This window comes from Paenibacillus sp. DS2015 (assembly GCF_050433705.1).
GTDB lineage: Bacteria > Bacillota > Bacilli > Paenibacillales > Paenibacillaceae > Paenibacillus_AQ.
On the sequence record NZ_JBNPWS010000008.1, the window covers coordinates 57,672 to 115,342 of the forward strand.

A 57,671-nucleotide genomic window follows, 5' to 3' on the forward strand; every position below is an offset into this window, starting at 1 on the left:
GTTTGGCAAAGCGGGCATTGGTATGTACTGTCGAATGAACATTCTTTTGAACAAATAAAGACCTCCCCTGTTCGTGAGGGAATCATCAAACATAATAGAGTGATTATGTACATTTTCGGTAGTGTTTTAATATATATGACCACTATGGCTATCTTTTTTGTTACTATAATTAGCTTAGTTATGTTTTCCCAGGATGAACCCATAAGAGTTGGTGAACAAGTTGGTAGAAGCCCCTATTGGTTTTTAACATATCTATATGCGATCCCTTCATTATCCCTTTGGATTCTTAGTATCTATTCTGTTGTCAAAATCAATAAAACCAACAAGAAATTACGAAGTGAAAACGTACAACAAAACAATCCTCATGAGATGAATTCAGATGAAAGAAGAATAAGTAAAGCTGAAAAAAAACAGTTGAAACGTTCAGGTCAAATGATTGTTAAACGAAGGTTTGGCTGGATGTATGCTCCGGATAAGCTTGAGCAGTGGCTAGAAACCATGGAAGAACAAGGTTATAACCTTTATCGTATGAGCAGAACAGGAACCGTTTTTCATTTTATAGTAGGTCGCTCACGCAAAGTAAGTTATTGTGCTGATTTTCAAAATATTGCCGATAAAAGCTACAATGACATACACATAGATTCAGGCTGGAAGAGCGTATTTATTTCTAATTCACATTTTCAAAAATGGACCCTATGGAGCCGTGAATATTCAGACGACGAAGCACGACCACAGATTTACAGTGACAAATCACATCATGTAAAACATGCAAGACGCATAGCAATCTCCTATACATGTATATTTCTTCCTTTGATCATCGTTTATATTTTTAATATGGGTATAAATATGGAATTGAGGTTGGATAACAAAATAGGTACCCTGCAAATGTTGAGCATGATTTCACTTACCCTTGCTATCCTCACCATGGGTTCATATTTGATCAGAACATGGCTGTATTGCATGCGTCTTAGAAAACGTTATGACTACAATTTGTAAGGAGTGGATATTATTGAACGATCATGATTTACCCCCAGAAGTCATTGAAAAATATTCTACACCTCGTGGTGAAATCCAGCTACAGCGTAGAGGTCAATATTTTGAGATCATTAGTAACGGTACATTTCTTATGGCCACTTATAACGGTGAATCTGAGAAGCTTCTCATTAGCGAACCTCTGAAACGCAGCGATCACCCTAGTCACATTCTTATCGGAGGACTGGGTGTAGGGTTTAGCTTACAAGAAGCCCTTAAAGACCCTCGTGTAGAGCAAGTGACTGTGCTTGAAATCGAAGAAACCATTATTCAATGGAATCGAACCCTCTTATCTGCGGTATCAGAAGAATCTTCTTTTCATCCAAAAAGTAACATCATACATGCCGATTGCCTTGTGTGGTTAGCAGAGCATGATGATAAGTTCGACCTGATCTGTTTAGATATCGATAATGGTCCTGATTGGAATGTGTATGCTACGAATGAATCGCTCTATAGCGACTATGGCCTGTCCCTACTTGCTCGGCATTTGCAACCGGATGGATATCTATCTTTCTGGAGTGCAACGTCATCCCCAGAATTTGTGGATAGACTGAAATGTCATTTTCAACTCGTCGATATTCTGTATGTCCCTCAAGATCGTGGAGAGCCAGATGTTATTTTTCTCACTAAGGGTCCGATCACACAGTAACCTTAAGAATTGAAATATTGACTTAAATTGCCCTGCTCTGGGTGAATGATCTGTCTAAATTGCCCGTCGGTGTAATCTCTAATCACTTTCTGCCAAAAGACTTGCGCCGGCGCGTTACTTTTCACTTGAGTCACTTTCCAACTGCCTTTAAACTGACGAAAAAGCTCGTGCGCTGCCCATGTTCCAACTCCACCCCGACGATACTTCTTCATAATGAAAAACTCTGTCATATAATAGTTACTTTCTGCACTGTTGTGGTATTTATCAATTAATGCGAATCCCGCCGGTCTATTCGATACCTTAAATAAATATACAGTCTTGTCGTCCCCACTACTCCAGTAAGAATCTAGTTCTGGATAAGCTGGAAATAACCCATTGGTATTAACATCGATATTCAGATACTGTGTGAAATCATACAAGTAGAACTGCATCAAATGATCAATAACCTCTCTGCGCTCCATTGGAACTCTTTCTAGCCTCATATCCATATTTACCACCTCTTCAGATCTCATCTTTATCTCAGTAGAACCCTCATCATATAACCTTATCTTACTACGCCTAATGTATACGCCGACTTCACTGTACTATACAGGGCAGTTCCTCTCTCAATATGGTAGAATGAATAGAGAATCCTAACCAGCAAGAGGTGATGTCCATGAATATTCAGAAAGAAAGCGATCGCGTAAAATTAGATGGAAAAATACTTGGCATGCCTTGGTTTGTGCAGCAATTTATCGATTACAAGTTACCTGACCTATCTCCCTCTACCCTACTTGAGTATGTGCGAGATTACCAAACCTTCTTCAATTGGTTACGAGGAGAATTACTCTCTGAAGCTGACCATCATACCAAGATTACGCTTCAAGAACTTGAAATGTTACGTATGGAAAATATCGTGAGCTATAGGCTTTATTTAACGACTCGCCGTGAAGGTGCCAACAGTAGAGTAACCATATCTCGCAAGTTATCCTCACTTCGTTCGTTGTTTCATTATTTGAGTCAAATTGCTGAAGATGAAGACTTCTACCCGCTTCTCAAGCGCAATATTATGGCCAAAGTCGAAGTTAAACGTACACATAAGCCTAAGGATACGGCCGCGAAACTTAAAGGTAAAATACTAGAGGATGAAGAGATATTTGAATTTATAGCCTACATTTACGAAGGTTATGGTGTTGATATCGCTAGCAACAAGCAAGCTCTCTATTCCTACGAGCTGAATAAGGAACGTGATGCTTGTATTGCGAGTCTCATCTTGAACTCTGGTCTACGCGTCTCTGAGATCGTCAATTTGAATCTGGAGGATTTAGACTATAACAACAAGCTATTATACATTTTTCGTAAAGGTAACAATGACGAGACCTACAAATCACCCGTATATTTCCGCGAACAAGCGAAAGACGATCTAACCCTATACCTTGACCTACGACAAAGCAGATATAAAGCTCCGAAAAAGGAGAAAGCGCTCTTCTTAACGATCCCGAACGGTCAGTATGAAGGAAAACGTATGACCAAACGTGCCATTCAAGCCATGATTATTAAATATGCTCAACGGTTCGGTAAACCTTTTCTTACGGTTCATAAACTACGTCATTCTTTTGCTACCGATTATTATTTACAGAATGATATCTATAAAACCAAGGAGCAGTTAGGACACGCTTCTACCGAAACCACTGAGGTCTATGCCCATCTTACAGACAAAACGATGTCCGAGGCCATTGAACGTCGCAGTGAGCCTTAATTTATGCCTGATCACCCTTAGCTTAGAATGGGAGAGTGGCATCTACCAGAGTAGATAGATCTCTAACCTCCATGTGTTGTGATACGCGAGTTGTGATACGCGAAGCGTTCCTTTGTCGGTCATGATCACAGGCTGTCAACTCACTCGTCATTCACCCTTTATGTTCCGTCTTCAACACTATTATGGTTACCTTCACACCTGCTTTGAGGCCCTCTTGAGCAGGTGGAACAATAATGAAACAGTCACTATCTTTAATGGTAATCATCACCCCTGACTCATCTACACCCGTTGGAGTAGCAAACACAACACCCTCTCGAACTTGGATCTTAGCGCGCACGAATCTTGTAAAAGAGTTAATCTTATCGTAATCTGCACCTAAGGTTGCTGTCCACTCCGGTAAATATGGGTTAGGATCTAACATCATCATCCGAATACTAGGTCTCACAAACAATTCAAACCCTACAAAACAAGCACCAGGATTACCTGAGAGAGCAAACAAACATTTGCCATCTTTAATGGCTGCTGTCGATACGCTACCTGGACGCATGGACACTTTGTTATATAGCATCGTTACGCAATCTGTTCGTACTAAATCTCCCATAATATCATAGTCACCAACAGATACTCCACCACTTGTGACGACCATATCATATTCCATGAGCGCTTCTTCCACTTTACTTTGAGCTAAGGAGAGATCATCCATAATAGCATCAAGAATCACAGGTTCTCCACCTGCCTCAAGCACCTGAGAAGCAATCATATATGTATTACTATTACGAATTTTCCCTGGTTGGAGTGGTTCATCTATCTTCAACAACTCAGATCCAGTTGAGAAAATAGCAACCCGTGGGCGTCTATACACCTCTACCCGATGAATACCGAATGTTGCCAGCACAGATATTTCACCCGCTTCAATGGTATCCCCTTGTTTCAGAATTTCTTCTTCCGCCTGCAGTTCCAAACCGATCGGAGTAATACTGCTTCCCTGCTCTATATGTGTTGATAGTCCCGCCCAGGTTATTCCGTTCTTCTCACGAAGTTCAACCTTCTCAAACATGATTACAGCATCCGCACCTTCGGGAACCTGAGCTCCTGTCATAATACGTGCGGTTGTGCCAGGTGCAATCATCTTGTTTGATACAGTACCACAAGGTATGTCATCAATAACTTCAAGCCATACAGGTAGTTCGGAGCTGCATTGAATAGTATCCGTTGAGCAAATCGCATAACCATCCATCATGGAACGACGAAACGCTGGATAAGGATGCGGTGCCCTAATGGTCTGAGCCAACGTTCGTCCATGACTTTCTTGTAAATCTACACTTTCAATCTCAATAGGATGTATGTGTGAAGCAATCAAGTTCTGCGCTTCTCTAACCTTGATCGCTTTACGATTAAATTTAGAATGCTCTAATGAATGTACCAAGTTGTAACCTCCCCAGATTTGCTAAAGATTCTTGTTGATAACGTTGCTACTTCATTTATAGCAATAACCTAACAGAATGGCAACTTAGATGAGAGCACCGACACTCCCTAGATACAATAAAAAGCAGCATACGAAAGTTAATTACCTTCGCACACTGCTCTTGTTTATAGCGTGAACCACATTCTATCGTCGACCTCGCCTGCTGATCTTCCCCGAACCTATCCGCGTCTTAGGCTTCGTAATCGACCTCTTCGGAGAACTAAATATCGATCCCCCATCACTCTTACCTCTGGTTATACTTCCACCCTTAGAATCAGAGCCACTCGAGTTACGACTAAATATACTTCCACCTGTTCCGGCACTATCTGTGCTACTGCTCTTACCACGTCGTGTAATCCATCCTTTTTTCTCAACGGTCAGAGGTGGTGCTATCTTCTTATCATTCGCTGTAGGGGCACGGTATGTTCCCTGCTGCGGCTTATAGACATCCTTACTAGAATATCCGCGATAAGAACCCGAGCCTCCCAAAGAATCGAATAAATTACCTAATATACTCGCCGTAATATATCCCTGTAAAAAGCTAGAACTATAATTCTTCTGAACATATTCTTTCGAATCCACTTCGATTAGTGTATCTTCTTTATTATCTGGATCCTGTTGCAAATGATACCATTTGTCACTGTACACTAGGAACATCCGCTCGGAGTCTTCCTGTGAAATCTGATCTGGTGTCTTCTCGTCAGATAATCCTGTAGCTACTTCAGGTACAGTCTGACCAGCTGCACGATACACATACGATGTTGCACTTCCATCCTCATTTACGGATTCAAGCGGATAAGTATCTTTAACATTTGGTGCTCCACATCCACTTAGCAATGAAATTAGGAGACTCAGTACCAATAACAGCTTAATTGTAAGAAAAGAAGATTTCTTCACTTGTTTCACTCCTAGGTCGCTCGAATGACTTTGACATCTGCTGGTATCACATCTTCACCTTCATACATCATGAACCGGCCATTCTGCCATTCGATCCGCAAGAGAAAATTATCATCGGACTGATACTGCCATACATGCTGCTCTCCATCTTGCAGGAAAGGCACTCTTCCTTTCACAAGGACGTTCCCTTCATACTCTTCCTCTAAGTGATATGACTTGTCGTCTAAATCTAAGATAGATGGAACCTCCGCGGGATTATCTAATCTACCATCAATAGGATTGTATAGAGCGTACTGTACTCTTTCTCTTTCCTCGATATGAAGATAGGCGATATGTTGTCCGTCCTGCAAAGTCAACACGACGGCGTTACGCCCCCGGTTATGAACCCTACCTACCACTTCATAAGTAACAAGTGAAACTTCGCAAATATCGGTAGGGTTAAGTTTCAACATACTCTTTTCTTGAATGGGTGGTTCTGATTTCGAGAACAAATTTCCAATTCTTTTGAATATACTCATACGTTATGACTCCTCGCGTACCATACTTTAGAAATTGACAGATGATCAAACCAAGTGTAATAGAACTTGACAATCCGTTTTATAAACAAGCTGTAATAATAAGTGCTCCTACAATATGCAGTGAACCTGCAAATAAACCATATCCCACTTTACCTTGCTGTGTTCCTAAATCAAGCTCCAAGTTTGCCCATGCTCTAAGAATAAGACGCGCAATACTTTCAAGTATAAGAAGGATGATAAAAGAAACAATCGAAACTACAATGGCATCCATTAATACATTCGAAGTTGAGATGGATTCAGATAAAATATATCCCTGTGCAAACAGCTTCATAACCATACGTGTGGTGACGGCCATATTGCCAGCTTTCACTTCTTCAAAGTCCTTATACCGCGTAAACATTGAATCCACAAACATGAGTATAAATAGAAGAACCGCACCTACACCCGTCCAGACCAATACACCTAAAATATTAAAGTCCATCTAACTGCCTCCACATTCATCATGAAATACATCCCTAGCTTCATTCCATATAAAAGCGAAGGAGATCTAATGACTAAGATGTCTCCTTCGCTAAGAACAAGTTATGTGATTGGTTGTTATGTTATTACTTATTCCTTGTTATCATATTGCTTCAAGAGGTTCGCTAGTTCGTCTTCAACAGCTTGATCTTTGCTTAGGTTCTCAAACTCAGCATCTAGCGACTTTTCACTAGAAGCCAATTCATTACTTGCTTCGGCTTGAGCCTCCATATGAAGCATCTTATCTTCCATACGTTTCAGTCCACTGGCAGCTGAATCTGTACTGAAGCCTGTCATGGCTTTGTTAATTTCAGTCTGAGCTTTAGCAGCATTATAACGAGCTACTAACGTCTCGCGCTTGTTCTTCATTAATGTTAATTGCTTACGCATCTCATCTAACTTACCACGTAGGTTGTCTGCTGATGCTTTGTTCTGATCATAACTTGTTTTGTACTCTGCCATCTTGACCTCAGCAGCTTTCTTCTCTTCTAAAGCACGACGAGCAAGATCAATATTTTGAGCTTTGGCAGCTGTATGTGCTTGTTGTTCACGTTTGTTGACAAGCGCTTCTTGCTCTTCAAAAAGCTGTTTAAACTTCTTCTCAATTGCAATTTGCGCTGCGACTGCTTTCTCAGCATCTTCTAAATCTTCATGCATATCTCGAATATATTGATCCGTCATTTTAATTGGATCCTCAGCTTTATCAATAATGCTGTTAATATTCGACATCGTTAAATCGCGTAATCTTTTAAACATAGACATAATTTGTTTCCTCCTAGAGTTAGTTAATACTTCTTGATATGGTTTACGCACGAAAATAAAGAATGTTTCAACATTTCAACATTATACTAAGTAAATTTCTTCAATTTCGTTGTTATGCATTTAGTACCCGCTGTAAATACTCCTCCATTAAGTTATCAACTGAGGATACAACGGCATTAATCTGCTCTTTGGTTATATCATCATAATGTATTCCCGCTGCTACAGTAACCGTTCTACCTAATGCAGTTGCTGCTATACGTGCGCATTTCTCTACCAGCCGATGCTCTTCATGTGCTGGAACTCTAGAAGTCTGTACCTCAATCCCCTCAGTTCCTACATAAGCAGTGGCAACAGCTCCAATATGAGCTACTCCTCCTGTAATAATCAATAAGGTATCTCGGCCTACTGGAACTTCTACTAAAGTGATATCACCCGGATTATAGAGTTGCAACTTATCTCCGCCTTTCTATAGAGAAATGGTCATCATTCTATTCTATAGGATTCCGCGGATTTCGTCCAAATTGTTAATGTTCTCCTCTTGCATAAATTGAATTAATTCTTCAACAAGCTGCTCACCTGCTCGTAAATTCATGAAGTTATATGTCCCCACCTGAACGACAGAAGCTCCTGCCATAATGAATTCGATCATATCGGTTGCTGAAGTGATCCCACCCATGCCCATGATGGGAATTTCTACGTGCTTAGCCACTTGATGAACCATTCTTAGGGCAATCGGCTTGATCGCTGGACCGGAAAGCCCCGCATATACATTATTAAAAACGCTGGCACGACGACGTACATCAATCTTCATACCTGAAATCGTATTGATGAGCGAAATCGCATCTGCACCCTCATCTTCACACATCACAGCCATATCCACTAAATCTTCTGCATTAGGAGACAATTTCACAGTTAGGGGGAGTCTCGTTGCCTGTCTAACGGATCGGACGACCTCTCTAGCTGCTACTGTTTTCACACCATAAGCAATCCCGCCTTCTTTGACGTTAGGACAAGAAATATTCAGTTCAATCATATCTACTGCTTGTCTACCAAGCATTTGTCTTCGATCATGATCTTGCTGAATTAACATCGCCCCTTGAACATAATCATCCAGCGTATTACCTCCCAGATTAGCAATTCTTACGGTATCGAGAGACTCCCACTCGTTACATTCATGCTCTAGGAAATAAGGTATACCTGGATTCTCAAGTCCCACGCTGTTCAGCATTCCCGACGCTGTCTCATAGACACGTAGACCTTCATTGCCCGCTTTGGGATGTAAGGTAAGTCCTTTACCACTGATGCCACCTAACTTAGAAATGTCGTAAATCTTCCCGTACTCTCTCCCGAAACCAAATGTACCCGATGCCATGACTAGAGGATTCTTGAAAGATATCCCCGCTACATTGCAAGTTAAATCAATCATGGAATGTCACCTCCTGAGCTTCAAACACTGGACCCTCTGTGCATGCCTTTTTACGACCATCCAGGCAAGAGACGGTGCAGACAAGACATGCCCCAATCCCACATGCCATTCGATTCTCAAGCGAAATATACACCTTAGCTCGGCGACTAGACTGAAAGTATTTCGTCTGTACAGCCCGCATCATCGCGTGTGGTCCACAAGCCATAATCGTGTCATACTGCTCGAAATCGACATCATCAACTACAATCCCACCCACATTAATATGTAGAGAACTTGTAAGTTTACTGAAGGCATCCTGCAAATAAGCTTCTGTACTGAATCCAAGATAAATATCTGAATTTATTTGCTGCGCACAGTAGTAGAATGGGGCTATACCAATCCCACCGCCAATGAGCGCCACTCGTCCCTCTGCAACAGGAAATCCATTTCCAAAAGGCCCTTCCAGCTGTAGGGTATCACCTGAACGCAATGAAGCTAAGAGAGCCGTTCCTTCTCCAACAACCTGATACAGAAACTCTATACTTTCATCATCCTTATTAAATATGCTAATGGGTCTAGAGAGTAACGGGTAATGACCCCAAGCGCGTAACATATAGAATTGTCCCATGCTGCCTTCATAATTGCCTTCTACTCGTAACAAGTATACTTGTTCCGCTACTTTTACGTTGGATACTACCTTTCCCATATCTATAAACCTCCCATAGTAAACAATCCACTCTATTATGGCTTGACACTTTTATCAATGATAAAAAATTGATAATTAAGCTTCTTTAAACATGCCTTATCATATAGAAGTGGTCTGTGACTTTTTTCACTATAGTCGTGATGAGAACGCTCTCAGACGACAAATTTCGTCTCTTCACTCTATCCTCATTAGATCGGAAGCATATCTCGAGATTCTGCCTTCGGTTTACATGCTTTACAAACTCCTACTACCATTCCATTATCACTTGCGTAGAAAGTTAATTTGCTATTTTTTCTGCAATAGGTACATCTCTGTAACCCCCGCTTGCTATCCCTCTTCTGAAACTTAATGACATTTCCGCTCGGTTTCCTAGTTCTTGACCTAACGGATAATAACAAAACTAGTACAATAATGAACACAAAGATCGCTAACCAGATTAGTTTCACTGAGAACTCCCCTCCTTGACCCTATTTATTTAAATAAACCATGCTAAAGTTATCGTATTTGATGATCTGCATGGGCCTATGTCTCAAGCAAGTTCTGATTACAATTTAGAACCTTCATTATATCATCTAACTTCACGAAATAAATAAAGAACTACTTGATGTGTATAAGCATAATTCATACTCCATTCGGACATAACAAAAGAGATATTGGCCAACCAACCTTACATAACAAAGGAGATCATCAATTATGCTGAAAAGGTTACTTATATGTATAGTTCTTCTTTTTTCTATGTGTGAAGTGACTTTTGCATTGTCCATTTTACCTAATTCCTCGCCACCCCTGTCTCCAGAACAACCTGACACTTCAGTACCTGCTAACTCCGCAGGCGTCAAACCATCAGCTAGAGATAAGCAGATATCATCCTTAGCACAGCTATATCATAAATACCCTGAGACCATAAAAACAAGGGGAGAAAGAATTAAACAAATTGCTCTTACTTTTGACGACGCGCCTGACTCTAGATTTACAGCACAAGTGTTGGATGTGTTAGACAAACACCATGTAAAGGCAACCTTTTTTGTCATTGGTGAACGGGCTAAGAAGCATCCTGAGCTTGTGGCTCGAATGAATCGAGAAGGTCATTCTATCGGTAATCACTCGTATAATCATCCACAATTCAGTAAAATATCGTTCGATAGCTTTCAAGATCAGATTCTAAAGACAGAACAGATCATCCATCAAATCGTGGGGTACAGCCCTCGACTCATTAGACCACCCTACGGTGATATCACAGAATCCCAGCTGAAATGGGCTAAAGCACATGGATATAAAATAATTAATTGGAACGTGGACTCCTTAGATTGGAAGGGTCTTAGTAAAGAAGAGGTCAAGAAAAACATCCTGTCCTCTGTTGGTCCTGGCTCCATTATTCTTCAGCATGCAGGTGGTGGAGAAGGTTCCGATCTTAAAGGTAGCATTGAAGCTCTGCCTGAGGTCATTCAAGAACTAAGAGATAAAGGTTATACATTCGTTCTGGTTGCCGATATGCTTCATATTTCGATGAGTAAAGAAAAGACAACTTCACCGTCCTTAAAGAGAGAGTGAGTGTGTCTGTAAGGAATATTAGCCGTTAGAGAAACTTCATGTTATAAAAAGAGCCGCTCTCGAACGATCGAGAGCGGCTCCTAAAAATCAATATTTATTTGATAATATACAACTCAACATTTTGATATCCAAAATCACGAACAGTAGCTTGACTTCCAGGGATAAAAATATCAATCCGATGTCCCTTTATAGCTGAGCCAACATCTTTGGCTGTAGCCACAAATGCTTGTTTAGGGAGACCCGCATGATTATGTCCCGTTACTAACACTTTAGTGCCTAAAGGGATAATACTTGGATCTACAGCTAGAGTACCCAATTTCAGTGGATTACCGAAATAATCAACTGCGCCCCATTTCCCATTCTCGCTAGCAGCAGCTGAATACGCTGATGCTTTTACATTGATCGTCTTAGAATAGTTAAATACTTTGCCCCATGCTTCGACCTTACTATCTTCGGGTATAACATTAAGAAGGCTTGTTGTTGAAACTTGCTTCGCTGTGATTGGAGTCGCTGCAGAAGCTACAGATTGCTTAACCACTGTACTAGATGTTGGAATGCTAAGGTTCATACCTTCATAAATATTCGTAGCACTTACCTTAGGGTTAGCTTGAATCATCTTGTTTAAATCCACCTTGTATTCCTTTGTGAGACTATAAAAAGTATCTCCAGCGGTTGCGACATGAATCTGATCTGCGTGAACGGGAGCCACTTGCATTGCTGCTGAAATGCCTATAATGGCTGTCATTATTTTGATAGTAGAAAATTTCTTCATAGTTCCTCCTTATTTTGCCTGCGGAGTTAGCTGTCGGATTCGGATTAGGAAGTTCACCCTACACGCCCTATACGCGCGATTCACCCCAAGGAATCAGGAATAGCGATCAATCATCGTCCTGCGTTCCATCAATAAAGTCCCCCACACTTTTCCTTAATCAAAAAGTTTTGGCATGTATGAATATATCACAACTTTGTAACTATTACACATGAAATTGTTACCATTTTGATATTTATTTTTGTTTTTATTATTTTTTCTGTAGAATTTCATATACTAATTCGAGTGTATTATTCATTGTTTACACTGAGCTGATCATATTTAACATAGATTTTACAATTGTACATACCTAAATATAGTAGAATATTATTGAAACTAAATAACATATTGATTGACCTGTTGGGGGCACTATGATGGAAGAACAGAAAACAATAAACCGTACAACGACGTCCGTATACTTAAATCGTGATTTAAGCTGGGTTGAATTTAACTGGCGCGTTCTTCAAGAAGCACAGGATGCAGATCACCCGCTTCTAGAAAGAGCCAAATTTCTAGCCATTGTCTCGACAAATTTAGATGAGTTCATGAGCGTTCGCGTGGCTGGCATTCAAGATCAGATTAAGGCCGGTTATACTAAAAAGGATTTTACAGGTTATACACCCTCAGGATTATACAAACGCCTGATGAAACGAGTATCCAAAATGATTAGCGAGCAATACCGGACTTTTCGTGATATTTCACGACAATTAAGTAAAGAGGGAATCGTTTTTTCTAGCTATGAGGATTTGACCGCCGCTCAAAAACAAGCTATGGAACAATATTATCAAGATATCATCTTCCCTGTGTTAACACCTATGGCCGTTGACCAGAGTCGACCCTTTCCGCTTGTTCATAGCCAATATGTATATTTGTCAGTTGTGCTTAATCGACAAGAGAGTACCGAAGAAGATCCCTACTTCGCCATATTACAAATTCCATCTAATCTTGCGAGATGTATTCCACTACCTCATCGTACAAACAGCAAGAAGCGCCAATTCATTTTTATAGAAGAGGTCATCAAGCAGCATATTCATACTTTGTTTAGTGGATATGATCCCGTAGCGGTTCATGAGTTCCGGATAACACGTAATTCTGATCTCACGATTGATGAGGAAGGTGCCGAAGACTTGCTAGAGGAGATTGAGAAGGAACTCCGTAAACGTAGATGGGGAGCGCCTGTCCGGATGGAGGTTCAAAAAGGGATTCACCCTTATGCACTAAGTCAACTCCAAACAGAATTTGAAATTACTGATTTCATATTTGATATTGAAGGTCCTTTAGATCTCAGCTTTCTCCGAAATTTCGTGGGTTCGTTGAAAGGTTATCCTAAATTAATCTATGCACCTATTGAGCCCGTATATCCACCCGAATTTGAAGAAAATGAAGACTTTTTCCAAGTTCTCCATGAACGTGACGTTCTTGTCTATCATCCTTATGAATCTTTTGAATCCGTGACAGATTTCATCATTCAAGCTTCTGAGGATGAACATGTCATGGCGATTAAGATGACCCTGTATCGTGTGAGTGGTAACTCACCCTTGATTCAAGCCCTAGCTCTCGCGGCTGAATCAGGGAAACAAGTGACGGTCGTAGTGGAACTAAGAGCCCGATTTGATGAAGAGCGTAATATCGCTTGGGCTCGAAAACTTGAGAAATCAGGATGTCATGTTGTTTATGGTTTAGTGGGTCTAAAAACGCATGCGAAGATCACACTCGTCGTCCGTCAGGAAGGCAGTGAATTACGTCGATATGTCCACGTAGGTACGGGGAATTATAATGATAGTACCGCTAAGGTGTACACGGATTTAAGCCTGTTCACTTCCAATCACCTTATTGGTCTAGATGCGTCTGAGTTATTCAACCAAATCACCGGTTACTCAAGTAATCATGAGTGGGACGCTATTACTGTAGCTCCATCGAACATGAGTAATACCCTCTCCATGCTTATGCAGAGAGAAGCCGAACATGCTACAGCAGGTAGACCTGCAAAAATCATCGCCAAGATGAACTCACTATCTAACCAAGAAATGATTGACGAGCTGTATGACGCATCACAAGCCGGCGTTCAGATCGATCTGATTATACGTGGGGTGTGTTGTCTTCGTCCTGGAGTCCCTAACTTGAGTGAGCGTATTACGGTTCGAAGTATTGTAGATCGGTTTCTAGAGCATACGAGGATCTATTATTTTGAGAATGGGGGTAACCCGGAGCTCTGGATCTCTAGTGCAGATTGGATGACACGCAATTTAACTAGACGAATTGAGTTAATGTGTCCTGTCTACGATGATCATATCCGAAATTTAATTGTCCAAATTCTGGATCTATCCCTTAAAGATAATGTGAAGGCTAGATTTCTACAAAATAATGGAAACTATGAATTCAAAAACAAAGAACTAGCCCCCTTTAGGAGCCAGTTCGAAGCCATGGATGTTATCAAGTGGAAGGAAAGTCTATCTTCAATTTCAGATTCCATGCACTCTTAAACACTTTCATAGCACTTTCCATTTCTTCTTGTTCAATCCATGTCTCCGCATCGCTAATGACAGTAAGATGAAAGGTTTTGTTAACAACATTAGCTTGAATGGATTGAACCACTTGTGTCTCACTCTGATCTAGCGCAATACCTAGTTGCACCAGTGATCCTAATTTATGGATCCATTCTTCGTCGGAAGCCAGCAATATGTCCTTATATTCATGGGACAATTTCTGCTTCCGACTTTTTGTGTTATAAGAAGCAATTAGCGCGCACAGAATGATCTCTCGATGAGTCAGACCTCTAATGGAAGCATTCATCAGCCAATAATGAGTATGCCGATTATATTGATAATAATTAATATGTCCTCCTATCTGGTACAACATCGATGAGACATATAATAGCTTTTGGTGTTCTTCGAGCTGTCTGTCATCCTGTAGCGCCCTATAGAGCACCTGAACAAGTCCATACACATGATCCAAGTGCTTTCTTGATACTTCAGCTTCAAAAGTCAGTAAGGTGTTAATACTGTACTCTAGCGCGCTAGACTTCACCGCTCCCACAGGATCTATCAGATCATGCAGCATACCCTCGCGCAGTCCCTCTCCACTAATAAGACATCGATTGGCTTGGATGTAATGATATACGGTATGAAATATGATAAGTCCAGAAACGATAATGTCCGCTCTATTCTTTGAAAGTCCATCCACAAGCTTACGTTTCTCGAATGGCATGCTTGGAAGCAGCTCATACATGTCATTTACTTGTTCTGTATCCATCACATAGTTATGCGAATTAGGCATTGTATAATGGCGATTTTTTTGATCTATTTTTCCTAATGACCGGATGGTTCCGCCTAGTCCAAACACAGGTAAATCCGGACTCGATGTCATCCAATCGTTCTGTCGCAGTTTCTCGAGCACATAGGAACGTAATTCATGGATTTGTTCCTCGCTCCAGTTTCCATCATTACCAAATTCAACGTTCGTATTGACGGCTCCAAAAGGAAGTGAAATACTATCCTGGTACCTACGATTCTGAAATAGCGTAATTTCGGTACTTCCCCCACCAATATCAATAACAAAGCCATCTTGTATGTCAAAAGAATTAATAACACCTAGGAATCCAAAATAGGCTTCTTCTTTACCTGTAATGATCTTAATGTCAATCGACGACTCTCTGGAGAGAAATTCAATGATTTCAGTAGCGTTAGGTGCATTTCGAATGGCTGCTGTCGCTCCTGCACGGATCTGTTTGACCTCAAAAGTCGTACAGACACGCTTAAACTGTTTAAGAATTGGAATAATGGACCACAGCGCCTCTTCTTCCAATCGCCCCTCAGCTGTAATCTTTTCACTTAAGCGAGCTGCCTGTTTGCTTTCTTTGATCACTTTATAGCCCCCTTCGGGGGTCGTATCATAAATAACTAATCGAATAGAATTGGAGCCGATATCGATAATTCCGATCCGGTATGGTTTAACGATCATTTAGGCGTACTCCTTAAGTTTTAGTAGTAGAATTTACTTGGACAAGGTAGCATATGTTTCACTGTATTGTAGCAGTGATTGCCTAACGGAACAATGATATGAATGTGACGCAATTTCGCGAAAAATAAAATGCACCCTATTCGTAAGAATGAATGGTCAGTGTATCTTCCATACATCCCTACGTTTGAATGGGTGCATTTTGAAATTCAATTAATATGTTTAATTATAAACGTTATGAAGTGTGGATTTTATAGTACTTTGCTCAGGAAGTCTTGGGTTCTTACATTCTTAGGATTCCCAAAAAGTTCTGCAGGCGTGCCCTGCTCAACTATGTTTCCTTCGTCCATGAATATAATTCGATCCCCTACCTCACGTGCAAAACCCATCTCGTGTGTAACGATGATCATGGTCATACCCTTGTCTGCCAGCTTCTTCATTACTTCTAACACTTCTCCGACCATTTCTGGATCTAGGGCAGAGGTAGGTTCATCAAATAGCATGACATGAGGCTGCATTGCTAATGCTCGCGCAATCGCCACCCGTTGTTTCTGTCCACCAGATAATTGATTTGGATAAACATCCTTCTTATCCGCTAGTCCTACAGTTAGTAATAAGTCTTGCGCGATCTTATCTGCTTCAGCTGCAGACTGTTTTTTAACCGTTTGTGGTGCGAGTGCGATATTCTGACCTACCGTCTTATGAGGAAAGAGATTAAATTGTTGGAACACCATCCCCATTTTCTCACGTGTTACATTAATGTTGTGTTTAGGAGCAGTTATGGACTCCCCTTCAAACAATATTTCGCCAGATGTAGGCGTTTCAAGTAGATTGAGGCATCTCAAAAAGGTGCTTTTACCGGAACCTGAGGGTCCAATGACCACCACAACTTCACCTTTAGTAATCTCAATATCAATACCTTTTAGAATTTCTAATTTACCGAATGATTTATGAAGACCCTTAACGTTTATCACTAGCACTCCACTTCCTTTCTACAATGCCTAGCAGCTTAGACAAGGTAAACGTCATAATGAAATATATAGCTGCTGCGATAATAAATGGACTAAGACCTTTATACGTAATGTTCTTAATGATTTGCGCTTGATACATAAGTTCCGCCATACCAATCACGGATACAATGGATGATTCTTTAATAATGGTAATAAATTCATTCCCGATGGCGGGAAGAATGGATTTAAATGCTTGCGGTAAAATGATATGACGCATCGTAGCGCCACGGTTCATCCCAAGTGAGCGAGCCGCTTCCATTTGTCCACGATCCACACCTTGAATACCCGCTCTGAAAATTTCAGCGAGATAAGCTGAACTGTTAATGGATAGTGTGATCATACCTGATTGCAGAGGTGATAGATTAATACCTAGTGTCAACGCCAGACCGTAGTGAATGATCATGAGTTGCACCAGCATCGGTGTACCTCTTAATATCTCAACATAAGTTGTTCCTATAAATTTCACGATACGAATGTCATTCATACGCATCAGCGCAATAAATAACCCAATAATGAAACCAAATATAACACCTAGCGCAGATAATAGTAACGTATATCCTACACCCATAGCATAATAGCTACGGTATTTCCAAAAGATTGAGAATATATTTCCCTCCACTTGCTTATCGGCGGCTAGAAGACTAGCCTCTTTTACCATCCGCTCAATATCACCATCTTGCGTTAATCGGGCAAGTGTTTCGTTAACGGTGGTTAGCAGCGTATCGTTACCTTTACGAATACCTATCGCTGCCTGTGCTTCAGAATCCTCTGGAACGGCTCCAGAAAGTACTGTGTCGGAATCCAGGTAACCCACGGCTACTGTATCCTCCAAGATTACGGCATTCACTCGATTCGTTTCTAATTGCATCATCAGATCTGGAATTCTGTCCAATGATGTTAGCTGAGCCCCAGGTATAGTTAGGCCAATTTCTTCCTGAATCGATCCTTTTTGTGCACCAATCTTCTCATTCTCAAGATCTTTCATTGTAGAATACTTATCTTGATCCTTAGCTCTAACTACGATCACTTGTTTGGACTTGTAATAGTTATCAGAGAAATCAATACTTCGTCGACGCTCATCTGTTGGTGTTAATCCCGAAATAACGAGGTCTACACGTCCACTTTGGAGCGCGGATAACAGACTATCAAAGCCCATATCCTCAATGACAAGTTCGGCTCCCATGTCCGATGCAATTTCTTTGGCAATCTCAATGTCAAACCCTACGATTTGGTCTTTGCCATCAATTGTCTTGTGAAATTCATAAGGTGCAAATTCCGCACTTGTTCCAAGTATGAGCTTGTTATTCGTATCTGGTTCTTCAACCGCGGCGCTTACGATATTCGCCGTAGGAACACCAGCAGTAAGGAATATAACGATCGTTACCAGAAACACGATAAGCCGAACCATTTTCTTCAACCTTGTTCTCCCCTTGCTTTTGTAAATATATTTGATAATAAATTTAATAACTGGACTATTATAAGTGTTAATGTATTATTATGCAATGTATTACCTTACCATTACACTCTATCGATGAGAAAAGACTGCATAAATGCTTGCTCATGATATAATGGAGCCTATATTGTCATTTATATTTCATATAGAGGAGTGCACTAACCTTGAAAGACAAATCCCAAATCGAACTAACTATTGATCAATATGCTTCCCGTTTCAAGGATATCTCATTATATATTGGAGCGAACCCAGAACTTGGGAATGAGGAGTTTCTTGCTTCGGCTAAACTAAAAGAAGAACTGACTTACCATGGATTTAGTGTTGAAGCGCCAGTATTAGGACTTGAAACAGCTTTTATTGGAACCTATGCCGCAGCCAAATCTGGCCCAACGATAGCTCTATTGTGTGAATATGACGCACTAGCGGATCTTGGACACGCTTGTGGTCATCACCTCATCTGTATGATGAGTCTTGGAGCTGCCATTGGCTTGAAATCTGTTATTGACGAGATTGGTGGCACTATTAAAGTATTCGGCACTCCAGCAGAAGAGACTCACGGCGCTAAAGTGCCCATGACGGCCGCGGGTCTTTTTGACCATTGTGATGTGGCTATAATGACTCACCCCTTCTATGCTTATGAGAGATCTGGAAAGTCACTGGCTATGGATGCTATTCAGTTCGAATTCTATGGTAAATCCTCTCATGCCGCAGCAAGTCCGCATGAAGGTGTAAATGCACTTGATGCTGTCATTCAGACCTTTAATGGCATTAACGCTTATCGTCAGCAAGTAAGAAGTAGTGTTCGTATACATGGGATCATCAATAACGGTGGACAAGCCGCTAACATTATTCCGGATTATGCCTCCGCACAATTCTATGTACGAGCATCTTCTCGGACGGAAGTAGATATTCTTACGAATCGAGTCAAACAGATCGCCCAAGGAGCTGCGCTGCAAACCGGTTGTCGCATAGAAATATCCAACTACGAAACCTCCTATGATGAAATGAATACAAACGAGAAGCTTTCAGATGCTTTTACGTCTAACCTAATCGATTTAGGTATTCATCCAGATGAAATACAGATTGGAAATGACCATGGATCGATGGATATTGGAAATGTATCCCTACGATGCCCTGCTATTCATCCTTACATTAAAATAATCGATGAGAGACACGCGCTGCACACGAATGAATTCCGTGATCTCGCCATGCAAGATCGTGCCCTAAATGGCATGCTCCTTGCAGCCAAAGCGTTAGCTAGAACAGCTTACGATGTTATTACTGACCCAGCGTTACTGGAACAAATTCGTGCTGAATTTCAAGGCCACGAACAATAATAATCATTAAAGTTCATACCGAAAGCAGACATTCTCCTTGATGTCTGCTTTTTCATTTATACGCGAAAGAGAAACGGTTACCGTCTTCTAATGAGATGGCAAAGCCGTTTCTTCTTGTTTGCACACACCTATTTTTTTTCCATAATATATATTACACATCTGTATGATTTCTAAGCATACTTATGTCACTAAACCTAACAACATGGTTCAATTGCACACTAAACAGGTTAAATATATCTAAAACATATTGAAATAAGGGGTGTTGTTCATGCTGTTAGAAGCCTTGTATCACGTCCCTAGGGGTAAGTGGGCATATGCTTATAATTCTTCTACCATCCATCTACGCGTACGCTCCAAAAGAAACGATGTTAACTCTGTTGTTGCCATGACAGGTGATAAATACGATTGGGAGGCTACTTATTTCCAGATTACAATGGAAAAGGCCGCTTCAGACGAGATGTTCGATTATTGGGAGGCATCCGTACGACCTAAATATAAAAGATTAAGTTATGTATTCAAGGTGAGTGCTGGAAGTGAAACAGTCTACATGTTAGATAATGGTGTTTATCGCGAATGTCCTCAGCCCACTAGATCTTACTATGAGTTCCCTTACATACATGAGATCGATGTCTTTAAAGTACCAGATTGGGCTAAAAAAGCTGTTTTTTATCAAATAATGCCTGAACGTTTCGCTAATGGCGACCCTAGCAATGATCCACCGCATACGGAGCCTTGGGGTGGCAGGCCTAAATTAAATAATTTCTTTGGAGGAGATCTTCAGGGGGTATTAGATCATCTTGATGATCTGGTTGAGTTAGGAATTAACGCGATTTATTTCACTCCTCTCTTCCTCTCCCCTTCCAATCATAAATATGACATTGTTGATTTTAAGCAAGTAGATCCACAATTCGGAGATAATGCCCTCCTTAAAAAAGTAGTGAATTCCTGTCACACACGTGGCATTCGAGTCATGCTTGATGCCGTTTTCAATCATTGCAGTGAGCGATTCCCACCCTTTCAGGACGTTCTGCTGCACGGTGAGAAATCCAAATATGCAGATTGGTTCCATGTGAACCAGTTTCCTGCACAAGTTAACAATGGCATTGCTAGCTATGATACGTTCGGATTCTATGGAAATATGCCTAAATTTAACACCGCCAATCCTGAAGTGAAGCAATACTTACTTGATGTTGCGGAATATTGGATTAAAGAAATCAACCTGGATGGATGGCGACTTGACGTTGCTAACGAAGTGGATAATCATTTCTGGCGGGACTTCCGGAAGGTCGTGAAGAACGCTAACCCTGAAGCCTACATCGTAGGAGAGGTATGGAGCGACTCACTGACTTGGTTAGTTGGTGATATGTTCGACTCTGTTATGAATTACCCTTTTGCTGATAAAGTACTTCAATTCTTCAACGGGGGCATGGACGGTATTACCTTCGCCAATCGCGTCGGCTCAATCCTGATGCGCTATCCTCAACAGACCAATGAAGTTGTATTCAACATGTTATGTAGTCATGATACAGATCGACTTCTAAATCGTGTCGGTAATGACAAGCGTAGACTCAAATTATCGGTTGTTTTCTTATTTACATTCATGGGAACCCCTTGTATTTTCTATGGTGATGAAATTGGATTAACAGGGGGGAACGATCCTGATTGTCGTCAATGCATGCAGTGGGATCATAAGAAACAAGATCGTGAATTATATGATTTCTACAGGCTTATGATTGCCCTACGCAAGCAGAATGGCGCCTTACGTGAAGGTCACTTCAGATTCTTAAAAGCAGACTCTAATGATGGTCGGATTGTGTACGAACGAGCAGATGAGAAAATCCACTTTACGATCTGGATGAACAATACCGAAGAATCACAGATTCTATCTCACCCCATGGTCACACAAGACTGGAAAGACGCGCTCTCTGAAGAACATGTAGAACCTAAAGAGGGCATCATGAATATTCATCTTGATCCCTACGGTTATCGAATTTTGTATCGTAATCTACGTTCATAATTTACTTCTACCTGATGGAACCCCTCCCCATCGGGTTTTTATTTGCTTTTCCACAAAAAATAAACGGATGCTCGCCCTACAAGGACGCCATTCGTTTATTATGAAATAGAGATGTATTTGTGAATAACAGGAATTCAGATTCAGTTATTTTGGATCAAAACCAAAATCAGTGCTTGACATTGATTTGAACGGACACCAGAGACCTTATTTGCTGTAATTACCATGATTCTTGATCCCTACGGACACCACCGACCTTATTTCACATCATTCTATGTGTTTGGGCCCATTATGGGTAAATAAGAGCTTCTGTGTCCGTTCGGGTGAACCCTAAATACGTCAAGATCTGATTATGGCATTGAACCATTATTTTTTATCCATTCTTTATATTCGGGTAACGTATATTCATCCGTTTTTACAACGTTCCATTGATTATCTTTCTTTTCCAGAAATAGTTTTATTAGAAACTCCCCACCTGATTCATCAAAATCATCTTTAAGATACACAATGCCGCCATGAACAAGAATGATAACTTCATGCTCGTTCATTGTTTTCACTTTTATTCGTCCATGACTTTCTTCACTGAAATTTGCATCGATAAAAGAGCCACTAAGGATGTTTCCATCCTCGTATTGTTCGCTATTAATCCCCTTGTTACGATCTACATTGCCCTCTAATTGTGGATACCGCTTCCAGAGCATGGTAATGTCCCCGTTTACTACGGATTGTGTTCTGTAATGTAAATATTCCCTGACTGGTTTGATATATTTCACCCACTCAGATGGTTCAGGTTCAATAAATCCTTCGGTATCAGTCTCTGATTTCTGTTGAACTTGCTTCTCATTTAATTGATTATGTTGTTGTGTATTACAGCCCAATAAAGCCATCGTAACGACCAGAATCAGGATTATAATCAAGAACGATTTCTTCACAATGCCACCCTTTTACCCTTCGTATCATATTTCAACGAGTCGAAATTGAATGATATATATCCGTATATTCCTTAGCTGAAACATTCCAGCTATAATCCCCATTGAACGCATTCTTCGTAATTTGGCGCCAATGGTCTGACTGATTATAGATAGACAAGGCTCGTTTAATCGTGTGCATCATATCATATGCATTGTAGGCTCCGAATGAAAAGCCATTACCTTCACCTGTAAATTCATTATAAGCTTGAACGGTATCGTTCAACCCTCCTGTTTCACGTACAATAGGGATACTTCCATAACGTAACGCCAGTAACTGACTAATCCCACAAGGTTCAAATTTAGAAGGCATCAGAAACAAGTCACTAGCCGCATATATTTTGCGTGAAAGACCTTCACTAAATCTGATCTGAACAGACAGTTTCTCTGGATAACGATAAGCCGCTTCACGGAACCAATCCTCATAACTAGAGTCTCCTGTACCTAATACAACAACTTGAATGTTCTCATGCTGGAGTAGCTCGTCTAGAGATCTGATCACTAGGTCAAGTCCCTTCATTTCAACAAGCCGCGTAACCATGGCGATCATAGGTATATCTGGGTTACTAGGAAGATTCAATTCTCGTTGAAGCTCCACCTTATTTTCTTTCTTTTTAGCCAAGTTAGATCGATATTTCACATAAATGTGAGAATCAGAATTCGGATTATAACTCTTCGTATCAATACCGTTTACAATCCCGGTAAGCTTGCCTCCTAAGGATGACAGTAATCCATCCAATCCATTTCCATAATACGAAGTCTGGATCTCACGGGCATAGGTGGGACTCACAGTAGTTACATGGTCTGAGTATGTAATCCCTGCTTTCATGAAGTTCATTTTACCGTAATACTCTACACCCAAGTAATACTGATTATCTAACCCGAGTAAATCGCCCATCACCTCATAAGGGAATACCCCTTGATATAACAAGTTGTGAATCGTAAATACTGTTCTCATGTCTTGATAAAATGGATCGTGTTGGTAATGGGCTTGAAGGAGCATGGGTATCATGGCTGTATGCCAATCATGACAATGTATCACCTCTGCTTGAAAATCAATAAGGCGTAATACCTCTAATACAGCACGATTAAAGAAGGCGAATCTTTCTCCATCGTCCATATACCCATATACACCATCACGACCAAAGTAATATTCATTGTCAATAAAATAAATAGGAATGCCTTCATGGACTAAAGTCTCGATACCACAATACTGACTTCTCCACCCAACATATACTTTCACCTCACCCATATGACTCATGGCATCTCGATATTCACCTGAAATCCCCCGGTACTTAGGAAGGATCACACGGACATCTTCGCCGTTCTGCTTAAGTGCTTTAGGAAGAGCTCCTATCACGTCAGCCAATCCACCTGTTTTGACAAAAGGGGTGGACTCCGCTGCTGCGATCAATATTTTCATGTTACATTCCTCCTATTTTTTTGTTCCGACGAGGTTCTCTTTTGTAAATCAACATACTGAGTGGGGGTAAACTTAGCACTAAACTCTGCTTCTGATTGTGCCAAGGAATCTTCTCACTTGTGATTAGAGACTCACTAATCGTGCCTTCTCCTCCAAATGAAACTTCATCTGTACTAAAGACGCATTGATAATGGCCTGCTCTATGAACTCCAATCCGATAATCATCTCTCCGTACCGGTTGGAAATTAATTATGATGATTAAATCATCTACAGGTTTTTTACCCTTCCGAATGTAGGAGATCACACTTTGTGATTGATCATCTGCACTAATCCATTGATATCCCTCTATGACTTGATCCAGTTCCCATAACGCTTTTTCCTGTAAGTAGAAATGATTAAGTGCCTGTGTATAATGCTTGGTTTGACGATGTTTGTCATAATCCATTAACAACCAGTCTAATTGATCCTGATCTTTCCACTCAATGAATTGGCCAAATTCTCCGCCCATAAACAACAATTTTTTTCCCGGATGGGTCATCTGATACCCAAGCAGGATACGCAAACCTGCAAATTTCTCTTCATAACTACCAGGCATTTTGTTAAGCAGTGATTTTTTTCCATGTACTACCTCATCATGTGAAAGCGGTAATGATGCATGATCTGAATATGCATAGCATATAGGAAAAGTAAGCAAGTTATGCTTAGAAGGCCTATGGGTAAAAGGACTTTCTATGTAGTCTAATGTGTCATTCATCCATCCCATATTCCATTTGTAATTAAACCCTAGCCCTTGATATTCAACCGGGGCTGTAACACCAGGCCAGGCGCTGGATTCCTCAGCCATCATTAAAGCATATGGGTAATAGTGAAATACCGTTGTATTTAGCTGTTGCAGGAACTTAACGGCCTCAATATTCTCAAGTCCACCCTGTTCATTACGCTGATATTGATCTTCTCTCTTTTCAAAATCTAGACGAATCATACTGGTCACTGCGTCAACGCGCAAACCATCAATATGATACATATCCATCCAAAAGAGCGCATTAGATATTAAGAAGGAGGATATTTCTTTTTTACTGTAGTCAAAGGATAGTGTTCCCCATCCAGGCTTCTCCGCCTTATAAGAATCACCATATTCGAAGAGTGGTGTACCATCAAACAATCGAAGTCCATGTGCGTCTTTAGCGAAATGAGCAGGTACCCAATCCAGAATAACCCCAATGCCCGCTTGATGGAACGAATCCACTAACATCATGAAGTCGTGTGGGGAGCCAAACCGACTCGTTACTGCATAGAAGCCGGTTACTTGATATCCCCAAGACAAATCATAAGGATGTTCACTCAGTGGCATAAATTCAACATGTGTGTAGCCCATTTCTGTAACGTACGGAACAAGCAACTCAACCATTTCTTGATAGTTGTACAATGATCCATCTATTTTCTGTCTCCAAGTCCCCAAGTGAACTTCATAAATGTTGAGAGGTTTTTGGTAATATGCCCTTTTCTTAGTACGCCATGCTGTATCCTTCCACTTGTATCCTGCTAAAGAAGACACTACGGAGGCAGTGGCTGGTCTAACTTCTGCTTGGAAAGCATAAGGATCAGCTTTTAGGAAATGATCTCCTTCTGGGCCGGTAATATCATATTTGTATAAACTTCCAAGGGTGATGCCTGGAAAAAAGCGACTCCAAACACCGGATTCGGGTATCTTAACTAAAGAATCATTTGTTCCATTCCAGTTGTTATGATCTGTAGCTAAACCAACATGACGCGCGTTAGGGGCCCAGACCGTAAACCGAACACCATCTAGCCCATCTTCCAGTGCTGGATGAGCACCTAAGAAGCGGTAACTATGATGGGATGTTCCTTCATGAAATAAATAAATATCGTCTTGAGTAATCACTTCTTCAGGAATGTAAGGATCATTCAACATTATCACCCGCTTTATATAAATATAATTTCTATGTTATTAACCCATTCTAGCCATTTTGAAAATAAAATGACACTTATAAATAAAACTGTAATGTTTTCAGCAATTTTTCAATATACTCGTTTCAAGTGGGTCAACATCGTTTATGTAAATAACATCCTATTCAACAATATCGGAGGGAATACGAAAATGAATAAAAAAGATTGTATCGCTATGCTGCTTGCTGGAGGCGAAGGCCGAAGATTAGCACCTTTAACTTCTGTAATGGCCAAACCAGCGGTGCCGTTCGGTGGTCATTACCGCATCATTGATTTTCCTCTGAGCAACTGTGTTAACTCGGGAATTGATACCATTGGTGTTCTCACTCAGTATGAAGCAGAATCTCTTCATAGACATATAGGCGAAGGTGAACCTTGGGGATATCACACAAACCATGGCGTATCTCTTCTTCCGTCTGATTTAACGGGAAGTCAATACTTAGGAACTGCAGATGCCATTTATAAGAATATTGACTATATAGATCAACAAGATCCGGAACATGTCCTTATTCTTTCTGGAGATCACATTTACCATATGGATTACAGTGAAATGCTTGAATATCATCGCAGTAAAGAGGCAACAGCAACGCTTTCTGTTATGGAAGTTCCATGGGAAGAAGCGAGTCGATTCGGTATATTAAATGTTGACTCTGAATTACGCGTATCTGACTTTGTAGAGAAACCAACAGTGCCTGAAAGCAATTTAGCTTCCATGGGTATATATATATTTCAATGGGCATATTTAAAAGAGATCTTGTTGAAGGATGCTGCCAATCCTCGTTCTAGTCACGACTTCGGGAAAGACATTATTCCATATATGCTTACGAAATCAGCCCCTCTCTTCGCTTATCGTTTCAAGGGATATTGGAAAGATGTTGGCACAGTGGATAGTCTCTGGGAAGCACATATGGACCTATTGGATGAAACTGTAGGATTGAATCTGCATAAGAAGGAATGGCCGATGTATGGTCGTTCTTGGAAAACAAAATTCAGTACTCCTAAACTTAAAAGTGGTGTAGCATCCAATTGCTTAATATCTGAATCCTGCTCTCTTGATGGCAATGCTGAGAAATCCATTGTTTTCTGTGGTGCTGAAGTTGGAAGGAATACAAGCATTAAAGATAGTGTAATCATGCCGAATGCCAAAATCGGTCGTAGTGTTGTCATTGAGCGAGCCATTATCGGAGAAGGTGCAGTAATAAAGGACGGTTCTGTCATTAAAGGCTCGGTAAATGAAATTGTGGTCATTGCACCTCATGAAACGGTTTACCCTAAACACATATTGCGTACTTCCCGTATACTTCAAGAGGTTTATGAGAAATCAACGCGATTAGTCGCTGAAGGTTTATCTTCATAATATAACTTATATTACCAAAAAGAGCGAATTCCACAAGTGGAATTCGCTCTTTTACATGACTATCATGAATCATTGATCATAAAGGATCATTATGACTCCACCGTGACAACAGCCTGTTCTTCCGCTAATAGCAGCACGATGGTTACCGTCGTTCCCTTATCCAGTTCACTCTTTATTTCCATTGTTCCTTGATGTTGTTCAACTAACTGTTGAGAAATAGCTAGCCCTAGACCTGTTCCACCGTTAAGTGGATTAACTTGGAAGAAACGGTCTCTGACTTTCTTAACATGTTCTTCGCTTATCCCTATGCCCGAATCATGTACTTCTATCTCTACTAGTTCAGGAAAACACGTCACATGAAGATAAATATTACTTTGTTCTGGTGAGAATTTAATCGCATTATCCACAAGGTTGATAAAAACTTGCTTTAACCGATTGGGATCCCCCATAACCATTGGATTTTCTTCAGATTCCAGAATAAGCTTAATATTCTTCTTCTCTGCTTTAGTCCACATATTCAACATAATCTCTTGTAAAAGCTCTTTGATAAGCACTTTACCCATCACAAGCTTCATTTCATTCTGCTGAAGTTTAGAGAAGTCTAGAATCTCCTCTACAAGCCCAATGAGGCGTTCTGTCTCCTTAGATATGATCCCCATACCAATTCTAGTCTCATCAGGATCAAAACCTCCAGAGTCCAGCGTCTCACTCCAGCCCTTGATACTTGTTAAGGGTGTCCTCAGCTCATGAGAAATGGATGATATGAAATCATCCTTGATCTGATTACTACGGGTGATCTCTTCAGCCATATGATTCAAGGTCGATGCAAGCTCACCCAATTCGTATTTATAATCCCCTTTAACCCTTACCTTATATTTACCCTTCGCCATTAGAGCCGATACCGCTGTGATGTTATTGAGTGGCTTTACGATAGAATTAGCAAGACCTAGACTGAAAGCTAAAACTACTGCCATTACGGATACACCAATACCTACGGACATTAAAGTTACTGCAAATAATTTCTCGTTGACCCGTTCCAACGAAGTTACATATCTCAATATGTAAGAGTTCGAATATTGACCTGAAATCTGTGTCATCTTAGAAATTGCAATGATATCTTCATCTGTTGACAATTGACGACCTACCCATTTACCTATATTACCTGAAATGGCCTGTGGAATATCACTTGTCTGAATTGTCGTATCCGGTTGGAATCCCGAGGAGTTAATAAGAATGTTTCCTTTGGTATCCAAAATTTGTAGTTCGGTATTGGTCAATTCATAGTTGCGTAACATATCCGGCAGAAGGTTAGGATTATCTTCTGAAGTAGATGAACGGGTAACCTGATAATAAGAATCAGCAGCCCCAATATGAGACTTAATATGACTATATATACTATCATAATAATAGGTTCGTATCGCAAGTAAGAAGATGACCTCCACTATTAAAAGTGCAGTGAATACTACAATGAAATAGTGCATCACTATCTGTCTGCGTATACCCTTTTTGATCATTGTACAAGGCCTTTCCACTTATATCCATGGCCCCATACTGTTTGTAGAAATTCAGGCTCTGACGGGTTATTCTCAATCTTCTGACGCAAGCGGCGAATATTCACATCAACAATTTTGGGATCTCCCATATACTCTTTGCCCCAGACATGATCCAATAACACATCACGACTTAGTGGTGTACTTTCCTTTTCCAGAAAGAATTGAATGAGTGAGAACTCTGTTGGTGTAAGCTCGATAGCTGTTCCATTCTTCTTAAATTGTTTAGATATAAGATCTAAAGCGAACGGACCCGAAAGGAAACTAACCTTAGCTGAGTTCTCACGATGCACGTTAACACGTCGTAACAACGATTGAATTCGGGCAATCAGCTCCGTTGGACTAAAAGGTTTACTAACATGGTCATCCGCTCCGACAGATAGTGCATATACCTTATCTTGCTCTTGTACTTTGGCAGTTAAGAAAATAATACCGATTCGTTCGTTATTTTCCCGAATTCTTCGACACACTTCGAATCCATCAATGCCAGGAACCATCACATCTAGCAAAGCAATATCAATATCAGGTACACTTTTCAACTTCTCAAGAGCCTCATATCCATCAGCAGCTTCAATAACCTCAAACCCATTGCGCTTCAAGTTAATAACAATAAAACTGCGAATCGACTCTTCATCTTCCATAATCAATACTTTACTCATTTTTGATTACCTTCCTTTCTATCAGAGGAACCTCGGTACTGTCCCTTTCCTTACTTTTATTTAATTTGAGATTGTCATCATAACTTTTATATCCCATAACTTTGCTCTTATCTTTGGTTAACAATTCCCAGTCTCCATGATCTTTCTCCCATTGATGTAAGGTGAAGAATTTGATCTCCGCTACGGTCTTACCTGTATCCAGCATAATGAACCGCAAATAATCATCTTTGACAGATTTCGTATCTACCGTAACATTGTTATGCCACTCTGGAGGAAAGAAATTCAGATGGAAATGATTAGTCAAATCTTGATATTGTTGTCTGACAAAGACAAGATCTTCACCCCCGTCCCACTGATAATAAGAGAAAAACCAGGGAATCTCGTCAAAATTAAAATGCTCCCATCCTTTAGGGATCTCTAACATTCCAATCTCATAAATACCATCATTATTTACATCTTCACTAGTCACCTGTAATTCTTTATATGTGCGGTCTTGATCCATAACCAACCTCAACTTGTTATTCTCCATGACAATGATCTCCGAATATGAAGAAGTTTCTCCAATAGAGGAATCCAGAATAATTCCCTCTTTATCCTTGGCCACTTTTCCTGAAACCACATTGTAATAATTATCTACATTAGGGTTCAATTCAAGTCGATCTACTGTTATAAAACTTTCCTTATACTGATACGTTGTCATAACTGCGAGTTCACTCGGCGTTAAAGAAATAATGGTAAGGTCATTAATCTTGTCCATATTTAAATCATCAATGATAAACTCCGTGTAGGGTAACTCTAGCTGCTTTTCAACACTATCTCCTAGATACGAGTATACGATGAGCGCTTTATCAAGATCTTCGCCTCGAGAGTAACCGGCTATAATGTCAATATTACCGTCATTCGTAATATCTTCAAACTTCAAAGACTCCAGTACCTTACCCACACCATCAAAGGCCAACTTTTTAATCCACGTTCCATTCTCAATCTTTTCAAAGATCATACCGTGCAATAGTACATCTTGATCTGGTGTTTCATAGAAAACGACGGTCTCGTCTACACCGTCATTATTTAGATCAACAAAACGGATAAGACTTGTATCTTCTGTTTCACGTGCGCGAATTTTTTTATTACCTTCTGGTAATTGAGTTTCGATAAATTGTCGAAGTGATTCTTTATCCGCTGAAATTTGTGGTGTTTTCATAAGTACAATCGGATCACTAATAACATTACAGCCTCCGAGTATCAGTACAGCCAAACAGGCGGCACATGTCCTTATAAACTTAAATTTATACACCCGACATCACTCTTTTCTATAGAAAGCTCTTGTTAGAGCATATTCTTCTCTTGCATTGTAAGACGGCGTCCCTGCACATCAAATACCACTTTACCGCTAGAAAGCCCTATGATACGGCTAGCATACTTCTCTGCTAATTCTAACGAAAGAACGCTAATAATCGTAACTTTATCTTCCTCACATAATTTCTGCAAATGACTGATCACACTTTCTGCAGATTTAGGATCTAGACCAATCACAGGCTCATCTGCTAATATGACCTTGGCTCCATGAACCAACGCTCGTGCAATAGCAATTCTCTGTCGCTCACCACCACTTAACTGGTCACTCTTGAAATGAGCTTTCTCCAATAGGCCTAAATTCTCAATAACGTCCATTGCTCCCATATAATCATCAGACCGAACCATACCTGTTAGCATTCTCCACCAAGGTGTCTGACTGGACTGACCAATAAGAACATTCTTAAGTGCAGTTCTCTTCAGATTAACATGAGGATTCTGTTCTAAGTATGCCCTCTCACGCTTCAACTTGCTTTTAACAGTTATCCCCGCATCTGTTACATTTACACCATCTACGATAAGATTCCCTTGGTCCCATTTCTCACGAACAGCGAGACATCGAAGTAACGTCGTTTTGCCACTTCCACTAGGTCCCACAAGAGCAATCATTTCACCGTTAAATATGTCCATATTAATATCGTTAAGAATGGCTATTTTATCTACACCTATAAATTTGGTTAAATGTTGAACTTTAATCATAGTTCTAACGCTCCTCTTGGTGCTTTTCCTATAGTGTATTGGAAACGACACCTAAATTCCATGCTGATAGTATCAACATTATCATACTTCCCACATCGTGAGTACCTATTAGAAGAAGCTTCAAGAAAATTTGTAGTCCATTTAACTGAAGACGGCTATTCACTCTTACTCCCAATCATTCGTATAATAAAGCGAAAATAAGCATATACCATGCTATATAGAAATACTGCGAAAACGATACATGAATAGATAGATTATAATGTCGTTTCTCATGATGTTATTAGTGGACACACGTCTATTCTCCATAAACTATACACATTATAGTAGACAACCCCTTACAGGACAAGCATAATGAAATAAGTGTATCATTTCACGGAAGGGTATGGATTACATGAACTATGAAGTTAAAATAGATGTATCTCCGATCTATGAATTAATGGGAAGCTTTATGGTATATATCTCGAAAAAGTGGGTCGACAACTTAGATATGGGGCCTAAATGGGTCGACGAAGTAGAACAACGTCTTCAACCAGATGTAAGAGCAACTTTAGCTACGGCAGCTGTATGGCCTTTCTCTGATTATGATGTCTTATACGTATGGGCTGGTAAAAGGCTTCATAGCGATTCCATTGATGCTTTTCTGGAGCAGTTATTACAATCTACTGATGTTGAGCTCTTCGACATGGTTTCACCCTATCTTCCAACACTAGAACCCGTTGACGCCAGACGGATCAGAGATGATTATGTACCTGTGCTGAAGTTATGGTATGAACATTATTTTAAAGAAATAGAAGATGAAATTACACCACTTATTGAAGAAGATGCACTTGAGAAAAGAACTCTTTTGAGTAAAATGGACCCTGAGAAATTAATTGAGTATGCTTCTGGTGGATTGGTTATCGAAGATATTCCAGGGCTAAATACAGTTGTTCTATTCCCTACCGTTCACAATAGACCTGTAAACACATACTGTTTCTATACAGGGATGCTACTTATTCAATACCCCGTAGATGTACCGGAAGAAATTGATGATGAGCCACCGATGTGCCTTACTCGCATGACTTATGCACTCTCTAATCTGAAACGACTCCGTATACTACGTTACGTCGGTGATCAGCCTAAATCACTGATGGACATGAAGAATGCATTGGACCTTCCTGTGGAAAAATTAGTACATCACTTAACGATTCTGAGGGTGGCGGGTCTACTCCGTATCCATCTAGGTGATCAGAACAATGATAAATTCAGCATCCGGGCTGAAGGAGCAGCAGAACTCCAAATATTTCTTGAATCTTATATTCGTCTTTAGGAGTGAATCGTTTGAATACAAGACAGCAGATCCTATTTGATTTGGATGATACACTTATACACTGTAATAAATATTTCGGGCTAATCCTTGGGCAGTTCTTTGAAGTCATTCAGGATTGGTTCGCTGAATATGAAATAACTACGGAAGACATTAGAAAGAAGCAGATCGAAATTGATATTGCCTCTGTCCATAGCGTTGGATTTAAAAGTGGTAACTTTCCACGCTCTCTAATTGAAACTTACCGTTTCTTCAGCAAGAAGTACAATCGCAAAATGGACCGTTTCGAAGAAGCCCAATTACACAAACTTGGCATTAGTATTTATGAGCAAGAAGTAGAGCCTTATCCAGGCATGGTTGAGACGCTCGAATCCTTAAAAAGTAAGGGTCACGATCTCTATCTCTATACTGGTGGAGAGACAGCTATTCAACAACGTAAAATTGATCAAATGAAATTAAGTATGTATTTCAATGATCGGATCTATATTCGTGAACATAAAAATGTGAGTAGCCTCGAACAAATTATAAGCACTGGGAACTTTAATCGTGGATCCACATGGATGATTGGAAATTCCCTTAGAACGGACGTAATCCCAGCACTCACGGCTGGATTATGCAGTATCTACATCAAAATTTCCAATGAATGGGAGTATAATATTGTAGATCTTGATCAATCGCCTGATCACGTATTATATACAGTGGATTCTATTGAACAAGTGCCTGAAACCATTCAACACAAGATAACGAATGACCCCAAGCAACGGACCCTAGATTAAAGGGTCCTTTATTGTCTTAGTGCCCATTAATCCAATCTATTCCTGCGATTCAAGCACAAGCTTACCCGTCGCCTGATTCTCTAACACTATACGTGCTTTGTAAGCTTGCCCATCGTTGTCTTTAAAACTAAGCAGTTGTGTGCGGCCGGAAGACAGTAGCGACTTAAGCATAGATAATGTGATTATCTTACCTTCATGTTCTTTCCATATTACGAACCCGCAGCCTTCTTTAAACCGATTGCAGCCGTAACCTTTGCGGCCTTCTATAATATGTCCCATACAACCCTCTCTAGGACACGTTCCTAACTCCTGTCTTTCTCCGGGTTGAGCTGAAGAAGAAGCCTTAGTCGAAGTTGTGACTTTGCTCGTTGCCTTAGACTTAGCATTGGTCTTAGTCTGACTCCCTTTTACCGTGTTCCCAGTGTCTTCACTACCAAACAAGGACGGAGGTGCAGATCGTTGTGTAGATACTTTATCAATGATAGATATTGTGAATTTCTGAACATTATCCATAAATTTCTCAGAGGCAGCTTCCCCTTTAGAAATTTGATGCAATCTACGTTCCCACTGACCTGTCATTTCTGGCGATGTCAGTAACTCGATCCCCGCTAGCCGAATCAACTCAATCGTTGATCTACCTTTCTGGGTGATCGTTATTCTTTTACCTTGCATGATAATATATCCAACTTTTTTGAGACGCTCGATGGTTGCGGCGCGTGTAGCCGGTGTTCCAAGTCCGCTATCCTTCATTGCATCACGTAATTCATCATTCTCAATGCTCTTTCCAGCACTCTCCATAGCTTTCAGAAGTGTACCCTCGGTGAAGCTCTTAGGTGGCTGTGTTGCCTTCTCCTTCGCTTCACTATCGAAGCATTCCACAGGTTGATCATTATCAATGGTGAAGACACGATCATTCCACTCTACATTCTCATCTTCTTCCTCGTTCTTGCCACCCTTACCTGACTTACTCCCCGTCTTCTCGCTCTTAATCAGAACCTTCCAACCTAATGAGAGCAACTCCTTAATTCCTGTCTTGAACATTTCTCCCTCTACTAAGGTGAGAACCGTGTGCTGCTTGTACAGCGCAGGCGGGTAGAACTGTGATAAAAAGCGGATCACCACTAAGTCGTATAATTGCTGCTCATCTTTACTTAATGAGCCGGGTTTCTTCAATGTAGGTAGAATGGCATGGTGATCCTCCACCTTGGTTGGATTACAGACTGACTTGTTATTTTTATGAACAAGATTGGCATCTGCTCCTTCTACCATCTCTTTATAAGTCGTCGATTTCAGCATATTTAGCGCTTTGTGCATACCCTCAATATTCTGTTCCGTCACATAGTTAGAGTTCGTACGCGGATACGAGATCACTTTGTGCTTCTCATAAAGAGCCTGAGCAATATCTAACGTATGCTTAGCGGAAAAGCCAAATTTAGCATTCGCTTCCCGTTGGAGTAGTGTCAGATCATACAATTTAAAAGGATACTCTTTCGTCTCCTTCACTTCATACTTATCAATTGTACCCTTCTTCCCCTTCACTTTGGTGGAGATCCGCTCGGCTGCTTCCTTTGAGGTCAGTCGGTCACCTTGCCACGAACCCACATACTCTAATGTCTCTTGTCTAAAGTTAGCTTTGACATCGAAATAGGTTAGCGAATCAAAAGCTTCAACCTCTTTCTGTCGATCGTAGATAAGTGCCAAAACAGGAGTCTGAACTCGTCCAACAGTTAGCAGTGTGTTATGTCGAGTCGTAAAAGCTCTTGATCCATTCATTCCGATCAACCAATCCGCTTCACTCCGCGCACGTGCCGCTTGTGTTAAATTATGAAATTCTGCCCCGTCCTTCAACTCTTTAAATCCACGTGAAATACTCTCCGAGGTTAAATCGGATATCCACAATCGCTTCACAGGCTGTTTAAGGTCTAGTTGCTGCTGTATCAACGCAAATATGTACTCCCCTTCCCTCCCGGCATCACAAGCATTAACGATACGATCACAACGTTTAGCCAACTCTCCAATCGTCTTGAGCTGGTCCTTCGTTTTGGGATGAGGTACTATTTTGAACGATTCGGGTAAAATCGGTAGGTCACGAAAATTCCATCTCTTATATTTGGGATCGTATGCTTCAGGGTCAGCTAAGCCAACCAGATGTCCAATCGCCCAAGTAATAATATAATTGTCTCCTTCCAAATAAGTACGTGAGTTCTTCGCCCGTGGTTCAATCACGGCAGAAATATTACGTCCCATATCTGGTTTTTCGGCGATAACAAGCGTCTTCAAGCGGAAAATCCCCTCTCTTTCCGTTGCGGTAAACACTTTATAATAAAGGCCCCACTCCGTTAAGAAGAGGACTTTTGCCACATGCAAAAGTCCTCTTCTCTTTCTTGCTGTGTTGATTATTATAGCACAAAAAATCGGATTTTGTCCGATTCTTGTGAACATCAATATCCTTTTTTACGAACGTACGGTCCTATGTACTGAGTTTCGCTTAGAATTGTTATGTAATGTTTATAAATTGTACTCTTGGGAGTATTTGGTGTATCTTTGTAACAATTAAACAAAACATATGCGTAATAGGAGTACTAGTAAAAAGGAGGAAAAATATGATTTGGGTGATTGTCTTTTTATTTCTACTGGTAACGACATTAGGCTTTATAGTTATGTACAAACTTATTGGGTTAATACCTAAGGTCAATAAGGTTACTGCAAGTATTATATCTATAATCCTCATAGGTATTTTCACTTATGAGTGGATAAATAACATATCAAACCAATTGTTTGTGCCTATGCCCTAATCTAAAAAACAAGAATTGAAGATCTCACATTTTTCGACTCAAGACAGCATTAAAAGCCCCCCTCTATGAAGGGGCTAAAGTTCGTTCATTTCTAATAGCTCGAAGAAATACTCACTTACCCAATAGAAGTGCAAATTTCAATATAGTGTCCATCTGGATCTGCAACGTAAGCAACGGTTTGCCCCCATGGCTTGGTAACAGGTTCCTTGATGATGATAACCCCTTGTTCACGTAGCGATTCGATTGTAGCTGCAACATCTTCTACTACAAATCCGATCTCAAATGTTTGTGTTGAAGCAACCTCTTCTGGAATATCTAAACCAATAATCTCGTTGACTGACTTACGTGTGTTAATAGATAAAGTCGTTGCACCCGTATCAAATTCAACATAAGTATCCTGCTGCATCTTCACGGGCAACCCAAGAATACCTTTGTAGAACTCCATGGTTTTGTCAAAATCGTTCACATATAAGATAATGTACTTCATTGTTAATTTCATAAATTCACCCTTTTCCCCTATTTATCTTCAACATCGTATTTGCACCCTTTAGAAATTCATAAGGAACCTTTATTTCTTCTGTCGTCCACCCTTGGGCGTGTATGAATGCAAGTATCTCATCTAAATATTCATATCTTCTGCTTAATCCATCCACTAGGGGAAAGATACGAATTTCTTTCTGCGTAACTCTCATAAGTTCTTGTATAGTCTTCATATGAAAATCATAATCTAACTTGTCTGCGTACATAAACAACAGATGTGCCGATAACGTTAACTCAATTTCTCGATCTGAAAATGGAAGTTCCGGTAAAAATGCGGGTACATAACGCGCTGGTGAGTGTTTCATGTCTCGCACGCACTCCGTCAATGCTTGTACTCTATGTTGTTTAAGCTCCGCGATTGACTTAAAATAATTCCATACATAATCGTTTTGTAACTTCTCCACGTATTCTATTGCATGTTCAATGTCCTCTAAGCCCTTCTTCTCAAGTTCATTAACAGGATGATAATACGCAATGTCCGTAGCTGTTACATCTATACCATTCTGGTTAGCAATGGCTGTAAAAGAACACGCACCCGCAGGACAATCTAATATCTTTCTCCCCGCTAATTCTTCTCTCGTTAGGTTAAATATTTTCAAGTATTCATCGAACGTTCTCCCAATAAAAACAACACGACTTAAGTTTACCTCTGCTAGACTCATCTCATCTCACCTTTCTCAGCTCAACTACAATTTGTGACGAACTCGCCTTTGTATTAATTAACTACACATTAACATTATAGTTAAGTTGCAGTTCATCACCAGGTAATCCACGAATTCCCCAATTCGACTTTGGACTCTCAACAATCGTTATTTCTACGTCCTGCGGAGTAATCTGCAAATGGTTATGGATATTATTAAAAAGTAATCGAATTAATTTTTTTTTGGAATCCACTGAACGTCCTTCAAAAATGCTTATTTCGATAATCGTATATGCTTCTGTTCGGTCAGAGGCGTAACAAAGATCTTCCTTATCCATTGGGAAAAACCGATGAAACTTCTTGTCCAATGGATATTTAAAAGCCTCCACTACACAATCATGAATGATTTCCGATAATCTTCCCTTGATCGGATTCAAATTCTCCTTAAGTCCAAAAACTTTCACTTGAGCCATGCTCCTCATCTCACCTTTCTCATCTCAACTATTCTCAGCTTAGCTATTTTCCATTAATACCCAAAGTATATCAGAGGTTGGGGAATCATGTCACCCCCTTTACTTATGAAGACATCTTACGATTGGCGTACACAGCTGCCGACATTCCACCCCCCGACGATAATGACTTCCGGGTTTAATAGATTGATTACACTAGAGAGGCCGAATCCAAGAATATTACCTATTTCATGCATAACATTTATGGCTAAGGAATCCCCTAAGTTGTAAGCTTCTGAAATTATTTTGGCTGTTATTTTAGTTGGATCATCTTCAACACATTTTTGAATGATGCTCGTTTCACCTTCCTCCAAATATCGATATAAACAGGGAAAGCAAACTCACTTCTCATGTAATTCACAACATGAATGTTCTCCCATTCTGGAAAATTTGGAGAGAATATAGATAGACCTTTTGCTGCTTCTGTGCGGTCACTTCATTCATGTATGACTTGGAATTCCGTATTGAAAATAGCCGACTTGATATGGGTTCCACCAAGGTCTACGCCGATGATAGACTCACTTATCATGATCCTTGCTCTCATTCAAATTCAATCCAACTGAGGTGGAATACGGTGATTTGTCGCTTGTTCAAATCCGTATGCAATTTTGATCAACGTAGGTTCACTAAATGCTCTACCTGAGAAGACCACTCCAAATGGACCTTTTGTTGAATCACCATCTGCGTCAATCATGCCATGGGATGAATAACCTGCCGGAACAGAAATCAAAGGGTAACCCAATCGTGCTGCAATGTACATTCCATCCACATCTCCAGGTAACATTAATGCATCTAGACTATATTTTTCTAACACAGCATCAATCCCTTGGCTTAGCGCTAACTCATCATACGCCTGCTTTTTCTGTAAATAGATTTGTTCGGTCAGTGTTGTTTCTTCTGATCTGATGAGCGTATCTTGCCCATATTGTAAAGCTACGTCCGCATGTTTCTCATTATATTCAATCAATTCTTGCAAAGAATGAATCGGCGCGGAATCAGCTAATTGCGATAAGTACTGATTAAGACCCTTCTTAAACTCATAGCAGATGACATCATTATTCCAATTATTATGTTCGACATGTAGCGTCACTGGGTCTACGATTGTGGCACCTTCGTTTCTCAAGGTCGTAATGGCAGCTTCCATAATCACAAGTCTTTCCTCGTCTAAATGATTATAATAGTATCTTGGAATACCTATTCTTGCATGACGTATAAAATTCACATCTAAAAAAGGTGTGTAATCTTGAAAAGTAACACCTGTGCTCGCACACGTAGCCTGATCATACTCGTCAACCCCTGTTAATGCACCTAAGATAATAGCTGCGTCTGAAACCGTTCTAGCTATAGGTCCAGGCGTATCCTGACTACTAGAAATAGGGATAATCCCTGTTCGGCTAGCTAATCCGACAGTAGGTTTAATCCCTACTAGAGAATTCTGACTTGCAGGTCCAACAATAGAACCTGCTGTTTCCGTCCCTATCGCCGCTGCTCCCAAATTTGCAGCTATAGCAGCAGCCGGTCCTGAGCTAGACCCACTAATAAATATCTCCCCTGGACCATATGGATTTAGAACAAGCCCACCTCGTGAACTATACCCCGCAGGCATCTTACTAGACATGAAGTTGGACCATTCAGACATATTTGTTTTCCCGAGAAGAACAGCACCTGCTAAGCGAAGCTTTGCAGCTATAAATGAATCCTTAGCCGCCATTGATTCAGCTAACGCTACCGACCCAGCACTGGTATGCATATTATCCCCTGTATCTATATTATCCTTCAATAAAATAGGAATACCGTGCAATCTTCCACGACTTCCCTTTTCGATACGCTCTTTGTCTAAAGCTCTCGCTATATGTATCGCATCTGGATTTATTTCTAATATCGAGTTAATTCTCGAATCGTACTTATCTATTCGATCTAAATATATTTGGACGAGCTGTTCTGAAGTTAAAGAACCTGCCTCCATCGCTGTCTGCATACTTGTAATATCTGCTTCTATAATCCATTCCTGTAGGTCAATACTCACTTTAGCAACACCCCTTATTATGAAAAAATTAGCCCTTGTTCGACATGAGTAACCCTGAACTCTATACTCATATTCATTATTATAATAACAAACCATGAAAGATTTGGCTGGTAAAAAACAATTATTAATTTAACTATCCTGCTTTTAATAAAATGAGCAAGGCTGCCGAGGCAGCCTTGCTCATTGTTGTACTTTAAAATTCAATTCTATACAAACTTACCTCTTGTTACTTAGCCTCTCTCTTACCAATTAATAGTTGAGTAATATAAACTTCGTCTATCAATCTATTTTGAGGAGACTTTTCCAGGCTGTCTCAATATGGGTAACCCCTTCTTGTACCGTTTGTTTTCCGAGCAGAATATCGGTGAGGTTAGGAGAGAAATCGTTAAACATTTGTGCTCCTTCCGGAATCAAAGGACGCGCCTTCGCTGTATCTACCTGCTCCTTAAACCCTTGCACAATCGGATCGCTCGCCAACATCTCATCTTCATAGACGCTCACTTGCGTCGGGAGTGTCTTAAGCTTTTGTGATTGCAACAATTGCGTCTCAGCGCTCGTTAGATAACGGATTAATTCATAAGCTTCCTGCGGAACTTTACTGTATTTGGAGATCACCAAACTATGTCCACCTATCGGAGATCCCTGTCCCTTGGGTCCTTTAGGGATCTGGGAGATTCCAAGATTGGTTGCATCCTTGAATTCACTTCCTGTCAGAACATCCGTTACAGCCCATGGACCATTAATAATCATAGCTGACTTGCCTTCTTTAAAATCATTCATCATTTTATTATAGGAGTCAGTAAAATCTGGATAAGGTTGGGTCACCTTTTCCTGTCTCAGTTTGAGCATGAACTCGAAGCCTTTCTTCGAGTCTTCCGACGCTATCTCTATTTTTCGGTCATCCGTGATTGTGCCTCCTCCGAATGCCCAAAGATACGGTAAAGCATAATAGGAATTTTCAGAGATATAAATGCCATATCGGTTTTTTTGAGTAACAGCCTTAGCGACTCCAAATAAGTCGTCCATCGTGGCAGGAGGTGTTGAATAGCCCGCTTCCTTCAGTAACCGCTTGTTGTATAAAAGCGCTGGCGCTTCCAATACGGATGGCAAACCATACAGATTACCCTGATATTCATCAGACTTTAGGGCGGATTCAACGTAACTGGACAGATCTGCATCAGAAGCCAACGTATTCAATGGGTACAGTATATCCAGATCGGCATATTCGGGTATCCATGAATTATCTGACCGGAACACATCGATTGTTTGGCTACCTAACATCGCTGTCTTAAACTGATTCGAAGCTGTAGCAAAAGGAACCTGAACCATTGTAACCTTCACATTGGGATGTTCCTTCTGAAAAGCATTGATACGTTCTTGAAAAAATGTTGTTTCCTCACCATCTGTAGTACTCCAAAACGTTAATGTGACTGGCTGTTCCGCTAACTCTGAGCAAGAAGTGAGGATAAACATCATAAGCAGAATACTTGCTGTTAGTAGTTTTTTCATCCTGTTCATACACCCTTATCTTTTTCTAATTTAAATTTACCGATCAAATCACTTAATTCTTCTGCCAAGCTAGCCAAAGATGTAGATGATGCTGAGATTTCTTCCATGGAAGCAAGCTGCTGCTCAGTAGAAGCTGAAACACTATGTGTACCCGATGCATTTTCTTTGGCTATATTGGAAATACGCGTGATGCTCGCAACAACTTTTTCAGTATTCACCATAATCTGAGCGGTTGATCCCGTTACCTCTTCTGTGTCATTCTGCACCTGTTGGATTAAACTCACAATTCCCTCAAAGGATTGACCGGCCACCTCAATCAGTTGAATCCCTTTTTGTACTTCCAATGTTCCATGCGTCATTTCTGTCACAGCTGTATCAATCTCCACCTGAATACCGGTTACCAGGTCCGAGATTTGATGCGCGGATGCTTTGGACTCTTCTGCAAGGTTACGTACCTCTCTAGCAACGACCGCAAACCCACGCCCTTGTTCACCTGCACGTGCTGCTTCAATGCTAGCATTCAGAGCCAGCACTTCCGTTTGTTTAGCTATATTCATAATGAACTGAATAGCTTGTTCAATTTGACTCGCCTGTTCATTAAGTCCAACGATCACTTCGGAAAGTTTACCGTTACTTCCTTCGATAACCCGAACCTGCTGCATGGCGTTCACAAGGTCACTCTTTCCTTGTAATGCCGTTTGCGAAGTGGTGTTGACGACTTCTAGAACTACCTGACTATTAGCAGCAATCTGATATACGTTATTGGAAAGTTCGGTAATGACCGACATATTATCCTCTACAAGAGTAGCTTGGTGTTCTGTTCCAATATTAATTTCCTGTATAATGGTGGCTATATGTTCAGTCACCAAACTGGTCTGCTCAGCGCTTGCTTGCAGCTGAGTGGAAGAAGCTGCCACCTGTATCGAAACATCCCCGGCACTACTGATCACTGAACGTAAGGATTGAGTCATCGTATTGAATGCATTGGATAGATCCCTCAATTCATCCTTACCTTTGAAACGCAATTCCGGAATGGCTAGATTGCCCTCTGCAACGGTCTGAGCTGATGTTTTCAATACCGTTATACGTCTAGTTAGATATTTCGATAGTACATAAGCAATAATCAGAGAGAGCACTATCGCAATTCCAGCCATAGTGTAATTCACCAGACGAGCCTTTTGGCTGTTGCTAATGATTTCACTCTCTGATTTCTCAATTTCTGCCTGCTCGGATTTAATAAATGAAAGCAAAGAGAATGATATGGGATCAAAAGAATCTCTTGTGAACTGCTGCTGTGCTAGAAGTTCATTCCCCTTTTCCATCAAAGCCATCGTTTCATTAGTATCTTTCAAATAAATGTTCCATTTATCCTTAAACTTACTAATCTGCTTTTTGCCCTCGGTTTCAGAAGTGATGGCTTCCAAGCGCACAAGCTCTTTATCCAAATACTCTATATCCGCTTCAAATCGAGTTTTGAAGTTTCCCTTCAAATGCTCTGGTGCAAGTAAATAGTGTGCCCCATCATCATTAGCTGTTCTAGCGAACAAATTAAGCCGTTGCACAGATTCTAATCGTTTCTCCGACACGAGTATATCACTTGTCAAATCAACAATACGCTGCGTCATATTCGTTGAAATAATCACTGCCACCAAAAATAATAAAATGATTGAACAAAAGCTTAAATATAATTTGTTACGAAGTGAAAAGAACACGCTTATTTCCTCCAGTCGACTTGTGTTAAAAATTCTATGCTGACGATCATCAATCGACAGTCTATGACATTATATCGACACATTCCCCCTAAATATGTATAGACCCGGTTCAATAAATTAATCCAAAAGAACTAAATTTAAATAATTAGACAATATTACTGAGTCTAAATACCTAAAATGATAATTTAACTCCATCACCTCACTTGCTATTTCTCATACTTAATCGTCAATGAAATAAAAAAAAGATATACAAACACTTCGTTAAAGTGTCTGTATATCTTCATTTATACAATCCGTTACTATTTACATAAGTACCGTCGAACCCATCAAGTATTTATCTACTTCACGAGCAGCCTCTCGGCCTTCATTGATAGCCCACACAACTAAGCTTTGTCCGCGTCTCATGTCACCTGCAGCGAATACTTTATCAAGATTGGTCTTGTATTTACCTTTGATTGCTTTTACGTTCGAGCGACGATCCGTGTCCAAACCTAATTTCTCGATCAACGTTTGCTCCGGCCCGTCAAAACCAATAGCGATAAATGCCAATTGTGCTTTGAAAATACGTTCCGTTCCCGGAATAGGTTGATAGATTTTACGGCCTGTATCATCTACGATCCGTTGAATTTGTACGGTGTGTAACTCTTTCAGATTACCCTCATCATCACCAACGAATTGTGTCGTCATGATAGAGAATTCACGTGGATCTTCTCCATGAATTGCCTTAGCCTCTTGCTGTGCATAATCAAGAGTATACACATTTGGAAATTGTGGCCATGGATTAGCAATTGGATCACGTTCTAGTGGCGCTTTATCATGGGTCCCAAATTGAGTGATGCTACTACATCCATGACGCAACGCTGTAGCTACACAGTCTGACCCTGTATCTCCGCCACCGATAACAATGACATCTTTATCCTTAGCAGATATAAATTGTCCATCCTCTAAGTCCGAATCCAAAAAGCTCTTGATCGTTCCATTCAAGTAGTTCATAGCATAATGCACACCGTTCAACTGACTACCTTCAATCTCAAATTGACGTGGCTTTGTAGCGCCTCCGCATAGTACCACAGCATCATACTCATCCACCAATTGCTGAGCTGGAATATTTACGCCGATCTCTGCATTGGTAATAAATTGTATTCCTTCGGCTGCAAGTAAATCTACACGTCGTTGTACTACCCCTTTATCAAGCTTCATTGCAGGAATACCATAAGTGAGGAGGCCTCCGATACGGTCAGCACGCTCATATACAGTAACCGAATGGCCAGCTTTGTTTAGCTGGGCTGCAGCTGCCAGACCCGCTGGACCCGATCCTACAACAGCCACTTTCTTGCCCGTACGTTTCTCAGGTGGATGTGGAACTACCCAACCTTCTTCAAACCCTTTATCTATGATTGCTTGCTCTATAGTTTTGATTGTCACTGGCTCACCGATTAAGCCTACTGTACATGATCCTTCACATGGGGCTGGGCAAACACGACCCGTGAATTCAGGGAAATTATTCGTTTTGTGAAGACGATCAAGTGCTTCTCTCCACAATCCACGATAGATAAGATTGTTCCACTCTGGAATTAAATTGTTTACGGGACATCCCGACGTTCCACCGGCCATATCAATTCCCGAATGACAGTAGGGTGTGCCACAATCCATGCAACGTGATCCCTGTGTCCGTAATTCTTCTTCTAACATGTGTTTGTGAAATTCTTCCCAGTCCTTAATTCGTTCTGCTGGATCCCGGTCAATAGGCAGTTGACGGTTATATTCCATAAATCCTGTTGGTGTAGACATGAACCCATTCCCCCACTTCTCAAATGTCAGCATAACTATATATAATGTCACATAAATATACATTCACTTAAAATATCTTATAAATAATTTTAGCATTTGGAAGTTTGAATGATAAATGGATTATCCGCCTATTTATTTGTACTATTTAACACACAGTTTACATGGTGTGGCATGCTAATCTTGAATGCGCTCATAGAAATTAAAACTATATTGATACGGGTTTTTGTCATCATGGACGCCTGGTATTTGCTCAATGAGTGCCCATTGTGACCAATCTATCTCTGGACATACAATATCTCCCTCGAAATCTTCATCGATCTTAGTTACAATGAGTTGGTTAGCTAATGGCAACCATTCCTCATAGATTTGCGCTCCACCAATAATAATAAGTTCATCATTTAGTGCAAATGTCTTTGCATCTTCTAGTGTATGAATAATGTGCGCACCTGGTGTCGTATACCCAAGGTCACGCGTCATAATAATGTTCGTCCGATTTTTTAGTGGTTTACTTCCAAAAGACTCCCAAGTCTTTCTCCCCATAACGACAGCTTTCCCAAGTGTCTGCTCTTTAAAGAATGCCATATCACGTGGTAGACGCCACGGCATATCATTATCTTTCCCCATGATTCCGCCACGCCCCATGGCCCAGATCATTGTAATTCTCATTGCACTTATCCTCCTCTTATATCGCTACAGGCGCCTTTATCCCTGGATGATGCTTGTAATTGAGAAATTCGAAATCTTCAAATTGATAATCGAAAATAGATTCTGGCTTACGCTTGATTTCTAGAATAGGTAACTCAAAAGGTTCACGCTGTAATTGCGTCTGAACTTGCTCCATGTGATTTGAATAAATATGCACGTCTCCACCAGACCATATGAATTCTCCTGGCTCTAACCCGCACTGCTGCGCTACCATATGAGTTAAGAGTGCGTAACTCGCAATGTTAAATGGAAGTCCTAGGAAGGTATCCACAGACCGCATCGTTAGCATACAAGACAGTTTTCCATTGGCTACATAAAATTGAAATACAAAATGGCACGGAGGTAATTTCATATTATCTATTTCTGCTACATTCCATGCACTAACGATGTGACGTCGTGAATCCGGATTATTCTTAATAGCCTCAATGACATTCGCAATTTGATCAATTCGTTCACCATTCGGTGCTTCCCACGCACGCCACTGTGAGCCATAGACAGGACCTAACTCCCCGTTCTCATCTTCCCACTCGTCCCAAATGGATACGCCATTCTCCTTCAAATACCTAGTATTCGTATCCCCACTAATGAACCACAACAATTCATGAACCACAGATCTGATATGAACTCTTTTCGTTGTCAAAAGCGGAAAACCCTTCGATAGGTCAAAACGAAGCTGACGACCAAATACAGATGTGGTTCCTGTTCCTGTTCGATCTTCTTTTATAGATCCATGTTCCAATACATCCTGCAACAACTCTAAATAATTCTTCAATGTATTACTCACACCTTTCATCTATCATACATGCATTAAGCATAAATTCAGTTTCTCAGTCCGAAGTGATGGTGAATTAGAGCCTTATTTCTGATTAAAAAGGGAATGATCTGACTTCTTAACGTACCTATAAGTGTAACATGTTCACGCCAATCTGATAACTACAAATCATGGATAATTTACAGAACTAACTTATGTATTTTCAATAAAAAAAAAGAAGAAGAAGCATCATATGCTCCTTCTTCTATGATATTAAATCAGAACTTATTTACGCGGTGCGATCATGTGAATCGGATTTCCAAGTGCCAATTCGGCAGCTTCCATCACAATTTCACCTAAAGTTGGGTGAGCATGAATAGTCAACGCGATGTCTTCAAGGGTAGCACCCATTTCGATAGCTAAGCTAAGCTCAGAAATCAAGTTAGAAGCTTCTAGACCTGCAATATGACATCCAAGTACAAGATCTGTACCTTCTTCAGAGATCAGTTTCACGAACCCATCAGGGCTATTCAAAGATAACGCACGTCCATTACCTGCAAATGGGAATTTAGCTACAACAACTTTATAGCCTTTATCCTTCGCTTCTTTTTCTGTGTAACCTACACTTGCACATTCAGGGTCTGTAAAGGCCACTGCTGGGATACATTTGTAGTCTACTACGGAAGGATGACCTGCAATTGCTTCTGCAGCTACTTTTCCTTCATAAGATGCTTTGTGAGCCAATGCAGGACCTGCAACGATATCACCAATAGCGAAAATATGAGGGAAGTTCGTACGTCCTTGATGATCAACTTTTACAAGTCCACGATCAGTCATTTCAATACCTACTAGATCCAAACCAAGTTCACCATCGGTATTTGGACGACGTCCAACCGTAACTAGCAGATAATCAGCAGTTACTTCTTTGGATTCTCCACCTACACTATATTTCACAGTAACGTCTTTATCCGTTTGTGTAGCACTTTCTGCTTTTGCATTCGTGATAATTTCGACACCTGTTTTATTCATGTTCTTAACAACCATCTTCGTCATATCTGGGTCGAATCCGTTAAGCACAGACTCAAGACCTTCAATAATCGTAACTTTGCTTCCAAATTTAGAGAACATTTGACCAAGCTCAGCTCCGATGTATCCTCCACCAATAACAATTAGGCTCTTCGGAATTTCAGGAAGATCTAAGGCTTCAGTTGAAGACATGATACGTCCACCAAATGGAAATGGTTTAAGTTCGATTGGGCGTGAACCTGTTGCGATAATACAGTTCTTGAAACGGTAACGAGGAGATTCGTGGTCATTAAAGACCCGTGCTTCAGTCTCGCTGATGAACATACATTCACCATTGAAAACTTCAACTTTGTTACCTTTCAACAAACCAGCAACGCCACCTGTTAATTTCTTAACCACGCCGTTTTTGAATTCTTGAGTTTTACCAAAATCAACTTTCACGTTCTCAGCAGTTACACCGAATGCAGCACCGTGCTGAGCAGACTCATATTGATGAGCTGCTGCGATCAATGCCTTGGATGGAATACAACCACGGTTAAGACACACACCACCAACAGTTGATTTATCTACGATTAATACTTTTTGACCCAATTGTGCAGCGCGGATAGCAGCTACATAACCACCAGGGCCGGCACCAATGACTAACGTATCGATATCTAAAGAAGCATCTCCTACTACCATGATTAAACCTCCATAACTAGCAGCTCAGGGTTATTGAGCAGCGATTTAATGTAGTTCATAAAGTTTTGAGCTGTTGCACCATCGATAATACGGTGGTCAAAGCTTAGAGATAGTGCCATAACTGGTGCAATTACGATTTCGCCATTTTTGACAACAGCTTTTTCAGAAATACGTCCAGTACCCAAGATCGCAACTTCAGGGAAGTTGATGATTGGTGTGAAGAACATACCCCCAGCAGACCCGATGTTAGAGATAGAAATTGTGCTTCCTCTCATTTCGTTCGCTGCCAACTTACCATCACGTCCACGAGTTGCTAAATCACGAATGGAATCAGCAATCATCCAAATGCTCTTACGATCTGCATCTTTAATGACAGGAACGATCAAGCCGCCTTCTGTGTCTGTAGCAATACCAATATTGTAGTATTTCTTGTATACAATTTCATTTGTTTCTTCATCAATCATAGCATTAAGAACAGGGAATTGACGACTAGCCGCAACCAATGCCTTAACGATGAATGGAAGATAGGTTACTTTAATTCCTTTTTTCTCTGCTGTTGGTTTCATACGCGTACGGAATGATACCAATTCAGTTACATCTACTTCATCCATAATCGTTACATGAGGAGCTGTGTATGCAGATTTAACCATGGCATTAGCAATGATTTTACGAACACCCTTGAAAGGTACGCGATCTTCTTCTGCACTAACATTAACCGCAGCGGCAGCTGATGAAGTTGATGGTGATTGTTTAGCTTCTGGAGTTGCTTCGGCTTTAACGCCTCCACCATTCTTGAATGCTTCAACATCTTCTTTAGTGATTTTACCGTTGTTGCCAGTACCATTAACGTTCGTAATTTCAACACCTTGTTCACGTGCGAATTTACGTACGCTTGGCGTAGCTAGAACATCTTTGTTAGGTGCTGCTGGAACGGATGATTCTCCACCATCTTTTGCATCAGCAGGACTGCTTTGTGCTGGAGAAGAAGTAGTATCTGCACTACCTTTAGCTGCATCTGCTTCTTGTGTAGAATGATCTTCCGATGAACCTTCTTGTTCAGGAACGTCACCTTCTGCATCGATAATGGCTACCACTTCACCTACACGGCACACTTGTCCGTCTTTAGTAAGGACTTCTAGAACAGTACCGTTAACTGGGCAGGGAACTTCAACAACTGCCTTGTCATTCTGTACCTCCATAACGATATCATCATCTGTAACCTTGTCACCTTGTTTAATATGCATTTTAATAATTTCGCCTTCATGTAAGCCTTCGCCTAACTCAGGAAAACGATATTCAAATTTAGCCAATGATATTACCTCCTTTTAAATATGACTGTAGACTCTTAGTATTCCAACACTTTGTTAACAGCAGCAATAATACGAGCCGGTGTTGGAAGCCACGTATCTTCTATTTGAGCAAATGGATAGACTGTATCTGGACCAGCCACACGAAGAACTGGTGCTTCTAGATGCAGAATTGCATTTTCATTGATTTGTGCAATAACTTCAGCAGCGATACCTGCACTCTTTTGTGCTTCTTGAACAACAATCGCACGATTCGTCTTCTTAATAGAAGTAACGATTGTATCAATATCAAGTGGATTCAACGTACGTAAGTCAATAATTTCAGCCTTAATCCCTGATTTCTCCAACTCATCCGCAGCTTTAGTCGCTGTATGAACCATCATTCCATAAGAAATAATCGTCACATCAGATCCTTCACGAACGATGTTAGCTTTACCAAGTTCAATCGTATATTCACCTTCTGGTACTTCCGCACGGAAAGCATGATAAAGATTCAAATGCTCCATGAAGAATACAGGATCGTTATCGCGAATTGCTGCGATTAGAAGTCCTTTTGCATCATAAGGATTAGATGGAACAACTACTTTAATACCCGGTGTTTGAGTAAACAAACCTTCCAAGGAATCCGTGTGTAGTTCTGCTGCTTTAACTCCGCCACCAAAAGGTGTACGGAAAACGATCGGTGCGTTGTAACGTCCACCTGAACGGTAACGCATACGAGCCGCTTGAATCACCATTTGATCAAGTGCTTCAAATATAAATCCAACAAATTGGATTTCAGCGATTGGACGGAATCCTTGAATTCCTAATCCTACTGCCAAACCACCAATAGCGGATTCAGCTAATGGAGTATCAAATACACGTTCTTCCCCAAAAGTCTTTTGCAAACCTTCTGTTACACGGAAAACACCACCAACATTACCTACATCTTCACCGAAGATTAGAACGTTAGGATCGCGTTCCAATTCAACGCGCATCGCATCGCGAATTGCTTCTTTCATGTTCATTTGTGCCATTGCTTCGTATCCTCCTTAAACATTCACGGTTCACGTATCATTACAAACTTAAGAACTTAAATTAATACTATTCGAAATCGGCTTTTTGTCTTTCCAGATGTTCCGGTGTGTTCTCGAACATGCTGTCAATTAGGCCGGATACAGTCATTTTTTCGGTTTTTTCTGCTTTTTTGATTTGTTCATTCACTTCAGCCTTAGCTTCTTCTCTTACACGTGCAGTATCTTCATCAGTCCAAAGACCCTTTTTCGCCAAATACTTAGCAAAACGTGCAATCGGATCCTTTTCGCTCCACTCTACTTCCTCTTCCTTTGTACGATATTTACTAGCATCATCAGACAAGGAATGTGGACGGAAACGATAAGTTACAGCTTCAATCAATGTTGCGCCTTCGCCATTACGGCCACGTTCAGCAGCTTGTTGAACAGCACTAATGACAGCAAATATATCCATACCATCAATCTTAATACCTTTAATACCTGCTGCAACAGCTTTGTGTGCAATTGAAAGAGCAGCTGTTTGTTTAGCGAAAGGTGTTGTAATGGCATAACCATTGTTTTGAACAAAGAAAATAACAGGTAATTTATATACTCCTGCATAGTTCAAACCTTCGTAGAAATCACCTTCAGATGAACCACCGTCACCTGTATATGCAATAGCTACATTTTTTTGTTTTTTTAATTTGTATCCCATTGCAATACCCATTGCATGTAGAATTTGTGCACCAATAATGATTTGTGGCATCAATACGTTGACACCTTCTGGAATTTGACCTCCATGTTGGTGACCACGGGAATAAAGAAATGCTTGATAAAGTGGTAATCCGTGCCATACTAGCTGTGGAATATCACGATATCCAGGACATACAAAATCTTCTTTTTCAAGTGCAAATTCACTTCCGACCATAGTCGCTTCTTGACCAGATACAGGAGCATAGAAACCTAGACGACCTTGACGACCTAAATTCACTGCACGGTCATCCCAAGTACGAGTAAATACCATACGGTACATAATTTCTTTCAATTGATCATCGGTAAGCTTCGGCATCATATCTTTATTAATAATTTCACCATCTGGAGAAAGAACCGATAGGGCTTCTACTTCCTCTGTGTACACTTCATAAGGAACCTTGCTCATTTTCTTCACCTCAACAAAAAAATTTGATTATCATGTGCGCCTGTTATAGGATTATTATACACCTGTTCTATTCGATACGTCAAAGACAATCCACATTTAATTTCAATATTTGAAATTTTGTATGTATAACAGGGTATGAATAATGGTATAACAGTTTTAACGATATTTAAAGAGAATTTCGTATAACAGACTAACTTATCTTAACTTATTGTTTTCTTGATTGCAAAAAAATAACCTCTTGGGATGGTGGAAATTAATGACTGATTCTCGTTATTTAAAACGTACTATAGTAAAAGAACAAATACAAAGCAAGTATCTGAACGAGACTCGAAATCTTCGAATCTATTTACCTCCAGGATATAACGAAATTATTAGCTATCCTGTCGTTTACTGCCAAGATGGAGAAGAATTTTTCAATTTCGGTAGAATAGCCACTCATGCAAATCGGCTTATTCTAGATGAAGGTGTAGAACCTTTTATAATAGTAGGAGTAGAAGTTGATACCTCCATTCGAACTCAAGAATATGCTCCATTTGGAAGCCGGTTTGACAACTACGTGTCTTGCTTTGCTGAAGAAATTGTCCCTTATGTAGAACAGAGATATCATGCGCGCCAAACGCCCGAAGAAAGAATCATTGCAGGTGACTCTCTCGGGGGAAGCGTTTCGCTTCATCTGGCATTACTTTATCCTCATCTTTTCACACGTGTCATAAGTATGTCAGGTGCCTATTATGAAGCATCCCAAGAAATTATTGCCTTAGAGCAAGATTTATCCTGGCTGAGTATCTATATGATTGTAGGACTACAGGAGACTGAATTTCAAGCGGATACAGGTACCTACAACTTTGTTCAACTTAATCGCGATACTAAAATCCTACTTGAAGAACGTGGAGCCAAAATACATTATGATGAGAAGGAAGGACGGCATCAATGGGGTTTTTGGCAAAATGAACTGCCTGATGCCCTTATGTATTTCTTGAAATCATAAAAAAAACCTCGAAATATTCAAGGAGTTCTAAATTAGTCTAATCTATGAACATTTCTAGTTTAAGTCTGGGTGAACACCTCATAATCATTTCTCTGGTTATTCGTTCACCCTTTTTTCTAACGAATACTGAATGCGCTTACAGTCAGTTCGCTAAAAAACGGCATGTTTCTACATGCCATTGTAAGTAAATTATAGCTTATCTTTGATTATCATGTCCAGTAACACACCACACCCGGCATCGATTAGCGCATAGACTTCTTCAAAGTTACCTGTGTAATACGGATCAGGCACTTCGCGCAATACTTCATCAGGTAATAGTTCCATAAAAGGAATGATTGTAGCATTCTCTCCACCTGGTAACTTTCGCAGATTCCCAAGATTAGCTTGATCCATACACAGAACATAATCATACTGATCGAAATCCTGACTCGTAACTTGTCGAGCGATCATGCCTTCATAACTAATTTGATATTCATCCAGAATCTTTCTAGTTCCTTCATGTGGCGGATGACCAATATGCCAATCCCCTGTTCCAGCTGAATCTACGGAAATTTGCCCTTGTAAGTTTTTGCTGGCAATTTTGTTCCGAAGTACTGCCTCTGCCATTGGAGAACGACAGATGTTGCCTAGACATACGAATACAACGTTAATCACTTCACTCTTCCTTCCTAAATTTGCACGTGATTGGTGTCCGTATCGACACCTTTGTTGGGATGTAATGACCGTCGAGGTAATCTCCATTTATAGAATACCGAGAACATTCTGAATATGACAACAGCTACAAATAAGCCTAAGAGTTGCCAAGTAGTATGTAGCCAATTAAGACCGACCGCGGCACCAGCTATCATCGCCCATACAGCATAGATCTCATCTCTCAATACAAGCGGTTTGCGACCTGCAAGCATGTCTCGAATGATTCCACCACCACTACCGGTTAACACAGCCGCAACGATGACTGCAATCAGAGGGTGTTTCATTTCGGTAGCATAAATAGCTCCTTGGATTGCAAATGCGGATAGACCAATGGCATCGAATAAAGCCTCCGTTCTTTTCCAATGCTTAATCCAAGCAAGTGGAAGTACAAAGGCGATACCAATCGAGATTAGCGCCAGCCGAATTAGGAGACCTTCACTCCACAAGGAAGTTACAGGTACGCCAATGAGTACATTACGGATAATTCCACCACCAAATGCAGTCACGAGACCTAACACTACTACACCCAGAATATCATACTCTTCTTCCATCGCTACAAAAGCTCCTGACATGGCAAAAGCAATTGTGCCGATGATGCTTAATACTTCAAAAACATGCATATCCACAATAGCTACCTCTTTCCTAACATGATGCTGTCACCATTGTAGCCGTGACAACCGAAATTGTGCAACTATAAAATCTGAATTATACTATAATTTCAACCCGTTCATTATATCTACACTATCGAAGAATGTTGAGGAGAGAACCGAATGAATCAAAAACGAGTTATCATTTTCTCAGGTGGAAGCTTATCTGTTGATTTTCTAAACGAAATTCAATCCAATGACTTCATCATTGGAGCTGATCGAGGCGCTCTTTTTCTTATAGAACATGGACTACATCCGGATATATCTGTAGGTGACTTTGATTCCGTTACTAATGAAGAAAAAGATAAGATTAGATCCATGAGTGGTAATATTCTCTCTTGCGACCCTATAGATAAAGCACTTACAGATACTGAACTTGCTTTTGAAATAGCCCTCAAAGAAAAACCCACGCAGATTCTCATTATTGGAGGAACCGGCACACGTCTTGATCATACTTTAGCGAACATTCAGATGTTAAAGCTATCCTTAGAACATCACACTTCATGCATGATTATGGACGCCAATAACTGTATCAACATTACGAACTCCATTCTTGAGGTGAACCGTATTGGTTATACATATGTCTCTCTACTCCCGCTTACCTTAGAGGTAACTGGCATTACATTGAAGGGTTTTGAATACCCGTTAACTAATGCGACGCTAACGATGGGCCATTCTTTAGGGATTAGCAACCGTCTTATTGCAGACAAGGCTACGGTATCCATTCAGGATGGACTTCTGCTTGTCATCCAGAGTAAGGACTAGAACAATACATTTTTGTAACTATTTGTATCTACATTTAAAAGCCGCAGATTCCTAGTTCATTAGGGATTTGCGGCTTTTAAAATGTATTTCTAGTGTATTAATTAATATTTTGTAACTTTTAATTGTTTTTTAATAAAGTGACTCAAAGTGTTGGTATGTAGGTTTTTTCGAGGGTGAATCCATATTTTAGGACGTTACAAAACTGTTATACTCAGTCCATCACCTGCTTAACACAGTCAATCGCTTGGTTATACTCAGCCCATTCATTCATCACTTGGTTACACTCATCCATCACTAGATAGAAACTATCAAATATAAATTATATACGGAGGTACAACATCATGAATAACACATGGATTAAAAAAATTGCAACTGTCGGAATTTGTTCTACTATCGCAATGTCTTCTATGCTCGCAGTAGGTGCAGAGGTTTCTCAAGCTGCTACATCTTCAACTATCTCTTCAACTAAAGCAAAAAATATAATCAATTATGGTAAGAAATTTATGGGTAAACCCTACAAGTTCGGTGCTTCAACTTCTACTACCGCTAACTTTGATTGTTCTTCACTTATGAAGCGCATCTACAGCAAATATGGCGTAACATTACCTCGCACATCTGTCCAACAATCTAAAGTTGGTAAAGCTGTATCCAAAGCGAATCTAAAAGCTGGTGATTTAGTATTCTTCTCTAGCGGTGGTCGTGCTAACGGTAGAAATGTGACTCACGTTGGTATATACATCGGAAGCGGAAAAATGCTGCATACGTACGGCTCCCCTGGAGTTATGATCTCTGATATAAACAAAGGCAACTGGAAAAAGACTTACTTGAAAGCACGCCGCGTTCTTTAGGTTATCAACACCAACATCATATTCAACTGAGCTATGGAACCGTTAGATTGGATCTAATAGAAGTTCAGTTTAAATATTCCGACAATCATTATGATTGTCGGTTTTAATTTTTTCTTTGATTATGATCTCAAGCATGTCAGGTTGGCAATGGTGCGTGGCAATGAAGCACATCACCACCTTGGTCAATTTGCTTCTTTACTGAAATGGCAACAACATATTCTTATAATAAATATGTAACTATTCCTTTTTCTCCCCTACCAACCAAACAGCCGTTTGTTCACTTAAGGCTCTTTTAATATATAACCCACACCACGAACGGAATGAATTAATTTATGACTATATTTTTTGTCTAATTTAAGTCTTAGATGCCATATATACACATCTACTGCATTTGTCCCCGTTATAAAATCGTGATTCCACACGTGGGTAAGGATATCATCTCGACTACATACATGATTCACATTCCTCACTAAATATAATAATAGTTCATATTCCTTTGGGGACAATGAAATAACATCTTCACCACGCATTACCAGTCTACTACTTGGTTCTATGCATAGATCCCCAACGATCATAGGAGCTATATAACGCTCCCTTTCGGTCGAGAATAGCTCCAATAAGTTCTGAACACGTGCTATCAATTCTGCAATTTCACAAGGCTTATTTATATAGTCATTAGCACCTGCGGCAAAGCCGTTTACAACATCTTCCGTCCTAACCCTGTAAGATAACACGATGACTGGGAATCTTCTTCCTCCTGTCCTGATCCGTCTAATCACCCTATAATCTGAGTCCATATCCTTCATGTCCAATATAAACATGTCTATTTCATGTTCCTCAGCATATTTAATGGCCTCTAAATAATTATGAACAAGATGTACTTCGTAACTCTGACGCTTCAACGCTGCGACAGCATCATTCGTTAGTTCACTGTTGCATCCCACATACAAAAGTTTCTCATTCACAGGTTACCACCAATTTCCTAAAATATGATTTCTGATGTTAATGAAGCAGCTTCTTTATTATTTTGCTCAAATCTAAAAAAATCCATTCCCTAATATAAGGAATGGATGAGGAAAACTATATTTACATGATGGCTTTACTGACCTGATTCCTATCCGAAATAGCGATGATATATCGTCCTAGCCTCCGTAATATCTTTCGTCCCATGCACCAAGGCTCTACCATCTGGAAAGATAACAAGTCTAAAAGAACCCACTGTAAATGATACTAAGAATGGATTACTCTGCACTTGTCCCTCTTGTAGATTAGATAAACGTAGTGCTATTGTCTCTAGATTTAATGACTGACGCTGAGCTGGGCGGATCTGCACACTATCGCGTCCACATAACACATCACTTTTTTCTAAATTGGATGCAGATAAATAAGGATAGGTAGCATGGCTACCACAAGAAAGACAATGTTCTTTCTTAGCCGTATCCACGCCGATCGTAACATATTCATTACGCCATAAATCAAAGGAAAGTAACTTACGTCGTAGAGCCTCTGGGTGTCCACTAAGAAGTTTTAATGCTTCTACCGTCTGATTCGCAGTCACCATCTGAACAGCCTGCGGTATGATGCCGGATGTGTCGCAAGTATCCCCCCCGAGTGGAGCAACCCCTAGTAAGCAGTTCAGACAAGGGGTATCCCCAGGAAGAATCGTGTAGGTTATCCCATAACTACCGACGCACCCTCCATAAATCC

At 40.4% G+C, this 57,671-nt stretch carries 52 protein-coding genes and 1 riboswitch (2 of these 53 cut by a window edge); of the genes, 13 read left to right on the forward strand and 39 right to left on the reverse strand.

Going from position 1 to position 57,671, the window contains the following annotated elements:
• On the forward strand, positions 1–996 hold the 3' portion of the coding sequence (locus J2T13_RS09520; RefSeq protein ID WP_429370607.1) for a DUF2812 domain-containing protein. Its footprint begins 228 nt before the window's first position; only the last 996 of its 1,224 coding nucleotides appear in the window; its start codon lies off the left edge, out of view; the stop codon is at positions 994–996.
• Positions 997–1,009: 13 nt separating this feature from the next.
• Positions 1,010–1,681 carry a spermine/spermidine synthase gene (locus J2T13_RS09525; RefSeq protein WP_429370609.1) on the forward strand — a complete coding sequence of 224 codons (672 nt, stop codon included), beginning with the start codon at positions 1,010–1,012 and terminating at the stop codon, positions 1,679–1,681.
• A 2-nt stretch (positions 1,682–1,683) separates the two neighbouring features.
• On the opposite strand, the gene J2T13_RS09530 is transcribed toward J2T13_RS09525, so the two are convergent.
• Positions 1,684–2,169 (reverse strand): GNAT family N-acetyltransferase, encoded by a 486-nt coding sequence (locus tag J2T13_RS09530; RefSeq protein ID WP_429370610.1) that lies wholly within the window; start codon positions 2,167–2,169, stop codon positions 1,684–1,686.
• A 167-nt stretch (positions 2,170–2,336) separates the two neighbouring features.
• Here J2T13_RS09530 and xerS point away from each other — a divergent pair, with 167 nt between their 5' ends.
• Positions 2,337–3,419: a tyrosine recombinase XerS gene (xerS, locus tag J2T13_RS09535; RefSeq protein ID WP_429370612.1), complete on the forward strand. Its 1,083-nt coding sequence runs from the start codon at positions 2,337–2,339 to the stop codon at positions 3,417–3,419.
• A 151-nt stretch (positions 3,420–3,570) separates the two neighbouring features.
• On the opposite strand, the gene J2T13_RS09540 is transcribed toward xerS, so the two are convergent.
• The 8 genes from J2T13_RS09540 to J2T13_RS09575 form a co-directional block, all read right to left on the reverse strand.
• A complete protein-coding gene (locus J2T13_RS09540) occupies positions 3,571–4,845 on the reverse strand; it encodes a molybdopterin molybdotransferase MoeA (RefSeq protein WP_429370614.1) in 1,275 nt (424 codons plus the stop codon).
• Between the two features lie 183 nt (positions 4,846–5,028).
• The gene (locus J2T13_RS09545) at positions 5,029–5,781 is read right to left on the reverse strand and encodes a DUF4247 domain-containing protein (RefSeq protein WP_429370616.1); all 753 of its coding nucleotides are present in this window, start codon (positions 5,779–5,781) and stop codon (positions 5,029–5,031) included.
• Between the two features lie 11 nt (positions 5,782–5,792).
• Positions 5,793–6,299, reverse strand: a complete 507-nt coding sequence (locus J2T13_RS09550) for a DUF4178 domain-containing protein (RefSeq protein WP_429370618.1) — start codon at positions 6,297–6,299, stop codon at positions 5,793–5,795.
• Positions 6,300–6,378: 79 nt separating this feature from the next.
• Entirely contained in the window at positions 6,379–6,780 is a 402-nt protein-coding gene (locus J2T13_RS09555) for a DUF350 domain-containing protein (protein ID WP_429370619.1), read from the reverse strand.
• A gap of 128 nt (positions 6,781–6,908) precedes the next feature.
• On the reverse strand, positions 6,909–7,580 hold the full coding sequence (locus tag J2T13_RS09560; RefSeq protein ID WP_429370621.1) for a PspA/IM30 family protein: 672 nt from the start codon (positions 7,578–7,580) through the stop codon (positions 6,909–6,911).
• A gap of 112 nt (positions 7,581–7,692) precedes the next feature.
• A complete protein-coding gene (locus tag J2T13_RS09565; protein WP_429370622.1) occupies positions 7,693–8,031 on the reverse strand; it encodes a hypothetical protein in 339 nt (112 codons plus the stop codon).
• 42 nt (positions 8,032–8,073) lie between these two features.
• Positions 8,074–9,006 (reverse strand): dihydroorotate dehydrogenase, encoded by a 933-nt coding sequence (locus J2T13_RS09570; RefSeq protein WP_429370623.1) that lies wholly within the window; start codon positions 9,004–9,006, stop codon positions 8,074–8,076.
• A complete protein-coding gene (locus J2T13_RS09575; protein WP_429370624.1) occupies positions 8,999–9,691 on the reverse strand; it encodes a dihydroorotate dehydrogenase electron transfer subunit in 693 nt (230 codons plus the stop codon). The genes J2T13_RS09570 and J2T13_RS09575 overlap by 8 nt, the downstream gene beginning before the upstream one ends.
• Before the next feature lie 693 nt (positions 9,692–10,384).
• Between J2T13_RS09575 and J2T13_RS09580 the strand changes: the two genes are divergently transcribed.
• Positions 10,385–11,242 (forward strand): polysaccharide deacetylase family protein, encoded by an 858-nt coding sequence (locus tag J2T13_RS09580; protein ID WP_429370626.1) that lies wholly within the window; start codon positions 10,385–10,387, stop codon positions 11,240–11,242.
• Between the two features lie 94 nt (positions 11,243–11,336).
• On the opposite strand, the gene J2T13_RS09585 is transcribed toward J2T13_RS09580, so the two are convergent.
• Entirely contained in the window at positions 11,337–12,014 is a 678-nt protein-coding gene (locus J2T13_RS09585) for a 3D domain-containing protein (protein ID WP_429370628.1), read from the reverse strand.
• Positions 12,015–12,197: riboswitch (cyclic di-AMP (ydaO/yuaA leader) on the reverse strand.
• Positions 12,198–12,421: 224 nt separating this feature from the next.
• Between J2T13_RS09585 and ppk1 the strand changes: the two genes are divergently transcribed.
• A complete protein-coding gene (gene ppk1 / locus J2T13_RS09590; protein ID WP_429370630.1) occupies positions 12,422–14,533 on the forward strand; it encodes a polyphosphate kinase 1 in 2,112 nt (703 codons plus the stop codon).
• Here ppk1 and J2T13_RS09595 read toward each other — a convergent pair.
• The 3 genes from J2T13_RS09595 to J2T13_RS09605 form a co-directional block, all read right to left on the reverse strand.
• Positions 14,484–16,010 (reverse strand): Ppx/GppA family phosphatase, encoded by a 1,527-nt coding sequence (locus tag J2T13_RS09595; RefSeq protein WP_429370632.1) that lies wholly within the window; start codon positions 16,008–16,010, stop codon positions 14,484–14,486. The genes ppk1 and J2T13_RS09595 overlap by 50 nt on opposite strands.
• Positions 16,011–16,258: 248 nt before the next feature.
• On the reverse strand, positions 16,259–16,981 hold the full coding sequence (locus tag J2T13_RS09600) for an amino acid ABC transporter ATP-binding protein (protein WP_429370634.1): 723 nt from the start codon (positions 16,979–16,981) through the stop codon (positions 16,259–16,261).
• Entirely contained in the window at positions 16,968–18,434 is a 1,467-nt protein-coding gene (locus J2T13_RS09605; protein WP_429370636.1) for an ABC transporter substrate-binding protein/permease, read from the reverse strand. Before J2T13_RS09605 ends, J2T13_RS09600 begins: the two co-directional genes overlap by 14 nt.
• A gap of 200 nt (positions 18,435–18,634) precedes the next feature.
• Here J2T13_RS09605 and J2T13_RS09610 point away from each other — a divergent pair, with 200 nt between their 5' ends.
• Together J2T13_RS09610 and J2T13_RS09615 are read left to right on the forward strand one after the other, a co-directional pair.
• Positions 18,635–19,807 carry a M20 family metallopeptidase gene (locus tag J2T13_RS09610; RefSeq protein WP_429370638.1) on the forward strand — a complete coding sequence of 391 codons (1,173 nt, stop codon included), beginning with the start codon at positions 18,635–18,637 and terminating at the stop codon, positions 19,805–19,807.
• A 268-nt stretch (positions 19,808–20,075) separates the two neighbouring features.
• Complete coding sequence (locus tag J2T13_RS09615; protein ID WP_429370640.1) at positions 20,076–21,824, forward strand: alpha-glycosidase; 1,749 nt, start codon at positions 20,076–20,078, stop codon at positions 21,822–21,824.
• Between the two features lie 347 nt (positions 21,825–22,171).
• Here J2T13_RS09615 and J2T13_RS09620 read toward each other — a convergent pair whose 3' ends face one another.
• From J2T13_RS09620 to glgB, 3 genes are read right to left on the reverse strand one after another with little or no spacing between them, the layout of a single operon-like run.
• Positions 22,172–22,753, reverse strand: a complete 582-nt coding sequence (locus J2T13_RS09620) for a hypothetical protein (protein WP_429370642.1) — start codon at positions 22,751–22,753, stop codon at positions 22,172–22,174.
• A gap of 31 nt (positions 22,754–22,784) precedes the next feature.
• Positions 22,785–24,212, reverse strand: coding sequence for a glycogen synthase GlgA (gene glgA / locus J2T13_RS09625; protein WP_429370644.1), 1,428 nt, complete (start codon positions 24,210–24,212; stop codon positions 22,785–22,787).
• Position 24,213: 1 nt separating this feature from the next.
• Entirely contained in the window at positions 24,214–26,145 is a 1,932-nt protein-coding gene (gene glgB / locus J2T13_RS09630; RefSeq protein ID WP_429370646.1) for a 1,4-alpha-glucan branching protein GlgB, read from the reverse strand.
• Between the two features lie 186 nt (positions 26,146–26,331).
• Here glgB and J2T13_RS09635 point away from each other — a divergent pair, with 186 nt between their 5' ends.
• Positions 26,332–27,537, forward strand: coding sequence for a glucose-1-phosphate adenylyltransferase (locus J2T13_RS09635; protein WP_429370648.1), 1,206 nt, complete (start codon positions 26,332–26,334; stop codon positions 27,535–27,537).
• 89 nt (positions 27,538–27,626) lie between these two features.
• Here J2T13_RS09635 and J2T13_RS09640 read toward each other — a convergent pair whose 3' ends face one another.
• The 4 genes from J2T13_RS09640 to J2T13_RS09655 all read right to left on the reverse strand — a co-directional run bounded on the left by J2T13_RS09640 (position 27,627) and on the right by J2T13_RS09655 (position 31,798).
• Positions 27,627–29,051, reverse strand: a complete 1,425-nt coding sequence (locus tag J2T13_RS09640) for a sensor histidine kinase (protein WP_429370650.1) — start codon at positions 29,049–29,051, stop codon at positions 27,627–27,629.
• On the reverse strand, positions 29,048–29,746 hold the full coding sequence (locus J2T13_RS09645; protein ID WP_429370652.1) for a response regulator transcription factor: 699 nt from the start codon (positions 29,744–29,746) through the stop codon (positions 29,048–29,050). The genes J2T13_RS09640 and J2T13_RS09645 overlap by 4 nt, the downstream gene beginning before the upstream one ends.
• A complete protein-coding gene (locus tag J2T13_RS09650; RefSeq protein WP_429370654.1) occupies positions 29,739–31,001 on the reverse strand; it encodes a hypothetical protein in 1,263 nt (420 codons plus the stop codon). Before J2T13_RS09650 ends, J2T13_RS09645 begins: the two co-directional genes overlap by 8 nt.
• Before the next feature lie 71 nt (positions 31,002–31,072).
• Entirely contained in the window at positions 31,073–31,798 is a 726-nt protein-coding gene (locus tag J2T13_RS09655; RefSeq protein ID WP_429370656.1) for a phosphonate ABC transporter ATP-binding protein, read from the reverse strand.
• A gap of 391 nt (positions 31,799–32,189) precedes the next feature.
• Here J2T13_RS09655 and J2T13_RS09660 point away from each other — a divergent pair, with 391 nt between their 5' ends.
• Together J2T13_RS09660 and J2T13_RS09665 are read left to right on the forward strand one after the other, a co-directional pair.
• The gene (locus J2T13_RS09660; RefSeq protein ID WP_429370657.1) at positions 32,190–33,107 is read left to right on the forward strand and encodes an ArsR family transcriptional regulator; all 918 of its coding nucleotides are present in this window, start codon (positions 32,190–32,192) and stop codon (positions 33,105–33,107) included.
• Positions 33,108–33,118: 11 nt separating this feature from the next.
• A complete protein-coding gene (locus J2T13_RS09665) occupies positions 33,119–33,880 on the forward strand; it encodes an HAD family hydrolase (protein WP_429370659.1) in 762 nt (253 codons plus the stop codon).
• A gap of 36 nt (positions 33,881–33,916) precedes the next feature.
• On the opposite strand, the gene J2T13_RS09670 is transcribed toward J2T13_RS09665, so the two are convergent.
• The 15 genes from J2T13_RS09670 to pdhA all read right to left on the reverse strand — a co-directional run bounded on the left by J2T13_RS09670 (position 33,917) and on the right by pdhA (position 52,023).
• Positions 33,917–36,160 carry a DNA topoisomerase 3 gene (locus J2T13_RS09670; RefSeq protein WP_429370831.1) on the reverse strand — a complete coding sequence of 748 codons (2,244 nt, stop codon included), beginning with the start codon at positions 36,158–36,160 and terminating at the stop codon, positions 33,917–33,919.
• Between the two features lie 630 nt (positions 36,161–36,790).
• On the reverse strand, positions 36,791–37,174 hold the full coding sequence (locus tag J2T13_RS09675; RefSeq protein ID WP_429370661.1) for a VOC family protein: 384 nt from the start codon (positions 37,172–37,174) through the stop codon (positions 36,791–36,793).
• Positions 37,175–37,178: 4 nt separating this feature from the next.
• Complete coding sequence (locus J2T13_RS09680) at positions 37,179–37,877, reverse strand: SAM-dependent methyltransferase (RefSeq protein WP_429370663.1); 699 nt, start codon at positions 37,875–37,877, stop codon at positions 37,179–37,181.
• Between the two features lie 61 nt (positions 37,878–37,938).
• Entirely contained in the window at positions 37,939–38,328 is a 390-nt protein-coding gene (locus J2T13_RS09685) for a tautomerase family protein (protein ID WP_429370665.1), read from the reverse strand.
• A 116-nt stretch (positions 38,329–38,444) separates the two neighbouring features.
• The gene (locus J2T13_RS09690; protein WP_429370666.1) at positions 38,445–38,678 is read right to left on the reverse strand and encodes an ROK family protein; all 234 of its coding nucleotides are present in this window, start codon (positions 38,676–38,678) and stop codon (positions 38,445–38,447) included.
• A gap of 236 nt (positions 38,679–38,914) precedes the next feature.
• Complete coding sequence (locus J2T13_RS09695) at positions 38,915–40,390, reverse strand: amidase family protein (protein WP_429370668.1); 1,476 nt, start codon at positions 40,388–40,390, stop codon at positions 38,915–38,917.
• A gap of 279 nt (positions 40,391–40,669) precedes the next feature.
• Positions 40,670–41,899: an extracellular solute-binding protein gene (locus J2T13_RS09700; protein ID WP_429370670.1), complete on the reverse strand. Its 1,230-nt coding sequence runs from the start codon at positions 41,897–41,899 to the stop codon at positions 40,670–40,672.
• A gap of 5 nt (positions 41,900–41,904) precedes the next feature.
• The gene (locus J2T13_RS09705; protein ID WP_429370672.1) at positions 41,905–43,548 is read right to left on the reverse strand and encodes a methyl-accepting chemotaxis protein; all 1,644 of its coding nucleotides are present in this window, start codon (positions 43,546–43,548) and stop codon (positions 41,905–41,907) included.
• Positions 43,549–43,914: 366 nt separating this feature from the next.
• On the reverse strand, positions 43,915–45,402 hold the full coding sequence (locus J2T13_RS09710) for a glutamate synthase subunit beta (protein WP_429370674.1): 1,488 nt from the start codon (positions 45,400–45,402) through the stop codon (positions 43,915–43,917).
• A 174-nt stretch (positions 45,403–45,576) separates the two neighbouring features.
• Entirely contained in the window at positions 45,577–46,068 is a 492-nt protein-coding gene (locus J2T13_RS09715) for a dihydrofolate reductase (protein ID WP_429370676.1), read from the reverse strand.
• A gap of 16 nt (positions 46,069–46,084) precedes the next feature.
• A complete protein-coding gene (locus J2T13_RS09720; protein ID WP_429370678.1) occupies positions 46,085–46,879 on the reverse strand; it encodes a thymidylate synthase in 795 nt (264 codons plus the stop codon).
• Between the two features lie 264 nt (positions 46,880–47,143).
• Entirely contained in the window at positions 47,144–48,565 is a 1,422-nt protein-coding gene (gene lpdA, locus J2T13_RS09725; RefSeq protein WP_429370680.1) for a dihydrolipoyl dehydrogenase, read from the reverse strand.
• A gap of 2 nt (positions 48,566–48,567) precedes the next feature.
• Entirely contained in the window at positions 48,568–49,875 is a 1,308-nt protein-coding gene (locus tag J2T13_RS09730; protein ID WP_429370682.1) for a dihydrolipoamide acetyltransferase family protein, read from the reverse strand.
• Positions 49,876–49,910: 35 nt separating this feature from the next.
• A complete protein-coding gene (locus tag J2T13_RS09735; RefSeq protein WP_429370683.1) occupies positions 49,911–50,888 on the reverse strand; it encodes an alpha-ketoacid dehydrogenase subunit beta in 978 nt (325 codons plus the stop codon).
• Between the two features lie 67 nt (positions 50,889–50,955).
• Positions 50,956–52,023, reverse strand: a complete 1,068-nt coding sequence (pdhA, locus tag J2T13_RS09740) for a pyruvate dehydrogenase (acetyl-transferring) E1 component subunit alpha (RefSeq protein WP_429370685.1) — start codon at positions 52,021–52,023, stop codon at positions 50,956–50,958.
• 256 nt (positions 52,024–52,279) lie between these two features.
• Between pdhA and J2T13_RS09745 the strand changes: the two genes are divergently transcribed.
• Positions 52,280–53,011, forward strand: a complete 732-nt coding sequence (locus J2T13_RS09745; RefSeq protein ID WP_429370687.1) for an alpha/beta hydrolase — start codon at positions 52,280–52,282, stop codon at positions 53,009–53,011.
• A gap of 189 nt (positions 53,012–53,200) precedes the next feature.
• Here the strand turns inward: J2T13_RS09745 and J2T13_RS09750 are convergent, their stop codons facing one another.
• Together J2T13_RS09750 and J2T13_RS09755 are read right to left on the reverse strand one after the other, a co-directional pair.
• Positions 53,201–53,665, reverse strand: coding sequence for a low molecular weight protein-tyrosine-phosphatase (locus J2T13_RS09750; protein ID WP_429370688.1), 465 nt, complete (start codon positions 53,663–53,665; stop codon positions 53,201–53,203).
• 14 nt (positions 53,666–53,679) lie between these two features.
• Positions 53,680–54,324 (reverse strand): trimeric intracellular cation channel family protein, encoded by a 645-nt coding sequence (locus tag J2T13_RS09755; protein WP_429370833.1) that lies wholly within the window; start codon positions 54,322–54,324, stop codon positions 53,680–53,682.
• A gap of 150 nt (positions 54,325–54,474) precedes the next feature.
• On the opposite strand from J2T13_RS09755, the gene J2T13_RS09760 reads away from it, so the two are divergent.
• Positions 54,475–55,116 (forward strand): thiamine diphosphokinase, encoded by a 642-nt coding sequence (locus J2T13_RS09760; protein WP_429370689.1) that lies wholly within the window; start codon positions 54,475–54,477, stop codon positions 55,114–55,116.
• Positions 55,117–55,514: 398 nt separating this feature from the next.
• Entirely contained in the window at positions 55,515–55,964 is a 450-nt protein-coding gene (locus J2T13_RS09765; protein ID WP_429370835.1) for a C40 family peptidase, read from the forward strand.
• 281 nt (positions 55,965–56,245) lie between these two features.
• Here the strand turns inward: J2T13_RS09765 and J2T13_RS09770 are convergent, their stop codons facing one another.
• Both J2T13_RS09770 and J2T13_RS09775 read right to left on the reverse strand, forming a co-directional pair.
• Entirely contained in the window at positions 56,246–56,929 is a 684-nt protein-coding gene (locus J2T13_RS09770) for a response regulator transcription factor (protein ID WP_429370691.1), read from the reverse strand.
• 149 nt (positions 56,930–57,078) lie between these two features.
• On the reverse strand, positions 57,079–57,671 hold the 3' portion of the coding sequence (locus J2T13_RS09775; protein WP_429370693.1) for a MoeB/ThiF family adenylyltransferase. 469 nt of this gene lie beyond the right edge of the window; 593 of the gene's 1,062 nt are visible here — the last part of the coding sequence; the start codon falls outside the window, past its right edge; it ends in the stop codon at positions 57,079–57,081.

Excerpts from the sequence above, each read along its gene's own strand:
- J2T13_RS09585 (WP_429370628.1), bottom strand. The coding sequence starts at position 12,014 with ATGAAGAAATTTTCTACTATCAAAATAATGACAGCCATTATAGGCATT.
- J2T13_RS09760 (WP_429370689.1), top strand. The coding sequence starts at position 54,475 with ATGAATCAAAAACGAGTTATCATTTTCTCAGGTGGAAGCTTATCTGTT.
- J2T13_RS09615 (WP_429370640.1), top strand. The coding sequence starts at position 20,076 with ATGCTGTTAGAAGCCTTGTATCACGTCCCTAGGGGTAAGTGGGCATAT.
- xerS (WP_429370612.1), top strand. The coding sequence starts at position 2,337 with ATGAATATTCAGAAAGAAAGCGATCGCGTAAAATTAGATGGAAAAATA.
- J2T13_RS09710 (WP_429370674.1), bottom strand. The coding sequence starts at position 45,402 with ATGTCTACACCAACAGGATTTATGGAATATAACCGTCAACTGCCTATT.
- J2T13_RS09755 (WP_429370833.1), bottom strand. The coding sequence starts at position 54,324 with ATGCATGTTTTTGAAGTATTAAGCATCATCGGCACAATTGCTTTTGCC.
- glgA (WP_429370644.1), bottom strand. The coding sequence starts at position 24,212 with ATGAAAATATTGATCGCAGCAGCGGAGTCCACCCCTTTTGTCAAAACA.
- J2T13_RS09635 (WP_429370648.1), top strand. The coding sequence starts at position 26,332 with ATGAATAAAAAAGATTGTATCGCTATGCTGCTTGCTGGAGGCGAAGGC.
- lpdA (WP_429370680.1), bottom strand. The coding sequence starts at position 48,565 with ATGGTAGTAGGAGATGCTTCTTTAGATATCGATACGTTAGTCATTGGT.
- J2T13_RS09640 (WP_429370650.1), bottom strand. The coding sequence starts at position 29,051 with ATGATCAAAAAGGGTATACGCAGACAGATAGTGATGCACTATTTCATT.
- J2T13_RS09685 (WP_429370665.1), bottom strand. The coding sequence starts at position 38,328 with ATGGCTCAAGTGAAAGTTTTTGGACTTAAGGAGAATTTGAATCCGATC.
- J2T13_RS09715 (WP_429370676.1), bottom strand. The coding sequence starts at position 46,068 with ATGAGAATTACAATGATCTGGGCCATGGGGCGTGGCGGAATCATGGGG.
- J2T13_RS09655 (WP_429370656.1), bottom strand. The coding sequence starts at position 31,798 with ATGATTAAAGTTCAACATTTAACCAAATTTATAGGTGTAGATAAAATA.
- J2T13_RS09735 (WP_429370683.1), bottom strand. The coding sequence starts at position 50,888 with ATGGCACAAATGAACATGAAAGAAGCAATTCGCGATGCGATGCGCGTT.
- J2T13_RS09675 (WP_429370661.1), bottom strand. The coding sequence starts at position 37,174 with ATGAAATTAACAATGAAGTACATTATCTTATATGTGAACGATTTTGAC.
- J2T13_RS09645 (WP_429370652.1), bottom strand. The coding sequence starts at position 29,746 with ATGAGTAAAGTATTGATTATGGAAGATGAAGAGTCGATTCGCAGTTTT.
- J2T13_RS09660 (WP_429370657.1), top strand. The coding sequence starts at position 32,190 with ATGAACTATGAAGTTAAAATAGATGTATCTCCGATCTATGAATTAATG.
- J2T13_RS09765 (WP_429370835.1), top strand. The coding sequence starts at position 55,515 with ATGTCTTCTATGCTCGCAGTAGGTGCAGAGGTTTCTCAAGCTGCTACA.
- J2T13_RS09530 (WP_429370610.1), bottom strand. The coding sequence starts at position 2,169 with ATGGATATGAGGCTAGAAAGAGTTCCAATGGAGCGCAGAGAGGTTATT.
- pdhA (WP_429370685.1), bottom strand. The coding sequence starts at position 52,023 with ATGAGCAAGGTTCCTTATGAAGTGTACACAGAGGAAGTAGAAGCCCTA.
- J2T13_RS09575 (WP_429370624.1), bottom strand. The coding sequence starts at position 9,691 with ATGGGAAAGGTAGTATCCAACGTAAAAGTAGCGGAACAAGTATACTTG.
- J2T13_RS09550 (WP_429370618.1), bottom strand. The coding sequence starts at position 6,299 with ATGAGTATATTCAAAAGAATTGGAAATTTGTTCTCGAAATCAGAACCA.
- J2T13_RS09560 (WP_429370621.1), bottom strand. The coding sequence starts at position 7,580 with ATGTCTATGTTTAAAAGATTACGCGATTTAACGATGTCGAATATTAAC.
- J2T13_RS09570 (WP_429370623.1), bottom strand. The coding sequence starts at position 9,006 with ATGATTGATTTAACTTGCAATGTAGCGGGGATATCTTTCAAGAATCCT.
- J2T13_RS09555 (WP_429370619.1), bottom strand. The coding sequence starts at position 6,780 with ATGGACTTTAATATTTTAGGTGTATTGGTCTGGACGGGTGTAGGTGCG.
- J2T13_RS09680 (WP_429370663.1), bottom strand. The coding sequence starts at position 37,877 with ATGAGTCTAGCAGAGGTAAACTTAAGTCGTGTTGTTTTTATTGGGAGA.
- J2T13_RS09700 (WP_429370670.1), bottom strand. The coding sequence starts at position 41,899 with ATGAAAAAACTACTAACAGCAAGTATTCTGCTTATGATGTTTATCCTC.
- glgB (WP_429370646.1), bottom strand. The coding sequence starts at position 26,145 with ATGTTGAATGATCCTTACATTCCTGAAGAAGTGATTACTCAAGACGAT.
- J2T13_RS09595 (WP_429370632.1), bottom strand. The coding sequence starts at position 16,010 with ATGATCGTTAAACCATACCGGATCGGAATTATCGATATCGGCTCCAAT.
- ppk1 (WP_429370630.1), top strand. The coding sequence starts at position 12,422 with ATGATGGAAGAACAGAAAACAATAAACCGTACAACGACGTCCGTATAC.
- J2T13_RS09580 (WP_429370626.1), top strand. The coding sequence starts at position 10,385 with ATGCTGAAAAGGTTACTTATATGTATAGTTCTTCTTTTTTCTATGTGT.
- J2T13_RS09745 (WP_429370687.1), top strand. The coding sequence starts at position 52,280 with ATGACTGATTCTCGTTATTTAAAACGTACTATAGTAAAAGAACAAATA.